Here is a 55,797-nt window from a genome sequence, read left to right on the forward strand (position 1 = left end):
CGCTAATAGACCACTAACAATTCAAGGAAAGGCACCAAAGCCAGAACAAGGAAAGACCAAACCGCCAAGATCACTGACAACAAACGCCGAACAGGCAAAAAAACCACTATCCAAAATCCAGATTATTAAACTACCCTCTATCCACCTCCGAAATACCCCCCCAAAGCGCCGCAGGCAAAAAAACCAGCATGTCCGACACAACCCTGGACCTAAACCTAATCCCCTACCTGGTAGCAATGGAAGACACCCGCAACGTCAGCCGCGCAGCGGAGCAACTCGGCGTCAGCCAACCCCGCGTCAGCACCGCGTTAGGCCGCCTGCGGGAATACTTCGACGATCCGCTCTTCGTGCGGACTTCAAAGGGCATGGAACCCACACCCCGCGCGCTCGCCATCCTCCCCGCCGCCCGCGATGCGCTCCTGCGCATCGAAAAAGGCATGCTCGACGTGCAGGACTTCGATCCGGCCACCAGCACTCATACCTTCTCCCTCGCACTCTCCGACGTCGGCGAAATCGTCTTCCTGCCGCGGCTGCTGCAACTCTTCGCCGAACGCGCGCCGCATGCGAATCTGCGCTCGGTGTCGCTCTCGCCCTCGCATGTGGAACGTGGACTCGAATCGGGCGACGTCGATCTCGCCGTCGGCTATTTCCCCGATCTGTCGGGCAATAACTTCTTCCAGCAACGGCTCTTCACCCATCGGTTCATCTGCCTGATGCGCACAGGGCATCCCCTTGCGAAGGCGCCCCTCACACTGGCTCAGTACGTGGCGTCGGGCCACGCCGTCGTGCGCGCCGAAGGACGCAGTCAGGAAGTCCTCGAACATTACCTGGAAAAGAAGCGCATCAAGCGCCGCGCCGTCCTCGAAACACCGCACTTCATGAGTCTGCCGTTCATCCTCGCGCGCACCGATCTGCTCGCCACGGTGCCGCACGCCATCGGCTTCGCGTACGTGTCGCAGCATGCGTCGATCACGCTGGTCGAGCCGCCGCTGCCGTTGCCGCGCTTCGATCTGCGGCAGCACTGGCATCGCAAGTTTCATAACGATCCGCGGGCGAGCTGGCTGCGCGGTATCGTCGCCGAACTCTTCAACGACGACATGGACGAGTGGCCAAAGTAATCACACGCCCCGACCGCGAGAGGGGGCATCGACACGATGCGGCCTAAAACATGGAACAATGGCCGCACTCATTGAACCCGCGCGCTCCGTTTAGCGTCGACGCGCAATCCCAGAGGAGCGACGGATGGCCAGCAGCAAAGCGAAGAAAACCAAACCCGCGGCCGCAGTAGACCGCCCCAGCCGTGAAGAAGCTGAAGCAGCAGTACGCGTGCTGCTGCGTTGGGCCGGCGACAATCCCGAGCGCGAAGGCCTGATCGATACGCCATCTCGCGTCGTGCGCTCTTATGAGGAGTTCTACGCGGGTTATCAGATCGATCCGCGTGAGATCCTCGCCCGCACCTTTTCCGAAGTGGACGGCTACGACGAAATGATCGTGCTGAAAGATATCCGCTTCGAAAGCTATTGCGAACACCACATGGTGCCGATCATTGGGCGCGCACACGTTGCCTATCTGCCCGAGCATCGGGTGGTCGGTATTTCGAAGCTGGCGCGCCTCGTCGATGCATTCGCCAAGCGCCTGCAGATCCAGGAAAAGATGACAGTGCAGATCGCCGATACGTTGAACGAAGTGCTGCAACCGGCAGGCGTCGGCGTGATTCTCGAAGCCGCCCATCAGTGCATGTCCACCCGCGGCGTGCACAAGGCCGGCGTCACAATGGTCACCTCGCGCATGCTGGGTACGTTCCGTACCGATCCGTCGACGCGTCGCGAGTTTTTGTCGATCGTGGGCAATCCGGGCGTGGTGGCGGTCGCCAATACCTGACAGCACTTCGGTCGCACCGCGAATCAGGCTGCGGCATTAGCTGCCGCCTCACGCCGTGCTGTGTGCGGTACGCATCTGGCCGAAGGTGGCCAGCAACACCGCGCCAAGCACGCATGCAACGCCCGCAAGCTGCGCCGCACTCACAGGCTCCCGCAACACGACAGCAGCCAACGCCACCGCGCTCACCGGCACGAGCGCGGTCATGAGCCCAGCTTCCGCGCCGCTGATGCGCGCCGCCCCCGCATACCAGAGCACAAAGCCAGCCACGGTCGGCACGAGCGCGTAGTACAGCACACCGTTCAGGGCGCTCGCATTGAACGGCATACTCCAGGGCCTTTCGAAACATGCCGGCACGAGCGCCACCGCGAAGCCGATGCCGCACATCAACGCCGATAGCGGCAGCGGCGCGACCGGCGTGTGCAACTTGCGATTGAGCAGGATAAAGAGCGCCTCGCACACGATCGCCGCGAACACAAGCGCGTTACCTGTCAGCGAACTGGCGGCATGCGGCGTGGTGAAATCGTCGATACGCACGGTGCACACCAGCACGCCCAGGGTGGCGAGGCCAATCGCACCGATCAACGCGGGCGCGGGGCGCTCACCCAGCGCGAGCATGGCGACCACGGCCGACACAGCCGGCAGGGTGCCGGCAATCACGCCGGCATCGGCGGCCGAGGCGAGCTTCATGCCACTGATGAGCAACACCGTATAACCGACGCTGCCCGCCCCCGCCTGGGCGATCACGAGCAACGTATCGTGTCGATCGAGACGTGGCCAGCGTACGCCACGCCAGCGCATCACCAGCACAAATAGGGGAAACGCGATGGCAAAGCGCAGTGCGGTCGCGCTGAACGGCGGCAGTCCGCTTGCGATCGATTTGCTAACGACCACCGTGCTGCCGACGCCGATCATCGCCAGCGCGCAAAACAGGTATCCGACGTACCGTGAGCTCATGCTACTGTCCTGTTCCGTTGAACGAGCAGACACGTTAGCGGCGACGGACACGTGCAGTCTTGAACGAAATTGCAGAGAAGGCACCCGCCAAAGAGACAAGGAGCGCCATCAGATCGAACAGGAATCTGTCTGCACGAAACACCTGCGCGAATCCGGCTTACGCTCAGGCAGGACAGCCCGGCGCTGCCCGCAGGCTCATCGAGTATCCTGATCGAAATAGAATCCCACCCTGGACACGAACCGAACGCGCGCATAGATAAACGCTCTCAGGAACGCACTTTGCAACCCGGCAAAACACGCTCCCGCCGCAGCGCGGCCCAACCGTCACAACAGGAGTTCCGCAATTGGTAGAGTTTCCGTCGTCGGCGGTGTCAACCTGGGGCGGCGTGTTCGTTTTTGTGAACGTCCTGTTGACTCGGCTCGGCCTGCCGATCCCCGCGGTCCCCGTGCTGCTCTTCGCGGGCTCGGCGATTGCCGCCGGCACGCTGTCTTTCTGGCCGATCCTGTTTGCCGCCGTGCTTGGCGCGCTCATCGGCGACGGTGCGTGGTTCACCGCAGGCCGCATCTACGGCCGCAAACTGATCGCCGCCCTCGGCCGGATCTCCCCGGCGATCGATTCCAGGGTCGACAAGGCCCGCTCGCTATTCGAGCGCTTCGGCGTAGGGCTCGTGTCGATCTCGAAGTTCGTCCCCGGACTAGGACTCATCACGCCGCCGCTCATGGGCACGACCGCGGTGGACAGCCGCATCTACGCTTTATGGGACCTCGTCGGCGCCCTGGTGTGGGCCACCTTCTGGCTACTCGGCGGCGCCGCGGCGGAAAGACAATTGCATATGCTGCTCGCGTTCGTCAAAGCACGTGGCGGCACGGTACTCGACATCCTGCTGGCCGCAGCGTTGGCCTATCTGGTGTACCGCCTGCAGCAGCGACGCCGCGAACGACGCCGTCTCGCGGACGCGGCCTCCGCGGCTGCTTCGCAAGCGACACTCGCTGGATGGCGGCGCATCACGCCACCCAAGGTCCTGGATGCCCGCCCACCCGCCTCAACTGGTGAAGCGCCGCGCGCCATCCCGGGTGTGCTGGTGCTCGACCCGCACTCGCCTGAGCAGATCGACGGCGCGCTGCTCGTCTATGACATGGTGATTTATTGCATTTGCCCGGACAGCGCGACCGCCATGGAGATCACGCAACGGATGCGCCTGAACGGCTACACGCGGATCCGTGCACTGAGGGGCGGCCTCGACGCCTGGCAAAGGCGCGGGTTTCCCGTCGAACCTCTTCCGCAAACGGATGAGACCACCCGCAAAAGCAAGCAGGAGCCCTACGGTGAAGTTCGCGGCGCGGTAACGCTGCGCGGGTTTGCCCCACGACGCGGCTAAAGCACCGGGGCAAGTCCTGAGTGATCACCCCTCCTGAGAAAACGGCTTGCGTGCGACCGCCCTTCAAGCCGCATCACAGTTTGCGCAACAGTCCTGCCGCCGAGCGCATCCTCCGTTTGCGCTCCTTCTTCAGCCAGTCAAGCGCTGCATCGGTGTCGCCGGACCCAGCAAGCAAGTCCGTATTGTCGCGTAGCAACATTTCGCTTGCGACGATATCGTTCAGCGTGCCGAAACGCTTCTGGATCTGCTTTAACCGCTTCAGGGTGCGTTTGTGGCTGCCGCTCAGAACCGGCTCGAAAAACTCGAGCAGATAGCGCACTTTCTTGCCCGCCTTTCTGACGTCGTGAAATGCGGTGTAGTTGGAGCGCTTCGCTCGAGACGCACGTTTTATACGTTTCTTAAGCGAACGTTCAGAAGCGGTCACGCGCTTGTCGGCAAATTTTTGCAGCGGCACACGCTCACGGGCGGTGTTCAATTCCTTATTGGCGCTGGTCAAGGCGTCTTGCAGCAAATGTTTGACGTCCGCGTTTGAAAGCGTTTCGCGGCTCGTCTCCAACGCGCCGCCGCGCGCTGCCTGGAGCGTGGGCGTCATCTCATGCGCAACGCGCTCCTCCTGCGCAATCAGCTCGATCAGAATGTCCCAATCCCGCGTCTTGCCGGCGGCAGTGGCTAGATACTTATACAGGGCCCGTTGACGCGTATTTTCGCCTTTGTCCAGCAAGGGTTCGAACGCCCACCACAACGAGCGCAACCGCCGCAGCGACACACGCAGTTTGTGCAGCGCTTCCGGCGACGCGTCTTCGCGCACCGCGTTGGCGAGTTCGATTGCGTCGTCGACGAGGGGCGCCGCGTACGACGCAAAGGCTGCCTCTGCTGAGGGTTCCACGCCGGCCGGCTTGCTGTCCGCAGCCTGTTTATCGATTTTCCGGCTCGCCCGCTTCATCGAATGTCCTTCAGATGGCCCTTTGATGTCAGCCTAGCAAAAAAAGGTCCTGGTGGATATCCGGCGACGCGTCGCCTAAACTGCACGAGGATGTCCGCAAGGCAAATGCGCGTTGCATTGACTGCAATCCATCGCATTTGTAGCGAACACTTAGGTCGCGCGAATTCATTTGCGACCCTGGCGGCAGTTGAACCGGACAATCCGTTCCGCCGCCGATGCGCACTTCGCGCATAGTTCTTTTCGGACCGCTTATCGTCCTACCGCGCCGCAAAGACGGCAGCCGTTCCTGTAGCGCCAATCTGTATATACCTCTGCGCGAACGCCCGTCCCGCATAACGGTCACGCCATTGTCATCATTACGACATGTAGGCACCGCAGGATCGGCAGTTCCGCGACAAACTTTAGGGCTCATGCCATGCCGGAACTTTCGTACCCGCAATCGGGCGCCGCAACTGGAAAAGGGCGTCATCTCAGCCTCATCGTTTTCCTCGTCGTGATTGCGATCGGCGCTGCTTATTGCGCCGTGCATCTGGCAACCGATCTAGAACCGGTTCGCGAAGCCTCGTTCCTGCCCTATCTCCTGCTCGGATTCGCGCTTCTGATCGCGCTCGGCTTCGAATTCGTCAACGGCTTTCATGACACGGCCAATGCGGTCGCTACCGTGATTTACACGCATTCGCTCGCGCCGAACATTGCGGTGGTCTGGTCCGGCGGATGGAATTTCCTCGGTGTACTGACTTCATCGGGCGCAGTGGCATTCGGCATCCTGCAGTTGCTGCCCGTCGAACTGATTCTGCAAGTGGGCAGCAGCGCGGGCTTTGCGATGGTCTTCGCGCTGCTGATCGCGGCGATCATCTGGAATCTGGGCACGTGGTATTTCGGACTACCGTCGTCGAGCTCGCATACGCTGATCGGCTCGATCATCGGCGTTGGCTTGATGAATCAGCTGATGCACGGCGCCAACGGCACGAGTGGCGTGGACTGGAATCAGGCGCTCGGCGTCGGCAAGTCGCTGCTGTTTTCACCGCTGGTCGGCTTTCTCGCGGCCGGCTTGCTGCTGCTGATCCTGAAGGCGGTGGTGCGGGTTCCGGCGTTGTATGCCGAGCCTAAAGGCAAGGAACCGCCCCCGTTCTGGATTCGCAGCTTGCTGATTCTGACCTGCACAGGCGTTTCGTTCGCGCACGGTTCGAACGACGGGCAAAAAGGCATGGGCCTCATCATGCTGATCCTGATCGGCACGGTGCCGACGGCGTACGCACTGAACAAGGCCGTCACACCGGCAGAAACGCAGACATATCTCGCGGTCGCGCACCAGGCCTCGGCCACGCTCGCCAAATACACTCAAGGCGTGGCGCCGTCCGCCGATCCGCGTGGCGATGTCGAAGCCTATGTGCGCACGCGTCAGTTGACGCCCGCCACGGTGCCGGCCTTGCAGCAACTGACCGACCTGATCGGCCAGCAGGTCGGCGAGTCGGGATCGATAGCAACCGTGCCGCAAAACATCGTCGATAACGTGCGCAACAACATGTATGTCGCGTCCGAAGCCATTCGTCTGATGGAGAAAAGCAAGCAGCCGGCTTTCTCGGCGGCAGACGCCAAAGCTATTGACAACTTCAAGACGCAGACCGATCACGCCACCAAGTTCATTCCGACGTGGGTGAAGGTCGCGGTGGCCATTGCGCTGGGTCTCGGCACGATGGTCGGCTGGAAGCGGATCGTTGTCACCGTTGGCGAGAAGATCGGCAAGCAGCATCTGACCTATGGACAGGGCGCTTCGGCTGAGTTGGTGGCGATGCTGACGATTGGCGCGGCAGACATGTACGGCTTGCCGGTCTCGACGACACACGTGCTGTCGTCAGGCGTGGCCGGCACCATGGCGGCCAACGGTTCCGGCTTGCAATGGGGCACCGTGCGCAGCCTGATCCTCGCGTGGGTGCTGACGCTGCCGGTCTCGATCGCGCTGGCGGGCGCCTTGTACTGGCTGTTCCGGATGGTGTTCTGAAACTGCTGAAATCGCTGGTGCCGGGCGCAAGTCCGGCGCCAGCGAAGTTAAAAAAAGCGCGGCATTTGCCGCGCTTTTTTCATTCAATCGAGCCGAAGATCGATCAATAAATTTCAGGCACGATGATCGACGACGGCACCGGCTGGCGGCTGTATTCGTCGTGATAGACCCGCGCCGGCAATTCGATGAGCGGGTGCTCGATCTCGTGGTACGGCACCTGGCTCAGCAGATGGTGAATGCAGTTCAGGCGCGCGCGCTTCTTGTCGACCGCCTGCACGACCCACCACGGCGCCTCGGGAATATTCGAGCGCTGCAGCATGACTTCCTTCGCCTGCGTATAGGCTTCCCAGCGGCGCCGGCTTTCCAGATCCATCGGACTCAGCTTCCACTGCTTCAGCGGGTCGTGGATGCGGTTCTGGAAGCGGATTTCCTGTTCTTCGTCCGTAATCGAAAACCAGTATTTGAGAATCTGCACGCCGCTTCGCGCCAGCATCTTTTCGAATTCCGGCACCGAGCGGAAAAACTCTTCGTACTCGTCGTCGCTGCAAAAATTCATCACGCGCTCGACGCCCGCGCGGTTGTACCAGCTGCGGTCGAACAGCACCATTTCGCCACCCGCCGGCAGATGCGACACGTAACGCTGGAAATACCATTGCGTGCGTTCACGGTTGTTCGGCGCCGGCAACGCCGCCACGCGGCACACGCGCGGATTGAGCCGCTGCGTGATGCGTTTGATCGCGCCGCCCTTGCCCGCCGCGTCGCGCCCTTCGAAAATCACCACCAGCCGATGGCCGGTCTGCACGATCCAGTCCTGCAACTTGACAAGCTCGCCCTGCAAACGGAACAGCTCGCGGAAGTACACCTTGCGCGCCTCGCGATGCTCGGGCGTGAAGCCGTCCGCGCCATCGATGATACGGTCGTCGACCTCCATTTCGAGTTCCTCGTCGTAGGCATCGATGAGGTCCTCCTCGAAACGGCGTTGCCGTTCTGCCATGACTTCGGCCTCGGGTCTCGGATCCAGCTCTTTCATTGCGACTCTCCTGGCAACGGAAATGGTTAGGCGCGCGGCGCATACGCGTCGCGAACGGGTTCGATTATCGAAGCGCGAAGTGTCAACCGTGTTACCAGCGCGGCCGCCGCGCCTTGGGGTAACGGGTGCTCGCCGACGGTTTGCGCGCCTTATAGCTCAGCCATGATAGCGAGTTTAGCGCGGCCGCCCGGCGCTAACGCAACGGTTTCGCGAAGCTGAGTTCGTGGCCGTCGGGATCGGTGATGTGGAAATAACGCTCGCCCCACGGCGCGTCGGACGGTTCGAGCGACGGCTTTAAACCCGCTGCCAGCGCCTTCCGGTAGAGCGCGTCGACATCCGAGACATAAATGATCACGCGGCCCCACCAGTTGACCGGCGCGCGCGTATCGACGATCAGGTTCAGATACGAACCGCCGAATGCAAACGAGGTAAACGCTTCCTGCGCACCACCGAATTTGATCGGAAAACCGAGCGCTTCGTAAAACAGCACCGCGCGGGGCATATTGCCGGTGGCGAGCGTGATGGCGCTGAGGGATTCGATGCGCGGTTCGAGTGACTCTGTCGACGCTGCGGGCGAGTTCATGGCGGCTATCTCCTTGTTGGCATGGTAGCGCCAGACAGGTTCGCATGGCGTGTGTCCGCACTTGAAAAACCCGCCCGCCGCCCCGCATCTGGATTCCCGTTTATCCGGAGCATCGCCATGGGAAGCCGTCCACGCTTCATCGATGACCTGTCGCGCGCCGCATCCGACGCCCCCGGGTCCGATCCACTCACCGCTTTATCCGACGACGCCCTGCTCGACGCCTATTCCCGCACCGTGATCGGCGCGCTGGAACGCGTTCAGCAGGCGGTCGCCTTCATTTCCGTTGAACGCCGGCTGCCCGGCGCGCCGTCCGGGCGCGATAGCCGCGGCGCACGCGGCGGCACCGGTTCGGGTTTTCTGTTCACGCCGGACGGCTATCTGCTCACCAACAGCCACGTCGTGCACGGCGCCACGCACATCACCGTGACGCTCGCCGACGGCGCGAAATTCGACGCCGATCTGGTCGGCGACGACCCCGGCAGCGATCTGGCCGTGCTGCGCATCGGCTCGCCGGAGCCTTTGCCGCACGTCGAACTCGGCGAATCGTCGAAACTGCGCGTCGGCCAGATCGCGATCGCGGTCGGCAATCCGCTCGGCCTCGCGCAAACCGTGACGACCGGCGTCGTCTCGGCGCTCGGCCGCTCGCTGCGCTCGAATTCGGGCCGCATGATCTACGACGTGATTCAGACAGACGCCGCGCTCAATCCCGGCAATTCGGGCGGCCCGCTGATCAATTCTGCCGGTCAGGTGATTGGCGTGAACACCGCAATCATTCCCGGCGCGCAGGCGATCTGCTTCGCCACCGCGATCGACACAGCCAAGTGGGTCATCATGCAGATCTTCGCGCACGGCCGCGTGCGGCGCGCGTACATCGGCGTGGCCGGCACCACGAGGCCACTATCGCGCCGCGTGCAACGCTATTTCGGCCTGAGTTCGGAGAGCGGCGTGCACGTCATGGAAATCGTCAAAGGCAGCCCGGCCGCGCTCGGCGGTCTGCGCACGGATGACACGATCGTCGCGATCGATGCGCTTGCGGTGCAAGACGTCGATAGCCTGCAACGCACGCTCGATGTTTCGCGTATCGACAAGCCGGTCAACGTGACCGTGTTACGCGGCGCGCAACGGCTCGAATTGACCTTGACGCCGGTGGAGCAGACGAGCTGATTCACTCGACTGGCAGTGGTGGAAAATAAAAAAGCCTCGCACTCAATTGAGCGCGAGGCTTTTTTCTGCATGCGGCGCATCAGCAAAGACGCGCCGCTCAACTGCACTTTCAACTGCACCTAAGCGATTGAAGCCAACCGCTTACTGGATCACCCGCGTCACACCACGGCCGCGCGGATCGGCTGCCGCTTCCGGCGTATCGCCATTGACCTTGATCGCCTGGATGTCGCCGCTGAAATCCTGCCCCTTCAGCGTGTAGCCCTTGGCTTCGATCTGCTTGGCGAGCTCGCCGTCGATCGGCTTGTACGGCTCCCAGAAAATCGTGTTCGGCGGCAACAGCTGGTGATGGAAGCGCATCGCGCCCACGGCTTCCGGCAACGGCATGTTGAAGTCGTAGATGTTGTTGATCACCTGGAAGATCGACGTGAAGATACGCGAGCCACCCGGCGTGCCGATCACGAGCGACACCTTGCCGTCCTTCGTCAGAATGGTCGGGCTCATCGACGACAACGGGCGCTTCTTCGGTTCGATCGAATTCGCGTCGCTGCCCACCACGCCGAACATGTTCGCGACACCCGGCTTCGCGGAGAAGTCGTCCATCTCGTCGTTCAGCACGATGCCTGTGCGATCCGCCACCACGCCCGAGCCAAAGTAGCCGTTGATGGTGTACGTGTTCGACACCGCATTACCCCACTTGTCGATCACCGAGAAGTGCGTGGTTTCCGCTTTTTCCGGCATCGTTGTGCCCAGACCCGGCTGCACGCTCTTCGTATCCGACGGCGTATTCGGGTTCACTTCCGCGGCACGTTTGGCGATGTACGCATCGTCGGTCAGTTGCGCGACCGGCACCTTGTAGAAGTCCGGATCGCCGAGATACTGCGCACGATCGGCGAACACGCGCTTCTCGATCTCAGCGATCAGGTGCACGTATTGCGCGGAGTTCAGCGTCACGTCCTTGAAGTCGGGCGCAATGTCGGCCTTCATCTTCAGCAACTGCACGAGACCGATACCGCCCGAGCTCGGGGGCGGCGCGGTAATCACGCGATAGCCGTTCCAGTCCGCCTGGATCGGCTGACGCCACACCGCCTTGTACTGTTGCAGATCGGCCTTCGTAATCAGACCGTGACCGCGCATGGACGCCGCGATCAGATCAGCCGTCTTGCCCTGGTAGAAGTCTTTCGCGCCCTGATCCGAAATGCGCTGCAGCACCGCGGCGAGATCCGGTTGCTTGAAGTTGACGCCCTGCTTCAGGTTGCCGAAGTAGGTATCGAAGTTGGTCTTGCCGGCAAAGTCTTTCGCTGCGTCGTCGCGGCGTTGCTGCAACTGCTCGCTGACTTCGAAGCCATCGCGCGCGTAATGAATGGCCGGTGCGAGCACCTGCTTCCATTTGAGCTTGCCGAAGCGGCGCTGCGCTTGCCACATACCGTCGACGGTGCCCGGCACGCCCACCGCGCGATAACCGAACAGGCTCATGCCCTTGATGACCTCGCCCTTGTCGTCGAGGTACATGTTCTTCGTCGCAGCCAGCGGCGCGCGTTCGCGATAGTCGAGGAAGTACGGCTTGCCGTCGACATACAGCGTCATGAAACCGCCGCCGCCAATATTGCCCGCTTCCGGATACGTCACGGCAAGCGTGAAGGCAATCGCGACAGCCGCGTCGACAGCGTTACCGCCTTCCTTGAAGATCTGTTCCGCAGCGTCGGCGCTGTACTTGTCGGCCACTGCAATGGCGGACGCCGTGAGAACTGCCGGCTGCGCTTTCTCGGGCGCTTTGGCAAAGGCTGGAGTAGCTTCGAGAAAACCGCTCGAAACGGAGATGAGTGCGACCAGCGCAAGTCCGCTAACGGACGGCTTGGCGTTGTGAAACAACTTCATTGGTTATATCCCCCAAGACGACTTCTTCATCTGACGATAACAAAAGCTGCCTTGGGCTTATAACATGCCGGTCCGTCAATTGCGAAGCTATTGCACGCATATGGTGCATGTTGCAGCACACAAAAATTACCCTATCTAACGACGCTAATTGCCGCGAGTAGCCGTGCTCGAATCGGCGTCGAACACAATCGGTGCGCCGCACCACGAAGCGCAGCGCACGCTGGGTTGAACACTCAGGCGCTACCGCGGCTGCCGCGTGCGATTTCGTCGCCGGCGCCTTGCGGCAAGCGCGCGGTCACCGGAATCGACAGGAACGAGAACAAGCCGACCACGAGAAACGCCGGCCAGAAGTCGGAGAACACGATCGTCGAATGACCCTGCACGTTATGCGAGATTTGCAGCACGATGCCGGCAATCGTCACGCCGAGCCCCAACGAGATCTGCTGGATCACACTCGCCACACTCGTCGCACGGCCAACGTCGCGGCTCGGAATATCCGCATACGCCAACGTATTCAACGAGGTGAATTGCAAGGAGGGGAAGAAGCCGCCGAACAGCACCACACACCAGATCAACCAATGCGGTGTACCGGGAAAGAACAGACCGTAGACGGCAATCGCGAGTCCCGCGCAACCTGCATTGAACATCAGCACCGTGCGAAAACCGAACCGTTCGAGAATGCGCGACGCAGCCGCCTTCATGAAGATCGAGCCGAATGCAGACGCGCAGGTGATCGACCCCGACTTGAACGCGGTCATGCCCAGACCTTCCTGCAAGGCGAGCGGCAACAAAAACGGCACTGCCCCGAGGCCGATGCGAAACAGCGAGCCGCCCACCACGCTTGCGTGAAAACTCGGAATGCGCAATAGCCGCAAATCGAGCACCGGCAATTCGACGCGGTTCGCGTACAGCACGTACACCACCAGCAGCAACACGCCGATCACACACATGCTGACCGATACCGTGTTGGACACCAGTTCGCCGCCTACCAGCGAGAGCCCCAGCATGAATAGCGATGCCCCGCTCGCCGACAACACGAAGCCAGTCCAGTCGAGCCGGCCGGGATGCGCTTCACGCACGTTGGCGATGTGCTTGTTCGCGAGCCAGATACCCAGCAGGCCGATTGGAATGTTGATGAAGAAGATCAGGCGCCAGTGCAGGTAGGTCGTGATGAAGCCACCCAGCGGCGGCCCAACTACCGGCCCGAGCAACGCGGGCACCGTCAGATAGTTGACCGCGCGAATGAAGTCCGACTTCGGCACCGAGCGGAAAATGATGATGCGCCCTACCGGCACCATCATCGCGCCGCCGAGGCCTTGCACGAAGCGCGCAACCACGAAGGTGCCGAGTGACGTGGACGCCGCGCACATCAGCGAGCCGGCCATGAAGACGCCGATTGCCGTGCGAAACACCGTGCGGGAACCGAAGCGGTCAGCAACCCAGCCGCAAATCGGAATGAAGACGCCGAGGCCGATGACATAAGCCGTCACGGCGAGCTTGAGGGTGATGGGGTCCTGGCCGAGATCGCGCGCCAGAACGGGCAGCGACGTCACGATGACCGTGCCGTCCACATTTTCCATGAACATCGCACATGCGACGATCAGCGGAACGATGAAAGTGCCTAAAGCGAGAGGCATTGGCATGACGACGGGTTGCAAGGCCGTCGGTGTAAAGCTGCGATTATGGCATCGCATCGACAACAGATGTTGTTAAGTGAAGCCTTTTCGTACTTGCACAGACGACGCATTGCTATCTGTCGCCCAATAGTTGAGCGCGCAACGAAGCTGAGTTGATTGCGAAAAACAGAAGGGGAGAAAATCGACGCGATGGTGAGCCGGCATACAGTCGGCTCACCATGCAATACAGCGGTAATTCAGAAGCGAGACTTGACGAGACTTAGCGCGATGCACTGACCAGCGGTTGCAGCTGCGGCAGAATCTCGGTGCTTGCGCGAGCGACGTCGTTCGGGAAGTCGATCTCGATCCACGGCGCGCCGGTCACGTCGGCCGTGTCGAACACCTGGCTGCGTTCCAGCAGCAGGTCGCGCACCGCTTCTTCGTGCGGCATGTTGGCCCGGCCGCTATCCACGTAGCCCGCAACGATCTCCGCAAAACGTTGCGCGGTTTCCTGACGGAAGCGGAAGAAGCCCACCGATTCGCCGATGGTGTCGTAGTCGAGGTTGACGGCTAGCTGCTTGCGCAACTCGACCGGCACGCCGTCTTTCACGCACAGCTTGACGGGTTCGTCACCAGCTTCGAAGTCACGGTCGATCAACAGGCGGTTGACCGTCTCACCCTTCACCAGCGCGTTCAGAATGCGCTCGTCGTAGAGCACGTCGGCGTCCATCAGCAGCACGTCGCCGCCGCGCGTCAGCGCCTCGGCCACCGTGTGCACCGTCAACACGCTGCCCAGGTCGTAACGCGAGTTCAGGACCGTTTCCACCTTATGCGGCCAATTGATCCGCTCCAGTTCCGCCTGCACCGATTCCGGCTGAAAACCGAGCGCCAGCACGACGTCGGTCACGCCGGCGGTTTCCAGCATTTGCAGATGCCGTTCGAGCAGGCTCATGCCGTCGAACTGCAACAGGCACTTCGGGAACTGTGCCTGCGGCGGTTGCTGGAGACGCAGGCCGAGGCCCGCTGCGAGGATGATGGCACGCATGCACAGTCCTTTAAAGAATTCGGAGATTAATCGACAGCCGGAACGCGCCCCGTGGCGCGCCGCCGTTGCCAGCTTCGTTCGCTGAAGTGCAACACCAGTAGTCCAGGCAAACCGAGCAGAATTTCACGTGCGCGCTTGGCGAGCGACAACGCCAGCGCCGCATCCGGCGGCAAACCCACGAGCGGCGCGAGCAACAGATAGCCGCCTTCCTGCACACCGAGCGAGCCCGGGATCATGAACGCCGCGCCACGAATTGCCTGGCCGAGACTTTCGAGCAGCAGTGCGTCGACCCAGTCGACCGGATGGCCGAGAAAGCGCAGCGCGAGCCACACCTCGACCGTACCGACGATCCAGCCCACCAGACTCAGTGCGAAGCTTGCCGCGACGCGGCCGCGCTCGCGGTAGATGGCCTGCACGGCAGTGTCGACGGCTTCGGCGCGCGTCATCAGCGACGACCAGTCGCGCTTGCCGAACAGCTTCGAGACCACGCCCAGCAATCGACCGAACAGGCCGTGCCGCTGCGCATAGTAGAAGCCCGCGATCATCGCGCCCAGAACGCCAGTGGCAATCAGCGTAGCGGTTCGCAAATCGTGAAGCGCGCCGTGCGCGGCGTAGGCACCGAACAGCAGCAGCCCGAGCAACGCGAAGACGATTTGCGCGACCGCCTGTGCCGTGGTGCTGACGGTAACGGCTGCGGCCGCGTCACGCATGCGCATGCCGCGCTGGGACAGTTGCCGCACCATCACGACCGGGCCGCCGATCTGGCCGGCCGGCAACAGGCTATTCACCGATTCGCCGATCCAGCGTGCGAACAATGCGTCGCGCACCGTCGCGTTGTGATGCACGCCGTCATGCTGACGCTGGAACAGCACCGAGATTGCGCCGGCGTCGAGCACCAGCGGCACGAGGTGAAATGCCGCGACAAGCACGAGTCCCCAGCCGGCCGCGGCCAGCGCCGAGGCCACGGAGCCGAAACCCTGCCACGCGAGCAGGCCGACAAAGAGCGCCGTTCCGATCGACAGCAGAATCAGGGCCGCGCGTGTCATGCGGGGTCCTTGCGGCGTTTCGTCATCTGACGGAAAACCTGGCGGAAACCGAAGTACGCGATCGCGTCCTTCATGTTCGAGATGAAACGGCGCCACGGCCGCATGTTCGGGTCGGTGACGTATTCGAAGGTAAGCGACACACGCATTTCGTTTGCGCCGGCCGGCGTGATGCGATGACGCAGTTTGTCGCCGTCGAAGAACACCAGGCCGCCCGGCGGAATCTGCACCGAGCCGGGTTGATCCGGCACGTCCGGATTGCGCGTATGCAATTCGTAATCGAGCCGGCATGACGATTCGTCGATCACACCGAGCAGCAGCGTATAACGGCGGCCGTCATAGTACGAAGTATCGTAGTGCCAGCCGATGTGGTCGCCGGCCCGCGTGTAGTAGTACAGCGCGTAAGCGTGTGGATCGTCCGCAGGCGACACTTGCAGCTTGTCGCCGCTGAGTTGCTCGAGCCAGCCGATCAGCTCCTTCGAGCGATACAGTTCGGCGATGAACGGCGCGAGACGATCGATCGTATGACGGCTGACGCTGCCGCCCTGCTTGTGGCCCGGCAGATAGTTGCGGTTCACTTCGTCGAGGAGACCGCGCGCGCTCTGCACGAGCTGGGCGGTGACTTCGGGCGCAAGGAAATCTTCCAGATACAGGAACGCGCCCTGATCGGTGAAATCCTTTGAGAGACGGCGTATGTCGAACGTGCGCGTGCGGCTCGCTACGGCGCGATCGGCATTCGGCGCGGGCACGGCCGACGATGCCAACGAGGAGGCCGGCGAACGTTCAACTGAATTTGCTGCGATCACGTCGTCTTCGGCGTGCATACTCATTCACTGGCCCACATTTGACTGGTTTCAGACGCCTTGACGGGGGCGGCCGCCGAGCGTGCGGCGCGGCGCGCAACGCGCCAGTAATCGACCACCACCCAGACGGCAAACAGCGGCGCGCCGATCGACGCGACCACAACGAACGGCATGACGACGCTTGTCAGCGTGACGATGGGCAGCAGGTACAGCACGTCTTCGGTTTCGAAACCGCCGACCGTTGCCTGCTTGGTCCCTGCCTTGCCCGCCATCTCCTCGATGCGCATGCGCAGGAAGAAAATCAGCGCGACCGCAACGCCCGCCACGGCACCCAGCCAGCCGGGTGAAACTTTCAATGAGCCGACCTGCGCCGAACCGACACCCATGCCGACGAACAACATCACGGTCACGAGCGCGTCGCACGCCAGATCGTAAAAATGACCGATCCGGCTCGACTTTCCGCCGATGCGCGCGAGTTCGCCATCTGTGTGGTCGACAAAGTTCGACAGCACGATCAGAAAGGCGCCCGCATTGGCCCAGGCAAATCCGCCGTGGGCGAGACAGAGCGCGCCGGCAAGCCCGATCAGCAGGCGCAGCGTGGTCAGATGGTTCGGCGTGACCCACGTGTTGACGAGCGGCGTGACTAGTCGGCGGGCGAGCCTCGCATCCCATGTTCTGGGGGCCGGAACGTTAATTGGAATTGATGGTCGCGAATTCATAACCCGGAAATATATACGGGATCGTAAAACCTTGCTTCCTTCCTTAACGTTTTCTTAAGCGCTTATTGTTGCCGATACGTGTCAGACGCCGGGCAAGATATGCCGAATCACGTTAAAGTGCGAATCCAGTTGCGCCTGTCACGCCCGATTAGTTCGATGCGCAATGTCTTTTAGAGGTGCGGTGCATCGCCGCCACCCGTTGCGAACTCACTACATCGAACGCGGGCCGCCATTCACGTATATGAAACGCTTCTTTTCGTCCGTACTCCTTGCGCTGGCTGCCGCCGCGCTGCCGCTCAGCAGTCATGCTGCCGCTCTCGACGCACCGCTCGCCTGCAATGAGAGTGGTCATCAGTTCATTGCCGATCTCGCCCAGCAGCAGTTGATCGATCCGAAGCCAATGCGGGTCGAAAGCAACTCGATCAATGCGTTTTCGCCGGCGCAGGGCGCCGACCTGACCGCATTCGGCTTTCACGTTTTCGCGGTGGTCGGCTACGAGAAAGACGACCCAATGTTTCGCGTCGGCGACGGTGAACCCGTGGCCCGCTCCGCCTATGGCGTCGTGGTGTTCGGCAGCGAATCCAAGGTCCAGGCCGCGCTCACCGAGGCCGGCAGCACAGCGATCGTGCATCGGGTGGCGCCGCTCGTGACGGCGATTTTCTGCAAGCGGAGTTGAGGCGGCGGGTCGCGCCGCCTCACTCGCCCCCTACAACTTGATCCCCGCCGGGTCCGCCGTCAGATACCCCACCGTCGCGCCGAAGCGGTCCTTATAGTTGGCCCGCACGAGCGGATCGAGTGTCGATTGGATCTTGTCGTGCAACGGACTTTCCCAATCGCCGACATGCTGGAAGTTGCTCATCACGTACGTCCAGCCGTTGATTTCGTCGACCGCATGCAGGCCTGTCGACTCCGCGCCAGCGGGGCACGACAACACACGTGCGAGCGTTTTCGTATCGACGTTGTAAGCCCACAGAAAATTGTTGACGTGCATGCCGCTGTCTTCGCCGATAAAGAGCGTGCGCAGTTTCTCCGAGAATTTCAGGTTGTCCGGATTCGCAATGCGCTCCGGGTTCGCCGTATTGCCAAGCACGTCGGCGGACGACAGATCCTCGCCGACCAGCGCAACAGGCGCGGCCATATCCACCGGCACCCAGTCGCTGTTGATCGCGCCGCCGCTACGGTCGCGCTGGCCGCCCTTCATGTTCAGCGCGTAAACCGCACCGGCGTTGATCGCCTTGTCGATGGCGACATCGGTCGATGCGGCATGACCGCGCACCATCGATTTCTCGATGCGTGACATCGCCGAATACAGCACCTTGTCCTTGATATTGACCGTCGTGCCTTCGAGCTTCGTGAAGCCCATGCTGCCGCCCGCCAACGCTGCGTAGCGATGGGTTTCGAGGAAGGTCGCCGCCTTCGTCATGCCCGATTTGACGCGCACCCAGTTGAAGGTGCCGTTGTAGTTGATCTTCGTGTAGGTCGAATCGGCCGGGTCCTTGGTCGCGACGTCCATGATGTCGCTCGCGCTCAGCTGGTTGGCGAGCGCCTCGATTTCGTCGCTGGTCGCGTGGCCCAGATTGATCCAGGAAAGCGTTGCCGCGCCCGCCCCGCTCGACGACACCTGCGTCCACTTTGCGACATACAGCGTGCCCGCCGACAGATCGGCCTCGCGATCGGCAATGAACATGAAGAGGCCACCGTTGGTCGCGTCGTCGCCCATCAATACGGTGCGCTTATCCGGCATCACCTGAATCAGTTCGTGCGAGATGCGGCCGAGGCAGTAGTGCTTCCTGATCGTGCCAGTGCCGTCGGAATTGACGGTCACTTCCGGCAGATGGCCATAGTGATAGGGATTGGCGGTGGTTTCGTCACCATAAAGGCTTCGGCTGAAGCCCTTGAACTGACTGTTGCTTGCGATCGTCGCGGCGTCCGGCTCGTACTCTTCGCTCGACAGATGCGTGTTCCACGGCGACAGGCTCGCGCCGCAGGTGATCCACAAGCCATGCGCCTTCGACGTATCGACGTTGTGGTAGCCCACCAGCGTGAGCTTGCCCGTGGCCGGGTCCTGATCGAGCGTGAGCACGGCGATCGGCGACGGCAACTGGCCATACATCGACTTCAGACTCTGATCGCGGGTCGCGTATTCGAACTGCACGACAGCGAATACTGCATTGCCCTTAAGGCCCTTCACCGTGGGCTTGTCGAGACGAATCAGCGAACTGCCGTCCGGGCAGTCCGAATAGAACTGGCGCTCTTTGCCCGCCACCGATTTATCGACGATCGGCTGATTGTTGATATCAAAGTAGCCGCCGGCCAGAATCGTCCCGCCCTTGATGTTCGGCACCACGTCGCCGGTCACGAAAAACGGCTGGTACGCGAGCTTGAAGGTACGGCTGCTGCCATCGCTCAGTTGCACCGAGAGTGTCGAGGCGACCGTCGTTTTCGCCATCGCGGCGGGGTCCGCCAGCGTCGGCGCGGCCATGCCGCTGAATGCCGCGGAGACGAAGTTGGCCACTGGCTTGACCGGCGTCGCCGCCAGCCCGTCGCCTCCGCCGCCGCACGCGGTCAGCATCGATGCCGTTGCAAGGCCGCCTAACGGCAGCATCGGCGCACCGGCGAGGAGTTTCAGGGCCTTGCGGCGGGAAAGGTCGAACGGCTCTGCCATCTTGTCGTGATCCAGGGTTTGGGTAGCGTGGGTGAATGCACAGCCGGCACGCACTCAGACCCAAAACCGCATGGTTCACGCTCGCGCCGCTATGACGCGAGGATTCTATGAAGTGAATGTGAAAGTATATTGACAGGCTTTAGTAATATTAAATTCAGCAATTCGTTAGCTGAAACCTGTCGCCGCCGATCTAGCCTGGACGGCGGAATTCGTTTTCGACCCACGCCGCAGCACTCGCCTTGCTCAGCTTGAAGTTCGGCGCCACCTGCACTTGCGCAAGCTGTTCGCCGAACGTATCGAGCGCGGTCAGCAGCGCGTACGGCTCGTCTTCGTCGGGAACGATGTCGAGCGTGATGTCGAGTTCGTCATTGCCGTCCGCGCTGGCCACGCGCACTTCTTTGTGCAACTGGGCGCGCAGTTGCTGCTCATGGCGGCGCAACACTTCAGACGCGGTTTTCACCAGCGTGTTGAATGCCGACGTGTCCAGCGGCTTCGGATCTTTCTTGTTGCGACCCATCGTCCACGGGCCGACGAGCGCCGGTTCCGCTTCGCCGTCCTTGATCATGGCGACGGCCCAGCCTTCGTCGTCTTCGTTCTTGATGACGCGCGCGGTCCAGCCGTCATCGCGCCACAGACGCGCTTCGTGCTGGATTTCGGGCAGCGCTTCTTCCAGATGCTCGAGCGAGGTTGCGTGGATTTCGGACGCGCCTTCCGTCGGGGAGTCAGCAGCGGTGTCGGACGATGGAAGGGGGGAATTGGTCATTACAGGTTTACTCACGTTCGCGGGGCGGAAACACAACTCAAGCCTGCGATTCTACCCGCCCCACACCCACAGGACGTGGCCCTCTGACGAACGGACAAGCCAGGGCGCGCTCCTCGTCAATCGAAATAGTGCATTTCGTTATTCGCGGGAACTTATAAACCGATAATAAAACATTCGAAAAAAACGCGGCCCGAAAGCCGCGTATAAAGAGATGAAAAAGACACCCCTGGTCAGGGGGTGAAACGAATTGTAGAACTGTAATTCGCCGGGATAGAGCATACGAACTGGAAGAGTCCATTGCAGAAATCAGAATGATTCGAAAATCAGGCAACATCGCGCTCAAATCCTTACTGAATATGACACAGCGGGAGCGTCGCGATCGAGCAACACCGATAATTTGACGAACAATTACAACGCCATCGCGCACAAATATTTTTTTCTTTATTTATCCGCACTTACACAACTCTCAATCCGCTATTTCGAATTAGAAAATGCATTGTTGCGCCATACACGCTTAAAGATATAAATAGCAGGCATACACTTCGCAGCGGATCGTCAGGCAGCCGGCGCAATCGGCTGTTAGCACTGGAATGCGATTCTCTACGCACTGTCCCGGAGTTATCTAAACATGAAAAAAACCCTCATCGCAGCAGGCCTCATGGGCGCGTTTGCCATCACCGCTCACGCACAAAGCAGCGTTACGTTGTACGGCACGCTGGACGCCGGTCTCGTCTACTCGAACAACCAGGGCGGCCACAGCAATTGGCAACAAGGCAGCGGTTCGGTGTCGAACACCTACTTCGGCCTGCGCGGCAGCGAAGACCTTGGCGGCGGTCTGCACGCCATCTTCACGTTGGAAAACGGCTTCAATCTGAACAACGGCCAGGACTCGGAAAACGGCACGATGTTCAATCGTCAGGCGTTCGTCGGTCTGCAGAGCGATCAATACGGTGCGTTGACGCTCGGCCGTCAGTACGACTCCGTGGTCGATTACCTCGCGCCGCTGTCCGAAGCGGGCGCGGGCTTCGGCAACAATCTCGCCGCTCACCCGTTCGATAACGACAATCTGGACAACTCGTTCTCGATCAAGAACGCCGTGAAGTACACGAGCGCGAACTACGCCGGCCTCAAATTCGGCGGCCTGTACGGCTTCAGCAATTCGGCCGGCCAGTTCTCGAACAACCGCGCATGGAGCGCCGGCGCTTCGTACGACAACGGTCCGCTGAGCGTAGCCGCCGCTTACCTGCAACTGAACAACTCGGGTAGCTCGAACCTGAGCGGCGCAGTCTCGCAAGGCGACGGCACCGCGGCTGTCGCGGCGAACCTGCAACGCACGTTCGGTGCGGGCATCAACTACACGTACGGCCCGGCGACGGCTGGCTTCGTGTACACGCATACGCAACTGGACGGCATCACGGGCGTGGACGTCGGCGGCGTAACGCTGCCGGGTGTGGCAGGCACCAACCTGCATCTGGACAACTACGAGTTGAACGGCAAGTACGCACTGACGCCGGCACTGAGCCTCGCCGCTTCGTACACGTTCACCGACGGCAAGATGTCAGGTTCGAACGGCTCGGGTGATCCGAAGTGGCACACGGTATCGCTGCAAGGCGACTATTCGCTGAGCAAGCGTACCGACGTGTACGTGGAAGGCGTGTATCAGCACGCATCGGGCGAACTCGGCAACTTCGGTGCGAACGTGGCGGCGATCAACACGCTGGCGCCGTCGTCGACCGGCAACCAGGTTGCGGCGGCCGTCGGCCTGCGTCACCGCTTCTAGGTTTTTCCAATGGCACGTGCAGAGCGGTGTACCAGGCCGCTCTGCAACTGAACCCGCACGTGGCACGATCACGCGCGGGTTTTTTTCATGGTGCTTACGTTCTTACGTTTCGGCGTAGCGATAGTGACGGCACAAGCATGCCGTGGGTATACTGAGGTCGGCTGCCTTCCTTGCCGTAACGTCGTTGCGGTTGAACGGCTGCTTCGTCGCGAAGCATGACGTTGTGTTCAATCGCGTTGCGCTTCGCCCGCGCCCCAAGTTCCCGTGCACGATCGGGGACGCCGACGATCGGACCATGAAAAGACTTCTCCTGCTTGCTCCCGCTGCTGCCCTCACTGCTTTTCTCGCTGCCTGTGGTTCCAGCGGTCCCACCCGCGACGCGTCCCAGCCGATGATGTACGTGTCTTCGCAGCGCGCCCCTGCTTATATCGCCGATTGCCTCGAAAGCAAGCTGTCACGCGTGCGAATGTCGCGCGTCGGCGACGCGACCGAGATCGCTGTCGGTTCCGATTCGAACAACTCGTATTTCGTCACGCTGACGCCGCACAACGCGGGCTCGGTGATCAAGGTGATGCATCCCGCGAATGCGCCGGACGATCCACCTGAACCGGAAATGCGCGTCGATATTGCGCGCTGTGCGACCTGAGTTTCGGGTCACTCGGCGGCGTTGTTGAGGACGACACTGAGGACCACATCGAAGGCCACGCCGATGCGCGATTTTTTATCTCGCGTGTCGGCTATTTTTTTATCTGCTCATCTGCGAACATAGCCGCCCCTTGGCTTTTATCCGGCGCGCTGCGTCGTGAGGTTCGATGGCATCCAACAAAGCACATCACGCGACTGGGTTTGCGGCCGGCGTTATCGCGGCGGCGGTTGTCGCGCGCGTCGGCGGCGGTGGTTCGTTTCATATCGGCGTGCTGTTGAGTTTCATCGCCGGGGTGGCGGGGAGTACGGCGCCGGACTGGCTGGAAGTGGCGTGGTGGTCACGCGCGCGAAGGCTGTGGATTACCCATCGTACGTTGACGCATTGGGGTGTGGGGTGGGTCGCGTTGCTCGTGGGTTCCTATCATTGGCTTGGGCATTCGGTTTATGCTGCCGCGGCGTTTGGGTTTGCTTGTGGAGGGGTCATGCATCTGTTGGCCGATTGGCCGAATCCTTTGGGCGTGCCGTGGGTCGCTGCGCGGCATTCTTTGAATCTTTGGAATAGTGGGCGGTGTGATTTGATCGTTGTTGCGGGTTCTTGGGTCGCCGCTTGGTTTGTTAGTGAGCATGTTTGGTTGCATGGGGTTTCGGTTTTGCGGTTTTTGAGGGTGGGGTAGTTGTCGGCTTTTCTTTGCCTGCGCGGCGCTTTTTGTCTGTGTGCTTGGGGCTTTGGCCTTTCCTTGGTTTGTTAGTGGTCTATTAGCGTTGCCCCTGTGCGGGGCGGCACTTACTTTCTTTGCCGCCGCAAAGAAAGATAAGCAAAGAAAGCGGCTAGAAGCCCCTGCTAAGTGGGCACCGTGGTCTGCTAGGGGTAGTGGTGCGACTGGAATCTGTGTTCGTGCCCGTGCATAAGCTTGTGACAAGGGCGTCATTCTTCCGGCGGCGCTGCGCGCGCCGAAGCGTTGTTCTTAACCCCGGTTGGTACGCTTTATCGCCGCTTCGCGGCTGCGTAGTTGGCGGGGGTCATGCCCATCAATCGCACGAATGCTCGGGTCATATGGCTCTGGTCGGCAAAGCCCGCTGCAGCTGCCGCGTCTGCCAATGTCGTGCCGCGTGCGATCAGCTGTCTCGCAAGTATTACCCGGCGCTGCATTCTGTATGCGTGCGGTGGTAATCCCATCTCATGCGCAAAGCCCCGCAGCAGTTGGAAGCGGCTCATGCCGGCGTCCATGGCCAGGTCGGTTAGTGTGAGCGGTGATGATGGGTCGTCGTCGATGCGGGCCCTCGCTCGTGCAATCGGATTCAAGGTCTGTGACAACCGCGGACGTGCGTGCGTCGTCGCGTGCGTTCGAAGTAGATACCCAAGCAACTCGAGCATCGTCTCCTCTCGGATCAAGTCGTCCGGCACGGATTGCACTTCCACCGATACTGTGAACAGGCGCTCGAAGAGTATCTTCAGTTGTGGGTCGTGTGCCACCGGTTGCGTTAGTTCGATCTCGTGTGTGGTCATGCCACTTAACTCGATCGCTGCGTCGCTTAGCATCGACGGCTCGAAATACAGCATGCGCCATGCGCGTCCGCGCTCGTCGAGCGGGCTGCCGTCGTGTACCTCTCCAGGGTTCACCATGATGGCGTCGTTCGCTCGTGCTTCTACTACACCGCGGCCGCTTGATGATCGGTGTCCGCCCGTGAAGATCACGCCTACCCCGAAGCGGTCGTGTGAGTGGCGCGGAAACGAATGCGCCGTTTCGGCTACCGTCGCTTCGACGCCGGCGATCGCGCAGCGAGGCATGTGAACGCGGCCGCGTGACATGGGACGCCGCTCAGAAGTTAACTTGCGTTCCGCGCGGAACAACGCGCGGCGGTGTGCACGCTGAATCACGCAGCGAACCGTATGCAGATCGCCAGAGCGCCCCGCGCGCCAAGCCACGCGGCAAAGTGCGAGATGCCGCCTGAGCCAGCCCGCTCATCGACCGCCCCCTTCGTCCGTGCCCGAGCGCTCGCCCTCGCGGATCTTGCCTTGCGAAACGCTGCTGCCCGGTGGCACGCTGTGCGTTAGCCACACATTGCCGCCGATCACCGAGCCGCGTCCGATCGTCACGCGTCCGAGAATCGTCGCGCCGGCGTAAATCACGACGTCGTCTTCAACAATCGGATGGCGCGCGTTGCCCTTGACCAGCGTGCCGTCAACATCGGCAGCAAAGCTCTTCGCGCCGAGCGTCACGGCCTGGTAGACACGCACGCGCTCGCCGATGATCGCGGTCTCGCCGATCACAACGCCTGTGCCGTGGTCGATAAAGAAACTCGGGCCGATGGTCGCGCCCGGGTGAATGTCGATGCCGGTCGCCGAGTGCGCGATCTCGTTGATGAAGCGCGCGAGCAAAGGCACGCCGAGGCGGTGCAGCGCGTGCGCAAGACGATGGTGCGTCATCGCCCACACGCCCGGATAACACAGCAGAATTTCAGTGATGTGCTGCGCAGCCGGGTCGCCGGTGAACGCGGCCTGGATATCGCTGACCAGCAACGCGCGAATACCGGGCAACTGCGTGCCGAACTCGCGCGCGACGTTGAACGCGCGCTCCTTCAGATCCGCATCGGGCGTTTCGCCGAACTCGGGCAGAAAGCGCAAGGCACGGCGAATCTGTTCGGCAAGCAATCGCAACGTGCTTTCGAGCGTGTGGCCGACGTAGTAGTCGACAGTTTCGTCAGTTAGATCGGGGGCGCCGTAATGCGTGGGAAACAGCGCCGCGCGCAAGCCGGTGACAATCCCGATCACCGCCTCGCGCGACGGCAGCTCGCGAATGCCGAGCGGATGCCGCGTGCGATGCAACTCTTCACGCGACGCGCGCAGGTCCGCGACGATCTGTTCGAGACCCCAGTTATGGGCAGGCACATTAGGCATAAAAGGACAGCGCCGCGCGATAGGCGCGGTTCAGAGTGATTGTCCCAAGAGATTACCGCGTTTTGCCGCGGCTCGCGCAACGTCGCGCTGCTGCCCGGTATGCAGGGCCGCGCGTGGCGGGCGGTTCAGATGGTCACGCTGCTCGCATCGATCCAGCGCACGGCCCAGTCGCGCGCGTGCGCGATGGCGGTGGCCTCGTCAGGGAAACGCAAGTCGGTGGGGAAAAAACGGTTGGCGACCAGTTCGCCGTCGCTCGAGCGGGAGATGACCACATAAGGTTGCCAGCTGCCGTCGCCCGCGCGCGCCGGCGCGCAATTCAGCAAGTAGCCGCGATGTGTGAATGCAGCATCGAAATGCATGTGTCACCCGCCCTGACGGCCCCGTAAGATGTTTTGAGTAGCGCGCGTCTGTTCGTTGCCGGCTATGTAAAAAACAGCCGGACGCATGTCGCCGATTTAACCGCGCTTCGCTCGTCGGAGTAAGATCATACTCTGTAGAAAATAGGCGTCCATTAAAAAAAACGAAAAGAATCGCGGACGCAATCGTCACGTGAAATGCCCGCATATGTCATTGCACATAAACTGCGAGGCAAGCGCGGTACAACTCACGCACACAAAGAGGTTGTGCGAGGCGGAACAGGTTTTGCTGCACTTCAACCATGTCCTCTTCAATGGAGAATGCATGATGAACAGCGATATCAACAAGCCGGCAGACGCCGGTAAGCAGCCGCGCACCACCGGCCCGAGCACAACGGAACTGCATAACGACCGCACGCATGACAGCACGGTCGACACCGACGGCAAGAATCTCGAGGCCGCCCGCATAGCCGGTCACAGTCCGATCTCGCCGGACGAGATTACGACGACCAACGCGACCCTGGTCAACAGCGTGCCTGAGGCGCACGACGGCATGGCCGGCTTCGACAGCCGGGTTGGCGGCAATCATCTGCTGCTGGCACTCGAGCCGGGCTGCACGGTCATCGACAAAGGCATGGTCGCGCCGCAAGGCGTCGATTCAGAAGATGATCTGTTCGACGACCCGCGCCCGATCCGCAGCCGCCGCGAACGTGGCCGCATGCATTTCGCCCTCAATCATCTGCGTCCCACGCGTGTGATTGAATTACTTCGGGTGAAGTAACTACTCGCGCGGCGCGTATTTGTTTGAAATACGCCGCCAGCGCCGATTAATCAGTCCATTCAAAAGCGCGCACCGTTTGAATGACGGTGCGCGTTTCGTTACGGATTAGAAACTCAGGGTTGCAGGACCTGCAAGCCGAACGGGCTTTTTCCGCCGATCGCTGGCCGACACAATTGACTGCACGTCCAATACCAAACGGAGCAGCAGATGAAAAAGATTGTCGTAATAGGCGCAACCGGCACGATCGGCCAGGCAGTGAGCGCAGCATTGAAAGCACGCCATGAAGTCATCGAAGTGGGTGCGACGCGCGGCCAGTATCGCGTGGACAGCACCGACCCGGCCAGCATCGAGCGGCTCTTTGGCGAGATTGGTAAAGTCGACGGCATCGTCACCACCACCGGCAAGGTGCATTTCGGCCCGCTGCCGGAAATGACCGTCGAGCAGTTTTGGGTCGGTCTGCGCGACAAGCTGATGGGTCAGATCAATGTGGTGCTGGGTGCCCAGCGATACGTGAATGACGGCGGCTCGTTCACGCTGACGAGCGGCATTATCGGCGACGAACCGATTCGCGAAGGCGCGAATGCAACCACGGTCAATCTGGCCCTGGAAGGTTTCGTGCGCGGCGCCGCGATCGAATTGCCGCGCGGCATCCGCATCAACGTGGTGAGCCCGACCGTGCTCACCGAAGCGATGAGTGCTTATGCGCCCTACTTCCGTGGCTTTGAGCCGGTCACCGCCGAACGTGCCGCGCAAGCCTATTTGCGCAGCGTGGAAGGCGCGCAAACGGGCCGCGTGTATCGCGTGGGGTATTGAGCCTTCAGCAAGCTCAGTGAATCTCCGGCTCGCCGCTTGCATCCGCCTGCGCACCGCCGCGCTGCAGGAAATCGAAGTCGCAACCTTTGTTCGCCTGCAGCACGTGCGCCTGATGCAAGGCGCCATAGCCGCGCGTAAACCGCGGCTCGGGTCTGACCCAGGCGGCCCTGCGGCGCGCCAGTTCTTCCTCCGCTACGAGCATGTTGAGCTTGCGCCGCGGCACGTCCAGTTCGATCAGATCGCCGCTCTGCACGAGCGCAAGCGGGCCGCCGACAAACGACTCCGGCGCGACGTGCAATACGCACGCGCCGTAGCTCGTCCCGCTCATCCGTGCATCAGAGATACGCACCATATCGCGCACGCCCTTTTGCAGCAGTTTCCGCGGGATCGGTAATTGCCCCCACTCGGGCATGCCCGGCGCCCCGACCGGTCCCGCGTGCTGCAACACGATCACGCAGGTCTCGTCGATGTCGAGCGCTTCGTCGTCGATGCGCGCGGCCATGTCGTTGTAGTCCTTGAACACCACGGCGCGGCCGGTGTGCACAAGCAAGCGCGGCTCGGCGGCGCCGGGTTTGATTACGGCGCCGTCGGGCGCGAGATTGCCGCGCAGCACCGCAAGGCCGTTATTGGGCAGGAGCGGCGCGCTGCGGCGGCGGATCACCTGGTCGTTGAAAATCGTCGCGCCTTCGAGGTTCTCGCCGAGCGTGCGGCCGTTCACCGTTTTCTGCGAGCGGTCGATCAGGTCGCCCAGTTCGGCGAGCATGGCCGGCAAACCTCCCGCGTAGAAAAAGTCCTCCATCAGATACGCGCCGGTCGGGCGAATATTCGCCAGCACCGGTGTGCGGCGCGAAATGTCGTCATAGCGATCGAGCGTCAGTTCGATCCCGGCGCGGCGTGCGAGCGCGATCATATGCACGATCGCGTTGGTCGAGCCAGAGAGCGCGAGGCAGGTGGTCACCGCGTTATCGATTGAACCCGCGGTGATCAGATCGGACGGCTTCAAGTCCTCCCACACCATCTCGACGATACGCATGCCGGTTTTCGCCGCCATCTGCGCGTGCCTCGAATCCACGGCAGGAATGGAAGCGAAACCTGGCAGCGTGAAGCCGAGCGCTTCGGCAGCGCTCGTCATGGTCGACGCGGTGCCCATTGTCATGCAATGCCCCGGCGAGCGCGCAATGCCGCCTTCAATACCTTGCCAGTCCGATTCAGTGATCGTGCCCGCGCGCAACTCGGCCCAATACTTCCAGCTGTCCGATCCGGAACCCAGCGTCACACCGTTCCAGTTGCCGCGCAGCATCGGACCGGCCGGCAGAAAGATCGCCGGCAGATCCATCGAGATCGCGCCCATCAGCAAGGCGGGCGTGGTCTTGTCGCATCCGCCCATCAGCACGACGCCATCGGCGGGATACGAACGCAGCGTCTCCTCGGCTTCCATGGCGAGGAAGTTGCGATAGAGCATCGTGGTGGGCTTCTGGAACGGCTCCGCGAGCGTCTGCACGGGCAGTTCGACCGGAAAGCCGCCTGCCTGCCAGATGCCGCGTTTCACTTCCTCCACACGCTGCTTGAAATGCGTGTGGCAAGTATTGATCTCGCTCCATGTGTTGAGGATCGCGATCACCGGTTTGCCCGCGTATTCCTCACGGCTATAGCCCATCTGGGCGGTACGCGAGCGATGGCCGAACGAGCGCAGATCGTTTAAGCCGTACCAGCGGTGGCTGCGCAGTTCTTCAGGTTTCTTTCGCTTCGTCAACGTCTTTGCTCCTTCACGCGCGACACGATCTGTGTCGGGCTGACGAACTGCAGCGCAATCAGCACCCAGATCAACGTGATCGCCATGTAGATCATCGCCATCGCGTCGATCGATTGCGGCGCACGCACGCCAGTTGAAAATACAGCGTAGTACAAGGCGACCACGAGCGTTTGCGTCGCGGGGCCCGCTGTAAAGAATGTCAGTTCGAACATGCCGATGGTGCGCACCAGTACGAGCAGCCCGGCCGCCAGCATGCCGGGCACCAGCAGGGGCAGCAGAACATAGCGGAAATAGCGAAACGTGTTCGCGCCGAAAATGCGCGCCGCCGCTTCGAGATTGGGATCGATCTGCTCGATGAACGGCGTCATCACCAGAATCACGAACGGTAGCGCCGGCACGAGATTCGCAAGAATCACGCCGCTCAATGTTCCCGCAAGGCCGACTTTGTACATCACGGTGGCCATCGGAATGCCGTAGGTCACGGGCGGCACCATCAGGGGCAACAGGAAAATCAGCATCGCCATGCGCTTGCCGCGAAACTGCACGCGGGCGAGCGCATACGCCGCGGGCACGCCGAGCACGACCGACAACACCACCACCGCGCCGACCACTTCGACGGTGACCCACAACACGCTCGCCAGTTGAAAATCGCTCCACGCCTGTGCGTACCAATGCAGAGTAAAGCCCTGCGGCAAGAAGGTGCCGAACCAGCGGGTCGCCAGCGAATTCACCGCGACGGTCGCAATCAGCAGCACCACGTTGACGAGAAAAAACACCATCGCGCCCCACACCAGCACCTGCCAGATGCGGTCCGGCACGCTGGCGCGCTGCTTCACGCGCTTGCTGGGTTGCTGGGCGCCGTCGTTGTTTTCCTTCGACGCGGACCACGAAGGATGCGCGGCGTGATGATCGCTAGCCATCAGCCTTTGCCTCCCGTCACCGGACCGCTATAGAAGAAGCGGCGCGCGCCGAGCATGGCGACAACCACCAGCAGTTGCACGAAGCCCATCACCATCGCAATCGCCGAAGCAAGCGAATAGTCGTAGCTTTCGAACGCGGCTTCGGCTGCGGCGATCGACATCACGCGCGTCGGACCCGCAGGGGCGCCCAACAGCACCGCCGACGGAAACACCGAGAACGCCTGCACGAACGACAAACAGGCGGCCATCGTTAAACCAGGCACCAGCAGCGGCAAATAGATTCGACGGAACTGCTGCCACGGACTCGCGCCGAGCGTGGCGGCAGCGCTCGCGAGCGTCGGATCGATGCCGGTCACGTAGGACAGCGTCAACAGAAACGCAAACGGAAAGCCCGACACGATCAGCGAGATCAATACGCCCCAGAAGTTATGCGTGAGGCGCACTTCATTCGTGTACAGATGCAATCCGTGCAATGCCTGCGGAAACCAGCCATTCGGGCCAAAGTACGTGAGCATGCCGTCGGCGATCAGCACGGTGCCGAGCGTGACAGGAATCACCAGCAGCGTCGTGATGAGCTTCTGATAGGGCGAATTGCGACGCAGCGCGAACGCCACCGGAACCGACACGCCAACGTTAATCAGCGTCGCCGGCACGGCGAGCTTGAGTGTAACGAGAATGGTCGGCCACATCGACGTGTCGGTGAAGAACGTCAGATAGTTGGCCCACAGGCCGCCGCCGTTCATCGGCCGGAACGACAGCACTAAACCATACGCAAACGGATAGATGAACAACGCCACTATGAAAATCAAAGCCGGCGCGACCAGCCACGCCTTGGCATCGCGCGGTGCGAGCGGCGGCGACAGCATGGGCGTGTTCAAGCAGCCTCTCCGTCATAGACGAGCGTGCGCGACGGCGGCACACGCAGACTGATGCGCTCGCCCTCTTCGAACTCGCCCGCGACGCGCGCCCACAAATCGCCGAAAGCGGTCTCCACCCGCAGCAGTGAATCGTGCCCGCCGTATTCCACGGTGGTCACCAACGCGTCGAAGGCGTTTTCCACGCCAGGTGCTGCGCGCTCCATATCTTCAGGGCGCAGCGCAACGCTCACGCGCTTGCTGTTGAAACCGGCCATCGGCGTGCCGATCAGACGCACACCATTCGCGCTCACGGCAACCCCATCGCCTTGCGTGCTTTCGAGCGTGAATTCGGCTACGTTTCGATAGCCCATGAAACGCGCGACGTGCAAATTTTGCGGCCGCGTGTAGACCTCTTTCGGAGTGCCGACCTGCTGCACCACACCCTCTTTCATCACGACGATGCGATCGGCCATGGAAAGCGCTTCGTCCTGATCGTGCGTCACATAGAGCGTCGCGCGTTCGAGCTGACTGTGGATGCGGCGAATCTCAGCACGCATTTCGATGCGTAGTTTCGTATCGAGATTCGACAGCGGTTCGTCCATCAGAATCAGTGGCGGTTCGATCACGATCGCGCGCGCAATTGCCACGCGCTGCTGCTGACCGCCCGACAGTTGTCCGGGTAGCTTGCGTTCATGACCGACCAACTGTACGAGCTGCAATGCTTCGCGCGCCCGGCGCATGGCCTCGCTCTTACCGACGCCACGCATCTTCAAGCCGAAGCCGACGTTATCCAGCACACTCATATGCGGAAACAGCGCGTAGTTCTGAAACACCATGCCGAAGCCGCGCTTTTCCGGCGGCAGCACGTCGATGCGTTTATCGTCGAGCCAGATGCCGCCACCGCTCAAGGGCTGCAAACCGGCGATGCAATTGAGCGCCGTCGATTTGCCGCAACCCGAAGGTCCGAGCAACGCAATGAACTCGCCACGCTGGATGTTCAAATCGAGTCCTTGCAGCGCTGCGACCGCCTGGCCCTCCGCATTCGTGAAACTGCGGCTCACCGAATCGAGCCGCAACTGCTCAAAGTGATGCTTCATGGCGGTTTCCTGATACGCGGCTACTTGGTCTTCTGCGCGCCGACGTCGCTGTCCCATTTCTTGAAGGCCGCGACCATTGCGGTGGCGTTCAGCGGCAAAACATGCGGACGTTCAGCCAGCAGCTTTGCATACTCCGGCCGCCCATATTTCTTCAGCACATCCTGGCTGTGCGCGGGCGCCTGCTCGATGCTTACGCCCTTGATTGCCGGCCCGGGATAGAAATAACCGTCGTCATAGGTCATGGCTTGCTGTGCCGGTTCGAGCATGAAGTTCATCAGCTTGTAGATCACGTCGAGTTTTTCCTTCGGCACGCCCTTCGGAATCACCATGAAGTGCGCGTCGTTCACCCACGTCATGTTGTCAAATGCCTGCACGCGGAATTCCGCCGGAACGATGCCGAGCGCGCGTGGGTTGATGTCCCAGCCGGTCACCGTCACGGTCATGTCGCGCGTACCCTCGCCGAGTTCTTTCATCACCGCCGAGGTGCCGCCAGGATAGTAAGGAATGCAATCGTTCAGCTGCTTGAGAAAGGCCCACGTCTTGTCCCAGCCGTGAATCGGATCTTGCGGATCCTTGTCGCCAAGCACATAAGGCAGGCCCATCAGGAACGTGCGGCCGGGACCGGAGTTCGCCGGCCGCGCGTAGATCAGCTTGTCCGGATGCGCCTTGCACCATTGCAGGAGTTGCTCAGGCGTTCTGGGCGGATCGGTCACTTTGGCGGGGTTGTATTCGAGCAACGGACCGGCCGGCATATAGGCGACCTCGAGACCAAAGCCTTGAGCAAGGTCCTGCATCTTGCGCGGACCGGGCGCGTATTTGTCGAGCACGCCTGGGAAGGCCGCGGCATTGTCCGGCAATAACTTCATCCACAGATTCTGTTCGATGCCGGCAGCCAGTGCGTCGGTGCCCGTCAGGACGAGATCGATGTCGGAGCGGCCCGCGGCCTGCATTGCCTTGATCTTGCCCGGCAACTGCGGCGCGGGCGCGTTGGTGAACGTGAGATTGGCGACGAGATTCGGATACTTCGCCTTGAAGGCTTCGAAGCCCTTCTGCGTGAGTTGAAGGTCGCCGGCTACATCGACGATATTGAGCGTTACCGGATCGGCCGCATGCGCGGTGGACCCCAATGCGGCGCTTGCCACGAGACATACGGACACCAGCCTGAGCGCCAACCTGCCTGAAACAGTCATTGCGTCTCCTCGCTTCTTGGTATGGAAGTCCGCCGGCCAGATGTGCTGCTGGCGGTGTCTCTCTACCAATGGAACATAGCGAAGCGGAACTGCCGATGTCAAGCAAATACTCACCACTGGGTTTTACCTCAAAAATTGGCTATTTTTGCGCGGAATCCTTGTAGTTCAACGGTTTGCGCGCGTAATCCAAGGGCAAACCCGGAGTTTGAGAGCGAGCCGTGTAGTTAGTTGTCAGGCAACCAGAACGTGCACTGCGCATTCAAGCTGCCCGCACGCCTTGCGCCCTCACCCGCCCTGGACGCCCTCCGTATTCACATACAACGAATACAAGCCGTGGCTCGCCGCCATGAACAACCGGTTGCGATGACGTCCGCCGAAGCACACGTTCGCGCAGCGCTCCGGCAACGCGATATGACCGATCGGCTCGCCTTGCGGCGTGAAGACGCGCACGCCGTCGAGTTCGTCGGTGCCCATGCCCCAGCCGCACCAGAGATTGCCGTGTGTGTCGACGCGAAAGCCGTCGGGCGTGCCCGGACCGGCATCGATCAGCACGCGGTTGTTCGACAGCACGGCGCCCTTGCTGCTGACGTCGACGTCGAACGCGCGAATCTTGCGCGGCACGCCACGCGATTCGACGATGTACAGCACAGACTCATCCGGCGAAAACGCGAGGCCGTTCGGACCCAGCACGTCGTCGGCGACCATCGTCACCTCGCCCGATTGGCCGTCGATCCGGTACACGCACGCGGGCAATTCCGACTCCTGCCGCTCGCCCTCATAAAAGCTGTCGATGCCGAAGGTCGGATCGCTAAACCAGATCGAACCGTCCGACTTCACGATCACGTCATTCGGCGAGTTGAAACGCTTGCCGAGGTAACGGTCGGCGAGCACGGTAATCGAGCCGTCGTACTCGGTCCGCGTGACGCGCCGCGTCAGGTGCTCGCAGGTCACGAGGCGGCCCTGGCGATCGCGCGTGTGGCCGTTCGCATTGTTCGACGACTGGCGAAACGTGGTCACCGCGCCGCTAGTTTCGTCCCAGCGCAGGATACGGTCATTGGGAATGTCGCTCCACAGCAGATAGCGGCCGTCGCCGAACCAGACCGGCCCTTCTGACCAGCGCGCGCCCTGATACAGACACTCGACGGAAGCAGACGCCAGGATCAGCGACGTGAAGCGCGGATCGAGAACGCGAATGGAGGGATCGGGATAGCGTCGGCTGGTGTCGGTCATGCGTAGGCTTTGGACGATGGAGGTTGAGGGAGAAAATGGGTCGCAGCGCGCCGCGCACGGACCTGTAATCGCGGCCGCGGCGAGGTCAATGCGACGCCGGCTTCTGCGCGAGCTGACGCTCCAATGCGAGCAGGATCTGCGTCGCATGATCGATCTTCGCATGATGTTCGGGCGGCGTCGAACTGAGTAGCGGCAAGATCGGCCCCATGTCGGCAATCTTTGAAAACGTGACTGCATCATGCAACACACGGATCAACGAGATTTCGTCACGCAGCGTTTCGAGCGGCAGGAAAGCCTCATAGAGACGCTGCGCTGTGTCGGCATCGCCGATTCTGACGGCTTGCAGCAACGCCATGACCATGCGTGGCGCAATGCATCCCGAACCCGTCGTCCATGCGGCCAGACCGAACTCGCGCAAATGGACGAGCGCTGGCCGCTCGCCCATGCCCGACACCACCTTGGCCGCAGGCACGGATTGCACGAGTCGGCGCAGATACGGATCCTCCGCAGGATTGTCGCGGACGATCGCGTATTTGACGGCCAGCAGCGTGCCACGCTCGATCAATCGCGCGAGCGTGTCGAGCTCCACGTAGTTTTCGCTCTTGATGTACAGAGTGAGCGGCATGCCCGCCGCCTCGGCGATGCGCGTGAGCCCGGCTTCCACGCCTTCGGACGTCGTAAATCCGCTCAGCGGCAACACCATCGCCGTACGGTAGCGGGTTTGCGCAAGGATACGGGCCTGATCGAGCATTTTCCCGTAGTCGGGACCGATTGACGGGATCACGCGCGTGCCTGCACTGGCTGCGCCCGCCAGCATATCCAGCAAGTCCCGATACTCGCTGACGGCCACGTGGTAGAGGTTCGCATTGCCGCCGTACAGCAAGGTGCGCACGCCGCCAGCCTCGATGTGGCGGATCAGAGCACGGTTTTCGGCGACGTCCAGCGTGTAGTCGGCACGGCGGGCGAGCGGCGGCACGGCCATCACCGATGCGACGAATTCACTGTCGAGAATCGGGGATTCGTTCATGACGCCTCAAACACACGGGGACCGGGTGTTCAAGTTAGCATCGGGCTCGCAATGTTGTCAAACAACCTACGTATGGTTGTCATTGCGAGATCTCACGTCGAATTCGATGCGAAGGAGCCGAAGCTGGCAAAGCGCGGCGTGTCGCTTTCGTATGACAATAGACGGTGACAGGCCGCTGTTAGAGAATAGAGAAGGGCCAGGTGGAAATTGTCAATTTGATAATTGGCGTGGTTTTGTCCGGAATCTCGACACGCGCAGTCATTCAAAGTGGTTTGACAATAATGTTGCAAATCAAAAGCATCAAAAACGCCGCTACGAGAAAATTACCCACTTTATCGACCCGTGAATGTTAATCAGGTCGAAGAAATCCGATATAAGGAGTAATTCGTTCGCCTGGTAGCAGAACCAGTGCTGGTGGCGCTTCTTTAGAAATCGCCCTCGGCTTGCGAAATAATTTTTAGTGATAGATTGTGAAGATAAAAACAGCCGGACGGATCGCCGTACCGCAATTAACCGCAACGGGACGTTTGCGAGTCTGAGAGAACCAAATTGTCGCTACATTTTATCGAGGAAATGGCACCGCTACTGAACGCCGCAGATGAAGCGGAATGGTTCGGCGCGATCGCGGGCCTGGCCGACACATGGGGCTTCGACAGGCTTCTGATTGCCATGCTGCCGCGCCCGACCATTCGCCTTGAAGACGCCTATGTGCGGAGCACCTACGCACCGGCCTGGCGACGCACCTACGACGAGCAGGGGCTCGTCCATATCGACCCGACTGTCTCGCATTGCGCGACACGCGCCACGCCGCTGATCTGGTCGCCGGACATTTTTACGACCGCGCCGCAGCAATCGATGTATGAGGAAGCCCGCTCGCACGGCCTGCGCGCCGGTGTGACGTTGCCGATTCATGGGCCGAACCAGGAAGCCGGCATGATGTGCTTCGTCAATGACAGCAATCCGACTGAGGCGTTCTGGCGCCACGTCAACGTTGCGTTGCCGAATCTGGTGTTATTGCGCGATCTGGTAATCGATACCAGTCAGCGCCATTTGAATACGCACGCTCAGACTTTATTGCCCAAGCTCACGCCGCGCGAACGCGAATGCCTGAAATGGACCGCGCGCGGCAAATCCACATGGGAAATCTCCCATATCCTGAGCTGCTCGGAAGCCGTGGTGAACTTCCACATGAAGAACATCAGGACGAAATTCGGTGTGAATTCGCGGCGCGCGGCGGCCGTGATCGCCGCGCAGTTGGGGCTTATTGACCCGGGTTGAGCAAGGCGGCGGCGTCGCGGCTGTACAGCACCCGCTCGGCCCGCCCGAGATCGGCGTCGGAAACGGTTTTGGTGAAGTAGAGGCCCAGCAGGATCGACACCGGCGCCGGAATTTCGGCCCCGGATTCGAATCGGCTGCCACGCGACTGCGTCACGCCGAAGCGTGCCCAGAAGCGGCGCTGGCTTTCCTTCTTCTTCTTGCGATAGGCAATGATTAGAACGCGATCCACCGCCGATGACGGCTCTGCCGGGCGGGTTTGGATCGAAGGTTGCGCTTGCCAGTGGTTTTCGAGAAGTTCCATTTTTGTGTCCCGTCGGTTGAGGGCTGAGGCTTGTCTCGAATTCTGCGTTATCCGATAAGCATGCACACCTATCCAGGTAGGTAGGTGGCGGAAAGATTCAAAATGCATAAGTTTTCTTGCGTATTGGGTACCCCAACACGTTCAGGAGAACGTCATGCAAACAGCAATTCGGATTGGAATGCGGCAGGAATTCGACAACGCGGACATCAACGAGATGTACCGCCTGCGGGCCCGGGTGTTTCACGGACGGCTCGGGTGGGATATCCCGACCATCGCGGGCATGGAAATCGACGGCTACGATGCCCTCGGGCCCCATTACATGCTGATTCAGGGCGACGATCGGCACGTGCGGGGCTGCTGGCGCCTGATGCCGACGGAAGGCCCGAACATGCTCAAGGACACCTTCCCGCAATTGCTCCATGGCGCGGATGCGCCGGTCGGGCGGCATATCTGGGAACTGAGCCGGTTTGCGATCGAAACCAGCGGCGAGGAACAGTCGTTCGGCTTTGCCGACCTGACGATGCAGGCGATTCACGAACTCGTGACGTTCGCCGACCGGATGGGCATCACCCGCTACGTCACGGTGACCACCACGCCGATCGAACGGCTGCTGCGCAAGACCGGGATCGACATCAGCCGGCTCGGATCACCCCTGCAGATCGGCGTGGAACGGGCCGTGGCGCTGGATATCGCGGTCAGTCCGAAGACCCGCACCGCCCTGTTCGGGCCGATGGCTGCCGCCGCCTGACGTCTTGACACGACTGGGGCCGCAGTTGCGACAGCCCGGCTACCTGATATTTGCGACCCGCGGAGGAGACACGCGGGATATCAGGAACCGAACATCCGCTCGAGCGCATTCTCGAGATGCGCGCGCATCGCCTTCCCCGCAGCAGGGCCGTCCTTACGGCGGATCGCCTCGAGCACGGCCATATGTTCGGCTTGCACGAGCCGCTGCCGCTCCACCGTTTTCACAAGCGAAAGATTGCGCGACAGATTCATGCTGAACAGAATCTGCTCTTCAATGAACGACATGACCGTGATGAAAAATGGGTTCTTCGAGGCGCGCGCCACCGCCAGGTGGAACATGAAATCGTCCTGCGCGCCAATGCCCCGGGTTTCGATGATCCGTTCCAGCTGGTCCCATGCATGCTGGATCGCGGCGATATCGTCCGCATCGGCTTTGAGCGCTGCCTGTTCGGCCGCGCCGGCTTCGGTCACGATGCGAAATTCATAACAGCGGCGGATGTCGGACAGCGTTTCGAGCGGCGCAAACCGCCGCACATCCGGGTCCGGCCGCCGCGCGACCGTGGTGCCCGAACCGTGCCGCGTCATGATGATCCCGTCCGCCCGCAGGCGCGCCAAGGCCTCGCGCACAGTGGGCCGCGACGTCGCAAAGCGTTCGGCCAGCGCATGCTCGGTAGGCAACCGCTCGCCCTCCTTGTACTCGCCTTCAAGAATGCGATTGAGGATGTCGCCGTAGATCTTGTCGGGCAAGCCCGTCGTTTTGCGCTCGTTCATCAGCGGTGCTGAAGCAGCTTGTCTGAGTAGGTCCTGATTGTAAGGCAAACCCGACCCTATCTTGATCTGATAGATGCGCCCCGGCTTGACAGGAATGCCGCAAACGCTTGCTGCGCGGTGTTTGCCGGGAAGCGTGCAGTTATCGCAAAATTTGACAAGTATTTGATTTACATCCTGTCAGGATGCACCTTTTTCAGCGATCATTTAAGCTGGCATCCGTAATAAATCGTCAATAAGTCCGGCCGTACGCAATGGCCGCGGCATCCCAATCTTTCAGACGCGGAGTCGATATGTACACACGCATCCTCGTAGCGGTCGACGGCAGCCACACCTCGCGCCGCGCATTCGAAGCAGCGCTCGCGCTCGCGAAATCCACCGGCGCTGTCATGCAACCGCTGTACGTCGTCGAAAACACACCGATGTATTTCGAAGCGCCGGGTTATGACCCGTCCATTCTGCGCAACCGCCTCGTCGAAGAGGGCAAAGAACTCTGCGCGGAATTCGCCCTGGCCATGGCAGCGCAAGGCGTCAAGGGGGAGCTCATTGTGGGCGAGGCCTCCTCCCTCGATGACGTTTCAGTGGTCGTGCTAAAAGCGGCCGCCGACTTCAACGCCGATCTGCTCGTGATGGGCACGCATGGCCGGCGCGGTTTTCAGCGCCTGATTCTCGGCAGCGTCGCAGAGCGCTGCGTGCGTCAGGCGACCTTGCCTGTACTGCTGATCCCCTCTGCGGCCGGCAAGGTCAGTGAAAACGCCTGAACGCCTGGTAACACACATTGCAAAGCGCGTGCTCGCCGCATCGGGGGCATGCGCGGCGGCAGCTGCGATACCTCCAAAATCCGAGCGGAGCATCCTCGCCGCGATACATAGCAGTCCATAACCACAAGCAGCAATGCACGCGTGACATCGCTCAAGATGCCTAACTGCGCGAACGCGTCATTTTGCCGCTAAACGGGAGGCATCGGCGGTGGGACAATCAGTTGTTACTCTGACAAATGGCTGCCGAACATGCTTACTCCTCCCGCTGTGACTCGCTCCGCTGGCGCCGCCGATTCCACTCCGAAGTCGTCGCCGGCGCGTAGTAGCCGTCGTGCCGCGCCAGTGAGAGCAACGGCGCGCACCGCCGCTCGTTGTTCGAGTTGCTCGATGCGAGCGCTCTGCATGCCGCAAGGCCTGTCGTCCAACGAACTAACGAAACTCGAAGCGCTCATCTGCAGCGCGCGCTCGGTGCAGCGCGGCGAAGCGCTGTACCGCAGCGGCGACCGCTTCGACAATATTTACGCCGTGCGTTCCGGCTCCATGAAAACCGTCATGGCCCACCGTGACGGCCGCGAACAGGTCACAGGCTTGCGCCTCGCCGGCGAAGCGCTCGGCCTCGACGGTATCAGCGAAGACGTGCACGCATGCAGCGCCGTCGCGCTTGAAGACAGCACCGTATGTATCGTTCCCTACCCCGCCCTCAAGTCCCTGTGCCGTGAAATCAGTTCGATGCAGGACCGCCTGCACAAACTGCTGGGCGAACAGATAGTCCGCGAAGCCGGGCAGATGATGGTGCTCGGTTCCCTTTCAGCGGACGAACGCGTGGCGGCATTTCTGCTCGACGTGTCGGAGCGCAACGCGCAACGCGGTTATTCGTCGGCGGAATTCAATTTGCGCATGACACGCGAGGACATGGGCAGCTACCTCGGTATGACGCTCGAAACCGTGAGCCGCACCCTGTCAAGATTTCAAAAGCGCGGCCTGATCGACACACAGGGCAAACACATCCGGATCGTCGATCTGGAGGGCTTGCAGAAGGTGTAAGCCGTACGCGGAGGACCTGGCCCGCGCCGCCGCGTCCCCGCCCACCTGCTTTTTAGCGCGCATTCGTCTTGGCATGGCTCCTGCGAGCGGGTACAGTCTTTAGTCCGTCCCCCGCAAGGAGACCTGGCGAAATGAATCGCGACCCCGCCCCGCACCACCCGCTCGTCCAGCGTCTGATCGACGCGCGTCAGATTACCGACGCATTGTTTTCTATCGTCAAACCCGAATTTCTGTACGAACGGCCGATCCGTGAGCGTCACCGGATCGTGTTTTACGTCGGCCATCTGGAAGCTTTCGATCGTAATCTTTTCGATCAGCGCCTGTGCGATCTGCCGGCATTCGACCCGCACCTCGATCAGCTCTTCGCTTTCGGCATCGATCCTGTCGACGGCGGCTTTCCGACCGATCAACCCAGCGACTGGCCGTCGCTTGACGCCGTACGCGCCTACGGATTGCGCGCCCGCGAGCAGATCGACCGCGAACTCGACGCGCTGAGCGACTCCGCCCGCGTCGGCCGCAAGGGCGATCATGCTGACGCGTCCGAGCAGTTGCTGAACGTCGCGATCGAGCATCGGCTGATGCATGCGGAAACGCTCGCGTACATGCTGCATCAATTGCCGCTTGCGCAGAAGGTCGCCGGGTTGAAGGAGCCGGCGCTCACGCTTCCTGAACCGCGGCAGGCGTTGTCGTCTATGGTCAGCGTGCCGGCTGGTGCAACGGTGCTCGGCATGTCGCGCGAGAGCGGCCATTTCGGCTGGGACAACGAGTTCGGCGAAAAGCGCGTCGACGTGCCCGCGTTCGAGATCGATCGTCATATGGTGACGAACGGCGCGTTCCGGGAGTTTATCGAGGCGGGTGGTTATCGCGAGCCGAAGTGGTGGACGGACAAGGATTGGGCCTGGAAGGAAGCCGAACATATCGAGCATCCCGCCTGCTGGTCGCAGCAAACCAGAAGCGATCAGAACAGCGCATGGATGCTGCGCACGATGTTCGACGACGTGCCGCTGCCGCTCGACTGGCCCGCGTACGTGAGCCACGCCGAAGCCAGCGCCTACGCGCGCTGGGCCGGCAAGACGCTACCCAGTGAAGCGCAATGGCAACGCGCGGCACATGGCGCACCGCATGCCGCATCGGGCAATTTCGATTTTCGTAGCTGGGATCCGCAGCCGGTCGACGCATATCCGGACAACGTCAGCGCGTTCGGCGTGGAAGGTCAATTCGGCAACGGCTGGGAGTGGACTTCCACGGTGTTCGACGCACTGCCGGGCTTCGAAGCGTTTCCGTTTTATCCGGGCTACTCCGCCAACTTTTTCGACGGGCAGCACTACGTGATCAAAGGCGGTTCGGCACGCACCGCGCAATGCATGTTGCGGCCGGCTTTCCGGAACTGGTTTCAACCGCATTACCAATATGTGTATGCGGGGTTTCGGTGTGTGAAGGCGTGACGAACAAAGCATAAGCTGATGCCCGAAATCACTTATCGCTTGAATCCAAAAAGATCAGTACGCCGCAAGGGCTCGCATTCTTCAGACGGTTGCTGAGCGCCCAGGCTGCAATGCCTGGGCGGAACGCTATCTTCTGGGCATCGGCTGTCTACGGATACGGTAAACGGCAAGCATGCTTTCTGCTTTCGCGGACGGAATTCGGCCAGATTCAGGGACATTTCGAAAAATTCCCCTATGACCACAACCCTGTTTTTCATTAATTGAAAGGATGGTTAATTGTCAGGTGTCGCATATCGGACACGATCTGTATTTCAACTTTTTACATTACTGTTTTGCGAGATTAGTCTCCCTGCATGAGGATTGACGTCCAACGCAGGAGATGAGATGAAACGCACCACCTTTTCGATAATTTCGCTGGCTGCGCTCGCGTCCGCCGGCGCCGCGCATGCCCAAAGCAGCGTGACCTTGTACGGCGCGATCGACACGTCGCTGACCTACGTGCACAACGCACAGGGCAACAAGAATCTCTGGGCTCTCGGTAACAGTAGTGCAGGCAATCTGTCAGGTACACGTTGGGGCCTCAAGGGAACGGAAGATCTTGGCGCCGGCCTGAAGGCCATCTTCCAGCTCGAAAACGGTTTCGATCCGAGCACCGGCAAACTCGGGCAAGGCAGCCGGCTATTCGGGCGGCAGGCCTACGTCGGTTTGACAAGCGATTCGCTGGGTTCCGTGACGCTCGGCCGCCAGTACGATCCGCTGATCGATCTCGTACAGGGCATCACCGAGGACAACTATTTCGGCAGCGCATTCGCGACCGCGGGCGACGTCGACAACTACGACAACAGCTTCCGCGTGAACAACGCAGTCAAGTACACGTCGCCGGTCTGGTCGGGTCTGCAGTTTGAAGCGATGTACTCGTTCGGCGGCATCGCGGGCAGCACCGGCTCAGAGCAATCGTATTCGGCGGCGGCCGCCTATAACAATGGCCCGATCGCCCTCGCCGCCGGTTACTTCTATGCAGCAAACAGTCCAGCGTCGGCGGGCCCACGCAGTCCGACAGCAGGTTGGAATAGCACGTCGGACGGTACGTTCGATGGCCCGATCAACAGTGGATACCAGACCGCGCACTCGCTCGGGATTGCCCGCGTCGCGGGCCAATATACGCTCGGGCAGTTCACGCTCGGGGCCGCCTACAGCAACTCGCAGTACCGCCGCGACAACGCCTCGGTGTTCGCTTCGAACGAAAAATACAACACGGGTCAGGGATTCGTGAACTATCAAGCCACCAAGGCCCTTCTGGTCGGCCTAGGCTACAGCTATACAAAATCGAGCGGCGATACCTCCGCGACGTATCACCAGGTCTCGCTCGGCGCTGACTATTCCCTTTCGAAGCGCACCGATGTGTATGTGACCGCCGCCTATCAGCATGCGAGCGGCGAAACCGGCAATGGCACAGGCGGCACGATGGCGGCGCAAGCCTCGATCGGCTCGTACGGATACGCAGGCACCAGCACGCAGGAAATGGTCAACCTCGGCCTGCGTCATAAGTTCTAGAAAACCCAGCACTTGCTACCACCGCGGCGATCGGCGGCTACGACCCATGCGCGGTCGCCGATTGCGGCTCAAACCAATTTGTACTTCAATCCGCTCTCATGCGAAGACGACGGAGTAGTTCCGCGCCAGCTGGCGTTACCCGAAATCTGCCATCGTCGAAAGCCGTAGGCACAATTTCGACGAGCCTCGCTTCTTGAAGAGCGATTGCATCTGGATCCCCAGGTGCGACCTGGTTGGGCGCATCGAGCAGTAGAAACAGAATCGCGATCTCATGGTGACTCAGCAGCGATTTCATCATCGACCTCAGGCATACACGAGTACTGGACAGGGCGCGCATCGGCGCGACAAACAACTCGGGTTTCGAATGACTTACACGTTGCGGCGAATCCGACGTGGCTCACGTCAGAACGCTATTCATCGGCGTTACGGAGCCCGTCCAACTACGTTTATGAAGTTTGGTTTGGCATTAGCGGTCGCGATCGATACTGATGTGTTCAGGCACTTCACTTTGCGGAATCATGTCGCCGGAATTAAATGGCGGCGGACCGGACCGTTTGCTTGATCGCTGGCATGCTCTCCCAGCCTATACCGACGTCGCTCGGAATTTATTCCAGCTTCGAACTGAGGAAAATGGATGCGAATATCGCCGCTCTGGCGATGGTCCTACGGTTAGATCCAGTCGGCGTAACCACGGCAGGCACGGCCCCCACGTTGTAAAAGACCGGCTCTGCCCTGCTGCGACGGTGCATGGCGGCACGGTCAGAGATTTCCTGGTTGCTCAGGAAAGCGGTGGTTTCCGTTTTTATTTGATGCTCCTTTTACCCGTATGGCGCTCCTCTACGCTGCAAGCCGACGACCCGTCATTGCCGGCCGTGCAATCGCGGGCGGAAATACACACCAGCAGCCGTCATCGTGCCGAAAGAAGAAAATCGAATGCGAACCGCTTGGGGCCAAGGCCTCGACGCGCACATAGCGTCTCCTCTCGCAACCAGTACGGCCGAATTGAATTACGCGAAGCCGCGTCGTCGGTGTCGGCGTAAGCCATTTTTCTACCAGGAACCGCAGGGGCTTCTCGGCGATGTTCATGTTCGCCTCCTTCCATTTCTGCCGCAGCTCACGACGATCAGCTGTCGGTAGCGGAACCCTGCGACCTGTCGATCGTGCTGCGTATACTGAGCTAACCACGCCAGCGTCCGCTTTATTCCCGAGCCTCGAACGTGGCGGCATGCCGCGATTTCGAGCGCGCCTGTGCAACTTGCCCGAGTCTTTGCGAGTTTTTCTTGATCAGAGCCGAACCGGTCCAGATGCGGCTTCCTATTGGACGGACGGTCGAATGGCGGGAATAAAGGTGCGTCGTTTCAAGCGCAACAGTGAGATCAAGGGGAACCGAAGTGCAATCAATTGAGCCAATGCGACCAGTTGGCTGATTGGTGTGGCTTTCGGCCACCGAGAGGGTTGTATCTTTAGTTCGATTGACAACGGTATTCGGCAGCCTCGACTAAACCGCGGCGCGCTATCTGGCGCGAGGAGAGGCCCGCGGCAGACAGCGTGTTTCGCCGGATCGACTAGAACATCGTGTTGTCGTTGGCCGATTGCTCGGGCACGGGTTGAATCACATCCCAGTGCTCGGCGATCTTGCCGTGCTCGACGCGGAAGATGTCCACGATGGCGTTACCGCGGTCTTGCGGGTTGCTGGTCGAGTGAACATGCAGAAAGACGAGATCGCCGTCGGTCGCACTGCGCACGATGGCCGAACGGGCATCGGGGGCATGCTTGAAGTATTCGGTAAAGAAGCTGATGAACGGCGCGGACCCGGTGGGCACATGCGGATTGTGCTGAATGTAATTCGGTGCGAGCACGGCGCTAGCAGTCGTGAGATCGTGCCTGTTGAACACCGCATCGTAGAAGTTCACGACTAGCGCGCGGTTGCGCTCCTCCTGGGCAATATCGCGAGCGGCCGGATGAGCCGGCGCGACGCTATCTTCGGCGCGGGCCACATGGCTTGCGATCAGCACAAAGAAAGCAGCGGTGGCTGCCACGCGCTGGAGCAAGGAGGTTCTGTTTGGCATGACGGTCCCCTTCTTTTCGTTGAAAGCCGGCGGCTGCAAGGACTTTAGCATCCGCAGGTGGCGGCTTGTAGCCAATTGACATCCGGCTACGCTCTCCCGACACCGGGAAGCCCGCAGACATTCTGCGACTTCGCAAGCCTGGCGAGCTCAGGCAGTGGGAATAAATCTCCAATCGGGCAGGTACTCCCTGCTGAAGGCGCCGGTTTCTTCCTAGGCGATCCGGCTGTTCAGCTTGCTGATTCGCTTGCGAGGATCTCATGTCGTCACAGCACCCATCCAATCCGTCACGTCGCGGGGCCTTGAGGTGCATGACCTATGGCGGACTTGGAACGCTGTTCACGCTTTCCGGCGGCGAAAGCTCAGAAGGTCACGATTCAGCAACTGCAGACGCTTCGAGGAGATCATCGTGAAAAATCATTCGTTACCGAAATTCGTATTTGCGGTCGTGTTCTGCCTGGTAGCGTCTGGAGCTACAGTCACGGCGTCCGCACAAAGCGCGAGCGACTCTCTCGTGACGATAAAGAATTTGATGTTCTCGCCCTCGTCCGCCACGATCAAGGCCGGAACGACCATCACGTGGATGAATCTCGATGCGGAGCCGCACACGATAGTCCACGACGTAGGCGCCTTTGACATGGGCCTCTTTCATTCGTACGACCTCGATCAAGACGACACGTTTTCGTACAAGTTCGACAAGCCCGGGATCTACAAGGTCTATTGTGGGGACCACCCTGACATGAAGGAAACGATCACGGTTCAGTGACTCGAACTATTGCGATCTGAGCCGAGTAGGACTTATGGCTGCGGGATGCACGTCCTTGCCCCAGGCCGGCAAAACGGGCCGGTCTCACGTTTTCGACACCTTAAGGAGTTTGATATGAACAGCGTTTTCGACAGACCGAGCGCACCGCAAGCACTGATGGCATTGAGAGGACTCCTGCTAGCGGTATCGTGTATCGCCGCGGGCAGCGTCGCGGCGCAAGGTCTCAGCCCATATGACGATATCAACTCGCCTGAAAACAGCACCCGGTTGATGCCGCAGGCTGCACGCGGGAGCGAGTATCCCACCCACGGTGATCGGCAGGCCGGGGAGCTGAATCTGAATCCGACGGATCCGCGCGCGCAACTCGCCAATGGTTTGCCGAACAATGCGCAGTCTGGTGGATATGGATCGCCACTAGCCGGCGTGAGGACCTATGTCGCGCCGCCGCCGAAGAATTGATGGCCGAGACGAGTCGGCCTGGTGCAGGATGGCGAGTGCCGCCACCGGTCTTGCTAGCCACCGGCACGTTGCTGACGGCCTCGAATCCTTCATCGATCAGCCCGTACAACGTCACGCTGCTTTACCCATGGACGAAACCTGCCAGCGGGCACAACGTTGCTAATGCCAGAAGTTGATTCTTCATTGAGTGATCCCCAGATTGCCTGCAATTAACCCGCAAGAAATTGGCGCATTCGCACCATGGATGTCCGTGTTCCAACCATGCGCGACCTGCTCGACGTCAACCGACCTCCCGGTCGTTCGCGTGTGGCTCCATCCGGCTTGACGACGAGGCCGGATGACAGCGTCTTCCAGGTCGGCCGCACGTTTATTCCCATCTAGCTCGAAATTATTTGGCGTGTTGCAGGGTCCCCGCGTTCTTTTTCACAAACCCGGGAATATCCGTCGGCCAACTGCGGTTAACTCAATGCACATCTCGCAATTTCCACCAGATACTAAGGAATCTGAAATGAACAGATTCATCTTGTCAGGTCGAGCCAACCCTGAGTCGCTGTCATTCATCTGATTCTCGGCTCGCCCTCTCTATCCCGCGAACCAGCACCTTGAAACACCAGGAGTATCGTCATGAAATCAATCTCACAACGTCGGTTATTCGACCAGTCGCTGCGCAACCTGGCGGTCGCCGGCGCGATTCTGATCTCGACTTCAGCTGGCGCGTTTGCGCAAACCATGCCTGACCCGCTGACACATCGAGTCACGCGCGCAGAGGTCATGCATGAACTCTACGAACTGGAGGCGGCGGGTTACAACCCGTCCCAGGGCGACGACGGTTCATATCCCGCAGATCTTCAGGCTGCGCAAGAGAAGGTTGCCGCCAAACATCGAGCGGAACAAAACGCACTGATGAGCGCCGGCCAGAATGGGCAGGTGAAGCCGGTGCCTTGAGGTACAGACGGTCGCCAGTATTCCGCGTACATCGTTGCTCGCGTACGCGACGTGATGCACGGTAGTCAGGTGTTGCCGCGGGCGATGGTTGTGCAACGCAAAATGCAGCGTTCGAGGCGAGGGCATCACCTCGCCGCGCCGCCCCTCACGACAACGAGCTATCTGTCGTTCATATTGATCCGCACATCATGGCGGACTGCGTCATTGCGATGGAACCAGATGGCATTACGCAGCGTCACGGAAACGCCGGAATCGTCGGGTCCGTTCCCTTGATGTCGGCCTCGGCGTGACGCAGTTTGATCGCCTCCTCGATTTCTTCGACGCGATCTTTCACGACGTCGACCATCATCAGCAGTTCGCCTTTTTCTATAGCCTGTTCAAAGCGCTTGAGCCGCGTATTCGGCACATCGACGCCAATCATCGTCGCCGTCCATGCACCAAAGCCGGCGCCACAAAGCGTGATCGCCACGACCGCGCCGCCTGCAATCGTCAGGCCGGCCGGCGGGAACGCCAGTGCGACCAGTGAGGCCAGCGTCCCCGTGAGGCCGCCCATCGCCACCCCTCTCGCGAGGGCCGGCAACAGATCGCTGCGTTGCGCCAGGGTTGCTTCTGGCAAATCCTCGAGCGGCACATTGTGATTGGCGATCACGTGGATATGTCGCCACTCGACCCGCAATAACAGAAGTTCGTTGATAGTCATCTGTGCACTATGCACATTCGGCAATAGCAAATAGATACGTCTCATGTCCTTCTCCCGAGCGGTCGTTCACCGGTCCCGAAGCATCGGGAGGGTGTCTTGTCTATACCGCAACTCGAGTGAGGTTATTCCCGAAGGACAGGTGTGTTGGCAACCGACCGGGAATAGCACGCTGCACCGCGGGTTGGTGCTGACGCTTGCACTCCTGATGATTGCGCATGTCGCAGCCGCGTTGAAACACAAGTTCATCGACCGCGACGGCGTTGCTGGACGCATGGGAATCTGATCTACAGGAACTTCGCGGGAGGCGCCTCCTCCCAGCATCCTTCGAGATTTCCGTCAACGTAGGCTTGCCAGGCGACGCGGTCGCCAATGCATCATGTTTTACCTGCACCCTTGGCAACTTTGGGAATAAGCGGCGCCCGCTCCCGGTATACCGTAGTGTGAGCGCGCTTCATGATGCAGAACCAGCAACTTCCCGTTATTTATATTGGAGTCCAAAGTGAATAAGCGAACGATGATTTTCTCTCTAATTCTCGCTGCTGCAGCGAGCATTGCGATCAATGCGCAGGCTCAAGAAAAGACCCGGGCGCAGGTGCGGCAGGAGTTGATCGAAGCCGAACGCAACGGGCTGAATTTTGTAAGTGACACGTCGTACCCGGACGTTGCGCCGATCTTTGAACAGCAGGCCGCGCGGCTCAAGCAGCAAAACAGCGACAGTGGGATGGGTGTCGCAACGACAGGCACGAGCGATGCCGGCCACATCAAACGGAATACACCTTCTTCAGATCCGTCAGCCTGCGTTGGGCCTGTCAGCTTCTGCACTATTTATTCCGGCTCTTAAGCCACACATCAACGTGATTCACCAGTTCCCCGGCAAACCGGGGCCTTTGTTGGAAGGAGTCGCAATCATGAAAAAGCTCACCCTGTTGGCACTGACGCTCAGTGCGGTCGCCATCTCCACATCGACTTTTGCGCAGTCCGCGTCCGTCCCGCTCACCAGAGCGCAGGTACGCGCCGACCTCATCAAACTCGAACAGGCTGGATACAATCCGTCGACCAGCGATGACGCGACTTATCCTGCCGATATCCAGGCTGCGGAGGCGAAGGCAGCCGCCCAGGACGCTGAACAGCAAGCCGCCACGCCCCAGCAGCAAGAAAGCGACAGTGGCATGGGCGCCGAAATGAAAGGCACGACCGATTCTGGCCACAAAAAACAGGATATGCATCCCTCAAATCCGTCGACCTGCGTCGGACCTGCCAGTTTCTGCGATATTTTTTTCGGCTCTTGAGACACACGCCACCGTGCTACGCCAGAAGTGGTTTCATAAACGCCCCGTGTTAACTTCTCGTGTGCCGTGTTAGCTTTGCCTGGCATGGCACGACGAGAAAAACTTGCAGAAGAGCAAGGAGGCACAGGGCTGCATTGGCGGACACTTTCGTCGCCGACACACTCAAATGACGGCCGTCCAGGCGTTTGGCCGGCGCAGGTATCATTCAATAGAATTTGGTCATCGGACGCGGTGTAGCTGGCGGAAAAACATTCCACGTACCGTCGATGTGCCGGAAGAACAAGAAGGAAACCCGTCGCTCCTGCCGCGACACCTCGACGCGCACGACGCGCGTGCCGCCGATTGCCATTCGACTGAAGTCGCTCACTCGGGCAGGTGCGGCCGGCGTTGGCCTAAGCCATTTCTCCACCACAGAACGAAGGGATTGCTGCGCGAATCTCACACGCTCTGGTGCGGAATTCACTGTAATTGGACTCATTTGGCTTGCCTCCATACCGACACATAGTCCCCTTCCCCCCGCTACGCGAAATTGCCCGGAAACACTACGCCGAACTCGCGTACAGCAGGCCAAGATTCGAAGAGCGGACTTTCGCCAACAATCGACCCTGATCTTTTCGATTCACCCAATTTCGATGATGATTATTATGTTTTCCGATTGTACAATTTAGACTAGTACAATATTTACCATTCGTAAAGCATAGCGAAATCAGGACTATCCCTATGTGGCGGCGCCTGGCGAACACGAGAATCATCAGAACTTTATCGTGAGCTGTGGGGGCCGCACGGCCACGGCCAGCCAGTCAAGCGGCAGAAAATGGGGACCTGAACAGGGGCGTTTAACCTCGACTGCGGCACGCAAGTAACGCCCTGACGTCGAATATTGATGTACCGAAGTCAGTGCGCGACGCCGAAAAATGCTTCCGCACCTTCGGCCGGCGTGAGTCCCACTCTGAAATAGCCCTCAAGCCGTTCAGCCATGACGTCGTTCATGATGAACGGCGGACAGAGGAAGCCGACTGAAACGGCATGGTCGTACCACGCCAGCATCCATGCGCGCAGACCTGCTTCGTCCAGCGAAAATTCATTCGACAGATCTTCAGCCATGCACTGCCTCCTTCGCCATTGTCTCGCCGTTCTGCGGCAATACGGCGGTGCTCATCGCAGGACGAGCGTCTCTGGGCGGAAACACGTGCCAGATTCCGTCGCTGTGCCGAAAGAAAAACAGCGCAAGCGAACCGCCCGGCCGTTGCACTTCGACGCACACACGACGAGTCCGGCCAGATCGTGACCGATGTATCGACAGCACGCGGACCGACTGGCGGCATTCCGTGCCAAGCAGTTTTCCAACGATCCCACGCAACGATTTTTCAGCCACGATGTCTACACTCCGTGATGCAAGTGAAGTCATCGTAAGGCGCTGGAAGCGGCGGTTCCGTCGGGAGCACCGGATAGTTCATTAAGGAACGGCTGATTCGAATGTCAGGATTCTCCTAATCAAACCACTGCGCCGATTAATACAGCTTCGTTTTTTCGCCGACGAGGCGGTATCTGATCGCATCACGGTCAGTTCAGACTACCGGTGCGCCGAATCGACAGGGAAAATACAGGCAACGTATAGGGATTTCCTGACACGAAGTTCAGCATTGACCGGCCCTTCTTTCTTGATGTCCTGACAGCGCTGCGATAACTATCCACATAGGATGAAGACTCGTCAATCGTCCTGTTGCTGAGCGTGGCCATGGTTCCGTATCTGTCTGAACGCGAAAACGCGGTTGAGCATATCAACGCGAAGTGCATCCATCTGTTCGATCTGTGGTGCGAAAGCCGAAGCGTCGCGCCGCTAACGTACCTGTTAAAAGGCTGGCCACTGACAAACAGCGATCCCGAGGCCATCCGGCGCCTTGGCAACGCGCTGCGCGATCTCAGGCGACACCATCTGCATGACGCCAACGACGCGTCATTTCAGGAACTCTGCGAGTTATCGGATTGCGTCGAAGACCTGCTTGTTCTGTCGGCCATGACAACGTGGGCGATGAGCAGCGGGTAGCGTGAACGGGAGATATCGAACCCGCGTAACGCGACTGGTATGAGGGGAAATAGCGTGCAGTTTAACGAAATCAGTGACGAAGAGTGGCTTCTGCTGGCGCCCGTTCTGTCGGATGACGTCATCGTTCATGGGCAACGCGGCCGGCCTCGCGCGCAAGTTCGTCTGGTGGCGAATGCCGTGCTGTGGGTACTGGTGACTGGCGAACCCTGGTCCAGGTTGCCGAACACCTATCCGTCGGTGCCGACGTGCCGGTCACGCTTCGAAAAGTGGCGTGGGACCGGCGCCCTTGCGGAAATGCACGGGCTTCTTTCGAGCCGCGGCCGCACGTTCCGCTGCGGTCCGGATGGCCGGTTGCAACCACAACATGTCCAGCCCCGCTCCGTCGACCGTCAATCCAAGGACGAGGGCCTTCGCAAGGTGTTCTGGACAAGTCAGGCGTCGTGGCAAACGCCGCATGGCGCACGCCAGCCGCCCCATAGCATGGATACGTTCACTCAAGTCGCCCAGCAGCTCCAGGATTCTTCGCCTGTTGCGCCTGAGCGCGTCGAATCCCGCAGCTCGATGAACGCCCCTCAATCCATCCACCGGCCTGCCTCGCCATGGATGGGCCTCGCCTCACAAGGCAAGCGCCAATCCGATCCGCGTGGCTACGTCATCTACGTTGCGGCCGATCGGGTGGCGAACGCCCGGTTTCGTGGATGGGCCGAGATCGTGAGGGACGCGCAGCGCATCGCCCGTTCCGGACTTATCGGTCCGAGCTTCACGAGCTTCGAGGCTGCGCAGCAGTACGCGCTCGAATGGGCCCGACGGTGGATCGACGAGGAAAGCGACCTCGAAAGAGATGATGTCAACGCCGAGAAGTGCGATTCGTGGCAACAGAAAGTCCGATCCGGGTGAACAACGCATCGGCGGCGTGCCCGTAAGATTCGCCGCACAGGCACTATGGGCGGTAGGCAATAGATTTTCTACCTCAGTGACTTGCAGCAGTCACCAGTTGCAGCGGCGTTTCAATGGCGCGCGACAAATCGCTCTGTTTTCTGTGCTCAGTGACTGCCTTCAACGCCACGTCGACACCGAACACAGCTTGCCGATCGGCAAACTGGTTCATCGTCGCGAGCACGCGGCCGTCGAGGAGCAGCGGTTTGATCGCCTCGCTGTCGTTATAGCCGGTGACGTAGACGCCGCCGGTTCTCCCTGCATCACGAATGGCATCCACCGCCCCCATCGCCATATTGTCGTTGCCGCACATCAACGCACGGATCTGCGGATAGTCTCCTAGCATCTTCGACGCAACATCCCGTCCTTTTCCATAGTCCCAGTCGCCGGCTTGTATCGCGACGATCTTCATGCCGGCCGCGTTCATTGCGTCCTTGCTGCCGGCCGTGCGTTGCTGCGCATTGCGGTCGGCGGAAATGCCTTGGATGATCCCGACCTGATCGCCCGCCTTGAGCCGCTCCGCAAGATAATCGCCAACCTGCTTTGCGCCGTTTCGATTGTTCGGACCGACGAAGGGCACGGAGATGTGGGCGGCATCCTGCGACGCGTCATCGAGCGGGTTATCGATGGTAACCATGATGATGCCGGCCTTGATCCCCCGCGCCACGATCGCTGTCAGCGCCTTCGAGTCAGTCGGCGCGATGACGATCGCGTTCATCTTCGCTTTGATCAATTCGTCGACCATCCGGATCTGCGCGGCAGTGTCGTGCTCTGTTGCCGTGCCGCGAATGGTCAAGCCGAACTGCGACGCGAAGTGCTTCTGATAATTCTGCGCAGCGTTCGCCATAGCTACCGTGAACGGATCGGTCATCGACTTCAACACGAGGGCGATCTTCAGCTTGCCACCCTGCATGGCATCGACACGAACCGCACCTGTCAGGCCTGCCGCAGCAAGCGTGCCGGCAACCAGCACGCGGCGGCGCATCCTCTGCGTCATTGATTTTCTCTCCTTGGACCACACGGACGACGGATCAAACCGCAGCGAACGCTGCAGTGTCCCGATCTCCGGTGCCCGTTAGCTGCCGCAAAACGGCAGTGATTTCGTCGAATAACGGCCGGCTGTCGATCTCCTCGCTCAAGCAATTCTCTTTCAACGCTACCAGCTTCGCTGCAATGTCCGCTTGAGCAGCCACCAAGTCGCATCGGTCGATCAATTCCTCCAGCAGACAACCATACGCCCTGACTTCCAGGCGCTGCAGCGCGAAGCGGAAGTCGCGATCATCAGTCGCGTAGAAAGACGCCGCGCCAAAATCGCCCAGCAGCGCGCGACCTTGGCCACCGTGCAGAATATTGTGCGCGTACAGATCGCCATGCATCACACCTTGCCGATGCAGATGACACGCTGCCGACGCCATGCCGTATGCAAGGCGTAACACCGATGCCAACTCGAAGCGCGTGTCGGCATCGTAGACATCACGCGTGCATGACTCGAGGCTCGGCGGTCCGGCGAGGTTCGTGAATTGCGGGTCGATCAGTTCCATCACCAGGCCATGCGTGCCCGCCGGATGGCCCTTCACCTTGCCCACCACCGGGATCAGATTCGGATGATCGCCGGCACGAATGCAGGCCGCCATCTCGCAGTCCGGCAATCCATCGCTCGTCACCGCGCCCTTGAACAACTTGACGGCCACAGGCCTACTCGCATGTTCGTGACGAGCAAGAAGCGCCGCGCGATAAATGACACCGGAGGCGCCCTCGCCTAACTGCTGTTCAAGTTTCAACTCATCCCATCGAATATCGGCACTCGGCGTATCGGTGAGTGCCGCTGTCTCCAGCGCTTCGCTAAACGGATTGCCGGCGAAAGCCAGCCAGGAAAGCCGCGGCAAGCGCAACAACCATGCAGGCAGTTCGCTGAGTTGATTCGCCGCGAGACGCAGCAGTTCGAGACGCGAGCAGGCCGCCAATTCTTCGGGCAGCGTGCGCAACCGGTTACCTGCAAGCATCAACTTCTGAAGTTGCGTGCAGGTGCCGATTTCCGCAGGCAGTGTGTCGATCTCGTTGTCGGTGAGGATCAGCCAGCGCAGCAGCGGCGGCAGCGATTGACCCGAGACCTTGCGAATGCGGTTTGCCTTGAAGCCGACCATGCTCAGTTGCGAGCACTGCCCGAGGACTTCCGGCAATTCGGTGAAGGGGTTGTCAGACGCAAAAATGATGCGCAGCTTGCTTAACCGTGGCAAATCATCGGGCAGCCTCGTAAGTGCATTGCCCGATAGATCGAGAATTTCCAGCGTATCGGCCAGATCGAAAATCTCGCGTGGAAATTCGCTCAGCCCGCACGCCAGTTTAAGTCGGCGAGTACCCGCCAGTTGTCCGGCCCGCAGTTGTTCGAGGGTGCTTGTCACAGTCGTAGAGAAGAGTTCCGGTTGCCGGTGAGCGATGTGCCGAAGGTATCAATTCTACTGAGTCGTGGGCCGCGCGCGGAATTGGATAGCAAGATCCGGCGTGACCTCGGCGAGGACGAGGGTTAAGCTGTCAGGTATCGGAGCCATGGCAGAGCGAAGTTCGCAGCCTCGCATCAAGCCATCTCAGTCTCCAGCCAGTCAGGAATCCAGCAAAGTGACATACGCATACAAGTCAATGAATTCGCCCGTCGGCGAACTGAAGCTCGTGGCAAACGGCAACCGGCTCGCCGCCATTCTGTGGGAAAACGACAAGCCGAACCGGGTGCGCCTGCCGGAAATGGCCGAGGCGAATGACCGCGCGATCCTGATCGAAACCGAGCGGCAATTGAATGAATATTTCGCGGGGACGAGAGACCGGTTCGACCTCGAACTCGACTTCCAGGGAACGGACTTTCAGAAGAGAGTTTGGGCGGCGC

The 55,797-nt window shown here is 60.5% G+C and carries 55 protein-coding genes and 1 pseudogene (1 of these 56 only partly in view); 26 read left to right on the top strand and 30 right to left on the bottom strand.

Annotated elements, in window-relative coordinates; genetic code table 11:
- Positions 1 to 188: 188 nt before the first annotated feature.
- Both M0D66_RS00005 and folE read left to right on the top strand, forming a co-directional pair.
- Entirely contained in the window at positions 189 to 1,118 is a 930-nt protein-coding gene (locus M0D66_RS00005; protein ID WP_211708482.1) for a LysR family transcriptional regulator, read from the top strand.
- 124 nt (positions 1,119 to 1,242) lie between these two features.
- Positions 1,243 to 1,881, top strand: a complete 639-nt coding sequence (gene folE, locus M0D66_RS00010; RefSeq protein ID WP_054040621.1) for a GTP cyclohydrolase I FolE — start codon at positions 1,243 to 1,245, stop codon at positions 1,879 to 1,881.
- 48 nt (positions 1,882 to 1,929) lie between these two features.
- Here folE and M0D66_RS00015 read toward each other — a convergent pair whose 3' ends face one another.
- Positions 1,930 to 2,835: a DMT family transporter gene (locus tag M0D66_RS00015; RefSeq protein WP_093637211.1), complete on the bottom strand. Its 906-nt coding sequence runs from the start codon at positions 2,833 to 2,835 to the stop codon at positions 1,930 to 1,932.
- 344 nt (positions 2,836 to 3,179) lie between these two features.
- Here M0D66_RS00015 and M0D66_RS00020 point away from each other — a divergent pair, with 344 nt between their 5' ends.
- Positions 3,180 to 4,214: a VTT domain-containing protein gene (locus M0D66_RS00020; protein ID WP_093637214.1), complete on the top strand. Its 1,035-nt coding sequence runs from the start codon at positions 3,180 to 3,182 to the stop codon at positions 4,212 to 4,214.
- Positions 4,215 to 4,287: 73 nt separating this feature from the next.
- Here the strand turns inward: M0D66_RS00020 and M0D66_RS00025 are convergent, their stop codons facing one another.
- The gene (locus M0D66_RS00025; protein ID WP_093637217.1) at positions 4,288 to 5,157 is read right to left on the bottom strand and encodes a CHAD domain-containing protein; all 870 of its coding nucleotides are present in this window, start codon (positions 5,155 to 5,157) and stop codon (positions 4,288 to 4,290) included.
- Between the two features lie 415 nt (positions 5,158 to 5,572).
- Between M0D66_RS00025 and M0D66_RS00030 the strand changes: the two genes are divergently transcribed.
- Complete coding sequence (locus M0D66_RS00030; protein ID WP_211708481.1) at positions 5,573 to 7,159, top strand: inorganic phosphate transporter; 1,587 nt, start codon at positions 5,573 to 5,575, stop codon at positions 7,157 to 7,159.
- A gap of 103 nt (positions 7,160 to 7,262) precedes the next feature.
- On the opposite strand, the gene ppk2 is transcribed toward M0D66_RS00030, so the two are convergent.
- Both ppk2 and M0D66_RS00040 read right to left on the bottom strand, forming a co-directional pair.
- Positions 7,263 to 8,189 carry a polyphosphate kinase 2 gene (gene ppk2, locus M0D66_RS00035; protein WP_093637223.1) on the bottom strand — a complete coding sequence of 309 codons (927 nt, stop codon included), beginning with the start codon at positions 8,187 to 8,189 and terminating at the stop codon, positions 7,263 to 7,265.
- Between the two features lie 193 nt (positions 8,190 to 8,382).
- A complete protein-coding gene (locus tag M0D66_RS00040) occupies positions 8,383 to 8,772 on the bottom strand; it encodes a VOC family protein (RefSeq protein WP_200621760.1) in 390 nt (129 codons plus the stop codon).
- Between the two features lie 117 nt (positions 8,773 to 8,889).
- On the opposite strand from M0D66_RS00040, the gene M0D66_RS00045 reads away from it, so the two are divergent.
- Entirely contained in the window at positions 8,890 to 9,936 is a 1,047-nt protein-coding gene (locus M0D66_RS00045) for a S1C family serine protease (protein ID WP_093637229.1), read from the top strand.
- A 141-nt stretch (positions 9,937 to 10,077) separates the two neighbouring features.
- On the opposite strand, the gene ggt is transcribed toward M0D66_RS00045, so the two are convergent.
- From ggt to M0D66_RS00075, 6 genes are all read right to left on the bottom strand, one after another.
- Positions 10,078 to 11,811 (bottom strand): gamma-glutamyltransferase, encoded by a 1,734-nt coding sequence (gene ggt, locus M0D66_RS00050; RefSeq protein ID WP_093637232.1) that lies wholly within the window; start codon positions 11,809 to 11,811, stop codon positions 10,078 to 10,080.
- Positions 11,812 to 12,044: 233 nt separating this feature from the next.
- On the bottom strand, positions 12,045 to 13,448 hold the full coding sequence (locus tag M0D66_RS00055) for an MFS transporter (protein ID WP_200565425.1): 1,404 nt from the start codon (positions 13,446 to 13,448) through the stop codon (positions 12,045 to 12,047).
- 259 nt (positions 13,449 to 13,707) lie between these two features.
- Positions 13,708 to 14,472 (bottom strand): NTP transferase domain-containing protein, encoded by a 765-nt coding sequence (locus M0D66_RS00060; RefSeq protein ID WP_211708551.1) that lies wholly within the window; start codon positions 14,470 to 14,472, stop codon positions 13,708 to 13,710.
- 26 nt (positions 14,473 to 14,498) lie between these two features.
- Positions 14,499 to 15,518, bottom strand: coding sequence for a flippase-like domain-containing protein (locus M0D66_RS00065; protein ID WP_200652940.1), 1,020 nt, complete (start codon positions 15,516 to 15,518; stop codon positions 14,499 to 14,501).
- Positions 15,515 to 16,345, bottom strand: a complete 831-nt coding sequence (locus M0D66_RS00070; protein ID WP_200621759.1) for a 2OG-Fe(II) oxygenase — start codon at positions 16,343 to 16,345, stop codon at positions 15,515 to 15,517. Before M0D66_RS00070 ends, M0D66_RS00065 begins: the two co-directional genes overlap by 4 nt.
- Complete coding sequence (locus M0D66_RS00075; RefSeq protein WP_200621758.1) at positions 16,342 to 17,037, bottom strand: CDP-alcohol phosphatidyltransferase family protein; 696 nt, start codon at positions 17,035 to 17,037, stop codon at positions 16,342 to 16,344. Before M0D66_RS00075 ends, M0D66_RS00070 begins: the two co-directional genes overlap by 4 nt.
- 241 nt (positions 17,038 to 17,278) lie before the next feature.
- Between M0D66_RS00075 and M0D66_RS00080 the strand changes: the two genes are divergently transcribed.
- Entirely contained in the window at positions 17,279 to 17,713 is a 435-nt protein-coding gene (locus M0D66_RS00080; protein ID WP_200621764.1) for a hypothetical protein, read from the top strand.
- 30 nt (positions 17,714 to 17,743) lie between these two features.
- On the opposite strand, the gene M0D66_RS00085 is transcribed toward M0D66_RS00080, so the two are convergent.
- The gene (locus tag M0D66_RS00085) at positions 17,744 to 19,702 is read right to left on the bottom strand and encodes a PhoX family phosphatase (protein WP_211708550.1); all 1,959 of its coding nucleotides are present in this window, start codon (positions 19,700 to 19,702) and stop codon (positions 17,744 to 17,746) included.
- A 190-nt stretch (positions 19,703 to 19,892) separates the two neighbouring features.
- Complete coding sequence (locus tag M0D66_RS00090; RefSeq protein ID WP_093637251.1) at positions 19,893 to 20,465, bottom strand: hypothetical protein; 573 nt, start codon at positions 20,463 to 20,465, stop codon at positions 19,893 to 19,895.
- Positions 20,466 to 21,093: 628 nt separating this feature from the next.
- Here M0D66_RS00090 and M0D66_RS00095 point away from each other — a divergent pair.
- The 3 genes from M0D66_RS00095 (at position 21,094) to M0D66_RS00105 (ending at position 23,564) form a co-directional block, all read left to right on the top strand.
- Positions 21,094 to 22,245, top strand: coding sequence for a porin (locus M0D66_RS00095; RefSeq protein ID WP_093637254.1), 1,152 nt, complete (start codon positions 21,094 to 21,096; stop codon positions 22,243 to 22,245).
- Between the two features lie 295 nt (positions 22,246 to 22,540).
- Positions 22,541 to 22,891, top strand: a complete 351-nt coding sequence (locus tag M0D66_RS00100) for a sugar ABC transporter ATPase (protein ID WP_211708549.1) — start codon at positions 22,541 to 22,543, stop codon at positions 22,889 to 22,891.
- Positions 22,892 to 23,057: 166 nt separating this feature from the next.
- A complete protein-coding gene (locus M0D66_RS00105) occupies positions 23,058 to 23,564 on the top strand; it encodes a metal-dependent hydrolase (RefSeq protein WP_093637260.1) in 507 nt (168 codons plus the stop codon).
- Positions 23,565 to 23,875: 311 nt separating this feature from the next.
- On the opposite strand, the gene M0D66_RS00110 is transcribed toward M0D66_RS00105, so the two are convergent.
- The 3 genes from M0D66_RS00110 to M0D66_RS00120 form a co-directional block, all read right to left on the bottom strand.
- Positions 23,876 to 24,700 (bottom strand): AraC family transcriptional regulator, encoded by an 825-nt coding sequence (locus M0D66_RS00110; RefSeq protein ID WP_211708548.1) that lies wholly within the window; start codon positions 24,698 to 24,700, stop codon positions 23,876 to 23,878.
- Positions 24,701 to 24,853: 153 nt separating this feature from the next.
- Positions 24,854 to 25,789: a serine O-acetyltransferase EpsC gene (gene epsC, locus M0D66_RS00115; RefSeq protein WP_093637266.1), complete on the bottom strand. Its 936-nt coding sequence runs from the start codon at positions 25,787 to 25,789 to the stop codon at positions 24,854 to 24,856.
- 125 nt (positions 25,790 to 25,914) lie between these two features.
- Entirely contained in the window at positions 25,915 to 26,148 is a 234-nt protein-coding gene (locus M0D66_RS00120; RefSeq protein ID WP_013590843.1) for a hypothetical protein, read from the bottom strand.
- A gap of 325 nt (positions 26,149 to 26,473) precedes the next feature.
- On the opposite strand from M0D66_RS00120, the gene M0D66_RS00125 reads away from it, so the two are divergent.
- Both M0D66_RS00125 and M0D66_RS00130 read left to right on the top strand, forming a co-directional pair.
- Positions 26,474 to 26,926, top strand: a complete 453-nt coding sequence (locus M0D66_RS00125) for a DUF3005 domain-containing protein (protein ID WP_093637766.1) — start codon at positions 26,474 to 26,476, stop codon at positions 26,924 to 26,926.
- A 207-nt stretch (positions 26,927 to 27,133) separates the two neighbouring features.
- A complete protein-coding gene (locus tag M0D66_RS00130) occupies positions 27,134 to 27,739 on the top strand; it encodes a short chain dehydrogenase (protein ID WP_200619526.1) in 606 nt (201 codons plus the stop codon).
- Positions 27,740 to 27,752: 13 nt separating this feature from the next.
- Here M0D66_RS00130 and araD read toward each other — a convergent pair whose 3' ends face one another.
- The 7 genes from araD to M0D66_RS00165 form a co-directional block, all read right to left on the bottom strand.
- The gene (araD, locus tag M0D66_RS00135; RefSeq protein WP_211708547.1) at positions 27,753 to 29,492 is read right to left on the bottom strand and encodes an L-arabinonate dehydratase; all 1,740 of its coding nucleotides are present in this window, start codon (positions 29,490 to 29,492) and stop codon (positions 27,753 to 27,755) included.
- Positions 29,489 to 30,412 (bottom strand): ABC transporter permease, encoded by a 924-nt coding sequence (locus M0D66_RS00140; RefSeq protein ID WP_211708546.1) that lies wholly within the window; start codon positions 30,410 to 30,412, stop codon positions 29,489 to 29,491. The genes araD and M0D66_RS00140 overlap by 4 nt, the downstream gene beginning before the upstream one ends.
- On the bottom strand, positions 30,412 to 31,278 hold the full coding sequence (locus M0D66_RS00145) for an ABC transporter permease (RefSeq protein WP_200619580.1): 867 nt from the start codon (positions 31,276 to 31,278) through the stop codon (positions 30,412 to 30,414). The genes M0D66_RS00140 and M0D66_RS00145 overlap by 1 nt, the downstream gene beginning before the upstream one ends.
- 8 nt (positions 31,279 to 31,286) lie before the next feature.
- Positions 31,287 to 32,366: an ABC transporter ATP-binding protein gene (locus M0D66_RS00150; RefSeq protein ID WP_211708545.1), complete on the bottom strand. Its 1,080-nt coding sequence runs from the start codon at positions 32,364 to 32,366 to the stop codon at positions 31,287 to 31,289.
- A 20-nt stretch (positions 32,367 to 32,386) separates the two neighbouring features.
- Positions 32,387 to 33,556: an extracellular solute-binding protein gene (locus tag M0D66_RS00155; protein WP_211700340.1), complete on the bottom strand. Its 1,170-nt coding sequence runs from the start codon at positions 33,554 to 33,556 to the stop codon at positions 32,387 to 32,389.
- A gap of 285 nt (positions 33,557 to 33,841) precedes the next feature.
- Positions 33,842 to 34,786 (bottom strand): SMP-30/gluconolactonase/LRE family protein, encoded by a 945-nt coding sequence (locus M0D66_RS00160; protein ID WP_211708544.1) that lies wholly within the window; start codon positions 34,784 to 34,786, stop codon positions 33,842 to 33,844.
- Between the two features lie 85 nt (positions 34,787 to 34,871).
- The gene (locus M0D66_RS00165) at positions 34,872 to 35,813 is read right to left on the bottom strand and encodes a dihydrodipicolinate synthase family protein (RefSeq protein WP_211700338.1); all 942 of its coding nucleotides are present in this window, start codon (positions 35,811 to 35,813) and stop codon (positions 34,872 to 34,874) included.
- A gap of 573 nt (positions 35,814 to 36,386) precedes the next feature.
- Between M0D66_RS00165 and M0D66_RS00170 the strand changes: the two genes are divergently transcribed.
- Positions 36,387 to 37,091 (top strand): LuxR family transcriptional regulator, encoded by a 705-nt coding sequence (locus tag M0D66_RS00170; RefSeq protein ID WP_093637292.1) that lies wholly within the window; start codon positions 36,387 to 36,389, stop codon positions 37,089 to 37,091.
- Here the strand turns inward: M0D66_RS00170 and M0D66_RS00175 are convergent.
- The gene (locus M0D66_RS00175; protein ID WP_054040665.1) at positions 37,075 to 37,392 is read right to left on the bottom strand and encodes a hypothetical protein; all 318 of its coding nucleotides are present in this window, start codon (positions 37,390 to 37,392) and stop codon (positions 37,075 to 37,077) included. The genes M0D66_RS00170 and M0D66_RS00175 overlap by 17 nt on opposite strands.
- A 154-nt stretch (positions 37,393 to 37,546) precedes the next feature.
- Here M0D66_RS00175 and M0D66_RS00180 point away from each other — a divergent pair, with 154 nt between their 5' ends.
- The gene (locus M0D66_RS00180; RefSeq protein ID WP_093637295.1) at positions 37,547 to 38,140 is read left to right on the top strand and encodes an acyl-homoserine-lactone synthase; all 594 of its coding nucleotides are present in this window, start codon (positions 37,547 to 37,549) and stop codon (positions 38,138 to 38,140) included.
- Between the two features lie 80 nt (positions 38,141 to 38,220).
- Here the strand turns inward: M0D66_RS00180 and M0D66_RS00185 are convergent, their stop codons facing one another.
- The gene (locus tag M0D66_RS00185; protein WP_054040669.1) at positions 38,221 to 38,910 is read right to left on the bottom strand and encodes a FadR/GntR family transcriptional regulator; all 690 of its coding nucleotides are present in this window, start codon (positions 38,908 to 38,910) and stop codon (positions 38,221 to 38,223) included.
- A gap of 290 nt (positions 38,911 to 39,200) precedes the next feature.
- Here M0D66_RS00185 and M0D66_RS00190 point away from each other — a divergent pair, with 290 nt between their 5' ends.
- The 4 genes from M0D66_RS00190 to M0D66_RS00205 all read left to right on the top strand — a co-directional run bounded on the left by M0D66_RS00190 (position 39,201) and on the right by M0D66_RS00205 (position 43,711).
- On the top strand, positions 39,201 to 39,668 hold the full coding sequence (locus tag M0D66_RS00190) for a universal stress protein (protein ID WP_211700337.1): 468 nt from the start codon (positions 39,201 to 39,203) through the stop codon (positions 39,666 to 39,668).
- Between the two features lie 387 nt (positions 39,669 to 40,055).
- Positions 40,056 to 40,712: a helix-turn-helix domain-containing protein gene (locus M0D66_RS00195; protein ID WP_093637301.1), complete on the top strand. Its 657-nt coding sequence runs from the start codon at positions 40,056 to 40,058 to the stop codon at positions 40,710 to 40,712.
- A 131-nt stretch (positions 40,713 to 40,843) separates the two neighbouring features.
- The gene (locus M0D66_RS00200; protein WP_200619534.1) at positions 40,844 to 42,157 is read left to right on the top strand and encodes an SUMF1/EgtB/PvdO family nonheme iron enzyme; all 1,314 of its coding nucleotides are present in this window, start codon (positions 40,844 to 40,846) and stop codon (positions 42,155 to 42,157) included.
- A 384-nt stretch (positions 42,158 to 42,541) separates the two neighbouring features.
- The gene (locus M0D66_RS00205; protein WP_211700336.1) at positions 42,542 to 43,711 is read left to right on the top strand and encodes a porin; all 1,170 of its coding nucleotides are present in this window, start codon (positions 42,542 to 42,544) and stop codon (positions 43,709 to 43,711) included.
- An 837-nt stretch (positions 43,712 to 44,548) separates the two neighbouring features.
- Here M0D66_RS00205 and M0D66_RS00210 read toward each other — a convergent pair.
- Positions 44,549 to 44,797 (bottom strand): hypothetical protein, encoded by a 249-nt coding sequence (locus M0D66_RS00210; RefSeq protein WP_211705885.1) that lies wholly within the window; start codon positions 44,795 to 44,797, stop codon positions 44,549 to 44,551.
- Positions 44,798 to 45,276: 479 nt separating this feature from the next.
- Complete coding sequence (locus M0D66_RS00215) at positions 45,277 to 45,780, bottom strand: nuclear transport factor 2 family protein (RefSeq protein WP_211705886.1); 504 nt, start codon at positions 45,778 to 45,780, stop codon at positions 45,277 to 45,279.
- Between the two features lie 257 nt (positions 45,781 to 46,037).
- Between M0D66_RS00215 and M0D66_RS00220 the strand changes: the two are divergent.
- The 4 genes and pseudogenes from M0D66_RS00220 to M0D66_RS00235 all read left to right on the top strand — a co-directional run.
- Positions 46,038 to 46,133, top strand: a pseudogene (locus M0D66_RS00220) (metallophosphoesterase); the annotation flags it as partial.
- A gap of 101 nt (positions 46,134 to 46,234) precedes the next feature.
- A complete protein-coding gene (locus M0D66_RS00225) occupies positions 46,235 to 46,543 on the top strand; it encodes a plastocyanin/azurin family copper-binding protein (protein WP_244179426.1) in 309 nt (102 codons plus the stop codon).
- 156 nt (positions 46,544 to 46,699) lie between these two features.
- Entirely contained in the window at positions 46,700 to 47,002 is a 303-nt protein-coding gene (locus M0D66_RS00230) for a hypothetical protein (protein WP_211705985.1), read from the top strand.
- 624 nt (positions 47,003 to 47,626) lie between these two features.
- Entirely contained in the window at positions 47,627 to 47,947 is a 321-nt protein-coding gene (locus M0D66_RS00235; protein ID WP_211705888.1) for a DUF4148 domain-containing protein, read from the top strand.
- Between the two features lie 235 nt (positions 47,948 to 48,182).
- On the opposite strand, the gene M0D66_RS00240 is transcribed toward M0D66_RS00235, so the two are convergent.
- Positions 48,183 to 48,692 (bottom strand): DUF1269 domain-containing protein, encoded by a 510-nt coding sequence (locus tag M0D66_RS00240; protein WP_211705889.1) that lies wholly within the window; start codon positions 48,690 to 48,692, stop codon positions 48,183 to 48,185.
- Between the two features lie 454 nt (positions 48,693 to 49,146).
- Here M0D66_RS00240 and M0D66_RS00245 point away from each other — a divergent pair, with 454 nt between their 5' ends.
- Both M0D66_RS00245 and M0D66_RS00250 read left to right on the top strand, forming a co-directional pair.
- Positions 49,147 to 49,488: a DUF4148 domain-containing protein gene (locus M0D66_RS00245; protein WP_211705890.1), complete on the top strand. Its 342-nt coding sequence runs from the start codon at positions 49,147 to 49,149 to the stop codon at positions 49,486 to 49,488.
- Positions 49,489 to 49,555: 67 nt separating this feature from the next.
- On the top strand, positions 49,556 to 49,936 hold the full coding sequence (locus tag M0D66_RS00250) for a DUF4148 domain-containing protein (protein WP_211705891.1): 381 nt from the start codon (positions 49,556 to 49,558) through the stop codon (positions 49,934 to 49,936).
- Between the two features lie 894 nt (positions 49,937 to 50,830).
- Here the strand turns inward: M0D66_RS00250 and M0D66_RS00260 are convergent.
- Positions 50,831 to 51,040 (bottom strand): hypothetical protein, encoded by a 210-nt coding sequence (locus M0D66_RS00260; protein ID WP_093637336.1) that lies wholly within the window; start codon positions 51,038 to 51,040, stop codon positions 50,831 to 50,833.
- 634 nt (positions 51,041 to 51,674) lie between these two features.
- Here M0D66_RS00260 and M0D66_RS00270 point away from each other — a divergent pair.
- On the top strand, positions 51,675 to 51,983 hold the full coding sequence (locus tag M0D66_RS00270; protein WP_093637340.1) for a hypothetical protein: 309 nt from the start codon (positions 51,675 to 51,677) through the stop codon (positions 51,981 to 51,983).
- 54 nt (positions 51,984 to 52,037) lie between these two features.
- Positions 52,038 to 52,880, top strand: a complete 843-nt coding sequence (locus M0D66_RS00275) for a transposase (protein WP_266208841.1) — start codon at positions 52,038 to 52,040, stop codon at positions 52,878 to 52,880.
- 73 nt (positions 52,881 to 52,953) lie between these two features.
- On the opposite strand, the gene M0D66_RS00280 is transcribed toward M0D66_RS00275, so the two are convergent.
- Both M0D66_RS00280 and M0D66_RS00285 read right to left on the bottom strand, forming a co-directional pair.
- The gene (locus M0D66_RS00280) at positions 52,954 to 53,916 is read right to left on the bottom strand and encodes a substrate-binding domain-containing protein (protein WP_211705892.1); all 963 of its coding nucleotides are present in this window, start codon (positions 53,914 to 53,916) and stop codon (positions 52,954 to 52,956) included.
- A gap of 34 nt (positions 53,917 to 53,950) precedes the next feature.
- Positions 53,951 to 55,321, bottom strand: coding sequence for a leucine-rich repeat-containing protein kinase family protein (locus M0D66_RS00285; RefSeq protein WP_211705893.1), 1,371 nt, complete (start codon positions 55,319 to 55,321; stop codon positions 53,951 to 53,953).
- 214 nt (positions 55,322 to 55,535) lie between these two features.
- Here M0D66_RS00285 and M0D66_RS00290 point away from each other — a divergent pair, with 214 nt between their 5' ends.
- Positions 55,536 to 55,797, top strand: partial view of a methylated-DNA--[protein]-cysteine S-methyltransferase gene (locus M0D66_RS00290; protein WP_244863958.1) — the start only. The gene runs 377 nt beyond the window's last position; the window shows 262 of its 639 coding nt (coding positions 1-262); it begins with the start codon at positions 55,536 to 55,538; its stop codon lies off the right edge, out of view.

The sequence above is a fragment of the Paraburkholderia sp. SECH2 genome (assembly GCF_030464795.1).
Lineage (GTDB): Bacteria > Pseudomonadota > Gammaproteobacteria > Burkholderiales > Burkholderiaceae > Paraburkholderia > Paraburkholderia aspalathi.

Excerpts from the sequence above, each read along its gene's own strand:
- M0D66_RS00005 (WP_211708482.1), top strand. The coding sequence starts at position 189 with ATGTCCGACACAACCCTGGACCTAAACCTAATCCCCTACCTGGTAGCA.
- folE (WP_054040621.1), top strand. The coding sequence starts at position 1,243 with ATGGCCAGCAGCAAAGCGAAGAAAACCAAACCCGCGGCCGCAGTAGAC.
- M0D66_RS00015 (WP_093637211.1), bottom strand. The coding sequence starts at position 2,835 with ATGAGCTCACGGTACGTCGGATACCTGTTTTGCGCGCTGGCGATGATC.
- M0D66_RS00025 (WP_093637217.1), bottom strand. The coding sequence starts at position 5,157 with ATGAAGCGGGCGAGCCGGAAAATCGATAAACAGGCTGCGGACAGCAAG.
- M0D66_RS00030 (WP_211708481.1), top strand. The coding sequence starts at position 5,573 with ATGCCGGAACTTTCGTACCCGCAATCGGGCGCCGCAACTGGAAAAGGG.
- ppk2 (WP_093637223.1), bottom strand. The coding sequence starts at position 8,189 with ATGAAAGAGCTGGATCCGAGACCCGAGGCCGAAGTCATGGCAGAACGG.
- M0D66_RS00040 (WP_200621760.1), bottom strand. The coding sequence starts at position 8,772 with ATGAACTCGCCCGCAGCGTCGACAGAGTCACTCGAACCGCGCATCGAA.
- M0D66_RS00045 (WP_093637229.1), top strand. The coding sequence starts at position 8,890 with ATGGGAAGCCGTCCACGCTTCATCGATGACCTGTCGCGCGCCGCATCC.
- ggt (WP_093637232.1), bottom strand. The coding sequence starts at position 11,811 with ATGAAGTTGTTTCACAACGCCAAGCCGTCCGTTAGCGGACTTGCGCTG.
- M0D66_RS00055 (WP_200565425.1), bottom strand. The coding sequence starts at position 13,448 with ATGCCTCTCGCTTTAGGCACTTTCATCGTTCCGCTGATCGTCGCATGT.
- M0D66_RS00060 (WP_211708551.1), bottom strand. The coding sequence starts at position 14,472 with ATGCGTGCCATCATCCTCGCAGCGGGCCTCGGCCTGCGTCTCCAGCAA.
- M0D66_RS00065 (WP_200652940.1), bottom strand. The coding sequence starts at position 15,518 with ATGACACGCGCGGCCCTGATTCTGCTGTCGATCGGAACGGCGCTCTTT.
- M0D66_RS00070 (WP_200621759.1), bottom strand. The coding sequence starts at position 16,345 with ATGAGTATGCACGCCGAAGACGACGTGATCGCAGCAAATTCAGTTGAA.
- M0D66_RS00075 (WP_200621758.1), bottom strand. The coding sequence starts at position 17,037 with ATGAATTCGCGACCATCAATTCCAATTAACGTTCCGGCCCCCAGAACA.
- M0D66_RS00080 (WP_200621764.1), top strand. The coding sequence starts at position 17,279 with ATGAAACGCTTCTTTTCGTCCGTACTCCTTGCGCTGGCTGCCGCCGCG.
- M0D66_RS00085 (WP_211708550.1), bottom strand. The coding sequence starts at position 19,702 with ATGGCAGAGCCGTTCGACCTTTCCCGCCGCAAGGCCCTGAAACTCCTC.
- M0D66_RS00090 (WP_093637251.1), bottom strand. The coding sequence starts at position 20,465 with ATGACCAATTCCCCCCTTCCATCGTCCGACACCGCTGCTGACTCCCCG.
- M0D66_RS00095 (WP_093637254.1), top strand. The coding sequence starts at position 21,094 with ATGAAAAAAACCCTCATCGCAGCAGGCCTCATGGGCGCGTTTGCCATC.
- M0D66_RS00100 (WP_211708549.1), top strand. The coding sequence starts at position 22,541 with ATGAAAAGACTTCTCCTGCTTGCTCCCGCTGCTGCCCTCACTGCTTTT.
- M0D66_RS00105 (WP_093637260.1), top strand. The coding sequence starts at position 23,058 with ATGGCATCCAACAAAGCACATCACGCGACTGGGTTTGCGGCCGGCGTT.
- M0D66_RS00110 (WP_211708548.1), bottom strand. The coding sequence starts at position 24,700 with ATGTCACGCGGCCGCGTTCACATGCCTCGCTGCGCGATCGCCGGCGTC.
- epsC (WP_093637266.1), bottom strand. The coding sequence starts at position 25,789 with ATGCCTAATGTGCCTGCCCATAACTGGGGTCTCGAACAGATCGTCGCG.
- M0D66_RS00120 (WP_013590843.1), bottom strand. The coding sequence starts at position 26,148 with ATGCATTTCGATGCTGCATTCACACATCGCGGCTACTTGCTGAATTGC.
- M0D66_RS00125 (WP_093637766.1), top strand. The coding sequence starts at position 26,474 with ATGAACAGCGATATCAACAAGCCGGCAGACGCCGGTAAGCAGCCGCGC.
- M0D66_RS00130 (WP_200619526.1), top strand. The coding sequence starts at position 27,134 with ATGAAAAAGATTGTCGTAATAGGCGCAACCGGCACGATCGGCCAGGCA.
- M0D66_RS00140 (WP_211708546.1), bottom strand. The coding sequence starts at position 30,412 with ATGGCTAGCGATCATCACGCCGCGCATCCTTCGTGGTCCGCGTCGAAG.
- M0D66_RS00145 (WP_200619580.1), bottom strand. The coding sequence starts at position 31,278 with ATGCTGTCGCCGCCGCTCGCACCGCGCGATGCCAAGGCGTGGCTGGTC.
- M0D66_RS00150 (WP_211708545.1), bottom strand. The coding sequence starts at position 32,366 with ATGAAGCATCACTTTGAGCAGTTGCGGCTCGATTCGGTGAGCCGCAGT.
- M0D66_RS00155 (WP_211700340.1), bottom strand. The coding sequence starts at position 33,556 with ATGACTGTTTCAGGCAGGTTGGCGCTCAGGCTGGTGTCCGTATGTCTC.
- M0D66_RS00160 (WP_211708544.1), bottom strand. The coding sequence starts at position 34,786 with ATGACCGACACCAGCCGACGCTATCCCGATCCCTCCATTCGCGTTCTC.
- M0D66_RS00165 (WP_211700338.1), bottom strand. The coding sequence starts at position 35,813 with ATGAACGAATCCCCGATTCTCGACAGTGAATTCGTCGCATCGGTGATG.
- M0D66_RS00170 (WP_093637292.1), top strand. The coding sequence starts at position 36,387 with ATGGCACCGCTACTGAACGCCGCAGATGAAGCGGAATGGTTCGGCGCG.
- M0D66_RS00175 (WP_054040665.1), bottom strand. The coding sequence starts at position 37,392 with ATGGAACTTCTCGAAAACCACTGGCAAGCGCAACCTTCGATCCAAACC.
- M0D66_RS00180 (WP_093637295.1), top strand. The coding sequence starts at position 37,547 with ATGCAAACAGCAATTCGGATTGGAATGCGGCAGGAATTCGACAACGCG.
- M0D66_RS00185 (WP_054040669.1), bottom strand. The coding sequence starts at position 38,910 with ATGAACGAGCGCAAAACGACGGGCTTGCCCGACAAGATCTACGGCGAC.
- M0D66_RS00190 (WP_211700337.1), top strand. The coding sequence starts at position 39,201 with ATGTACACACGCATCCTCGTAGCGGTCGACGGCAGCCACACCTCGCGC.
- M0D66_RS00195 (WP_093637301.1), top strand. The coding sequence starts at position 40,056 with ATGCGAGCGCTCTGCATGCCGCAAGGCCTGTCGTCCAACGAACTAACG.
- M0D66_RS00200 (WP_200619534.1), top strand. The coding sequence starts at position 40,844 with ATGAATCGCGACCCCGCCCCGCACCACCCGCTCGTCCAGCGTCTGATC.
- M0D66_RS00205 (WP_211700336.1), top strand. The coding sequence starts at position 42,542 with ATGAAACGCACCACCTTTTCGATAATTTCGCTGGCTGCGCTCGCGTCC.
- M0D66_RS00210 (WP_211705885.1), bottom strand. The coding sequence starts at position 44,797 with ATGAACATCGCCGAGAAGCCCCTGCGGTTCCTGGTAGAAAAATGGCTT.
- M0D66_RS00215 (WP_211705886.1), bottom strand. The coding sequence starts at position 45,780 with ATGCCAAACAGAACCTCCTTGCTCCAGCGCGTGGCAGCCACCGCTGCT.
- M0D66_RS00230 (WP_211705985.1), top strand. The coding sequence starts at position 46,700 with ATGGCATTGAGAGGACTCCTGCTAGCGGTATCGTGTATCGCCGCGGGC.
- M0D66_RS00235 (WP_211705888.1), top strand. The coding sequence starts at position 47,627 with ATGAAATCAATCTCACAACGTCGGTTATTCGACCAGTCGCTGCGCAAC.
- M0D66_RS00240 (WP_211705889.1), bottom strand. The coding sequence starts at position 48,692 with ATGAGACGTATCTATTTGCTATTGCCGAATGTGCATAGTGCACAGATG.
- M0D66_RS00250 (WP_211705891.1), top strand. The coding sequence starts at position 49,556 with ATGAAAAAGCTCACCCTGTTGGCACTGACGCTCAGTGCGGTCGCCATC.
- M0D66_RS00260 (WP_093637336.1), bottom strand. The coding sequence starts at position 51,040 with ATGGCTGAAGATCTGTCGAATGAATTTTCGCTGGACGAAGCAGGTCTG.
- M0D66_RS00270 (WP_093637340.1), top strand. The coding sequence starts at position 51,675 with ATGGTTCCGTATCTGTCTGAACGCGAAAACGCGGTTGAGCATATCAAC.
- M0D66_RS00280 (WP_211705892.1), bottom strand. The coding sequence starts at position 53,916 with ATGACGCAGAGGATGCGCCGCCGCGTGCTGGTTGCCGGCACGCTTGCT.